This is a genomic window from Mesorhizobium sp. M0166, assembly GCF_040322255.1.
Taxonomy (GTDB): domain Bacteria; phylum Pseudomonadota; class Alphaproteobacteria; order Rhizobiales; family Rhizobiaceae; genus Mesorhizobium.
Window position 1 is genome coordinate 112283 of the sequence record NZ_JAMYTD010000010.1, and the last position, 54267, is coordinate 166549.

A 54267-nucleotide genomic window follows, 5' to 3' on the forward strand; every position below is an offset into this window, starting at 1 on the left:
AATCCGCAGGCCTGATGGTTCCCGCCGGCACGCATTCAGCCCGCACGATTGGGCGTGCCGAGGACATGGGATTTCGGCGGCAGCATGACGTCGTCGAATGTCTGCGTGAACATCGCCGCCGCAAAGAAAGCGACGGCGCGCAGGGTTTCGGTGCCGGTGTTGACGAGGTCGTGCCGGACCGGCGTCGGAAGTACCAGGACGCTGCCGGGCCCGACCGGGTGGGTGGTGCCGCCCTCCATATGTAGCTCGCCGGTGCCGGCGATGATGTATTGCGTCTCCTCTGTGGCGTCGCTGTGCCAGCCGAGCCGCTTGCCGGGCTCGATCTCGTAGACAATGACCGAGGACTGGGTGGTGCCGTGCCCGCCGTAAACCGCGAAAGCGCCGGCCCATTTGACCGACGGGTCGTCCTCAGCCCAAACCGTCGAACGTTCGAGCCTGTCGGATGCGACGACTGCTGTCATGGCTTCGTTCCTCTCAGCGAATTGCGAACACGAATCTAGATGATTTTTCTAGTCTGCGTCAGCAAAACTGGCTGCCAACCGTTTCCTCGCCCATTGCGCGTGACGATTTGTTGGGCCGCGATCCAACCTATTCTACTCTCGGGCCGGCTCACTGAGCCGATTCCCCAATGCAACCAAGCCTTTACCTTTTAGCCAGTTTGGAGTTGCCCCCTGCGTTGCGTTCGTGGTCCGGTACAACCAGGGCGCTCAATGCGACATTCGGCAACGGTCGCCTTACCGACCGTCAAAGCAACATACCGTCAAGCCAACACAGGAGATAGCAATGGGCATTTTCGACAGTATCAAAGGTGCGATTTTCGGAAACGCGGTTGCGGCCGAAGCGCCGCCGGCGCAACCGTCTCCCGCGCCTGCTTCGAGCACGGCCACCCAGCCGACGGCGCCTACCCGATCCGCTCCGGCTGCAACCCCGGCCCTGGCCGCGCCGGCCGCGCCGTCCTCTGCCCCGGACATCGCTGCCATTCTCGACAAGGCGGTGGCCGCAAAGGGACAAAAGCTCAACTGGAAGAATTCGATCGTCGATCTGATGAAGGCTCTGAATATCGACAGCAGCCTCGGCGCCCGCAAGGAGCTTGCCCACGAGCTGAACTACACCGGCGACATGAACGACACCGTAACGATGAATCTGTGGCTGCACGACGCACTGATGAAAAAGCTGGCCGAGAATGGCGGCAAGCTTCCGAGCGACCTGGCCGCCTAGAGTCATAAAATTGAGACCGATCCCGGCCGCCGGGATCGGTCTTTGGCGACGTGGCATGGCACAAAAGCGCTGCCGCCTCGCGCCTGGATTGCCTCGCGCAAAACCGACGATTTCGGTCGCTGGCCCCACGCTGGTAGGACCACCATTTCGCTGGTGAAACGCGACGTTCGGCGTATCATTCTCCCGGGAGAGGGTTCATGGTGGGAGGAAGCCAATGAACGTGGTGCAGCGGGTGACGGTCGCCGACTTGACGGCCCAAGAGCTTGTTTCATCTGCGCTTTCACGGTTCGGCGCCGGCGACACCATATCGACGAGGGCGATGCTGGACATCGTTCGCAGGACGGCCCCTGCCTGCCGCGACAGTGACGACGATCTGGTCGAGCTTATCGTCATGACGGCCGTTGGTAGGACCATGGGCGTCGTGTTCGACCATCGCTCCCATTAGCAATCCAGAACGAATACCAGGCTGCGCCCAGTGGCGGGCGGTTGGCAGCGCTGGGCGAGGGCGACACGCTCGAAGGAACTCGCTGAAATCTTGCCCGTTATGCTCTCGTTGAGATGAGGAGAGCTGCCATGGCCGACGACAAAACCAAGACCGACAGTCGCGACCGCTCACGAGTGGCGGGCGGCGAAGACTACGAGGTACGTCACTTCGCCGAGGAAGCGGGCATCACCCCGGAGCAGGCACGCACGCTGATCAAGCGCCACGGCACCGACCGCAAGGTGTTGAACGAAATCGCCGAGAGCATAAGAGCGTCGTAATGGCTGACAAGAAAACCGCAATGGCCGACCGCAAGACGCGCGATCCGGACGAAAAGGAGGCTCTGCGCCTGGCCGAAACCACCGACGTTTCGCCGAAGCAGGCGAAGGATCTGATGCGCAAGCACGGCAGGGACAGCCCGAAGGTCGAGAAGGAAGCCAAGAACTTCAAGGCCGAGGGCTGAGCCGCCGAACCGGTTGGACGGGCGGCACAGGGTTGTAACCGCAATCTGCAGCTTATCGGTTTTCTAACAAATTCGGCCTATCCCTTCCGCTATCGCGGCTCAGGGATGCCATATGCGCGGGATGTCTGGTGAGGCGAGGCCGTCGATAGACGACATACGGCATGTGAGGCTGGTGTTTTGCCTGCTGGCGGCGGTCGTGATGGCGGCGGCGCTCCTCGCCTTTGCCACCTCCCTCCTGCAGGATCCCGATAGCTGGTGGCACATCAAGGTCGGCATGGATATGCTGGCAAGCCGCACATTCCCCACCGTCGACATCTATTCCTACACTTTTGCCGGCCAGCCATGGATCGCTAAGGAATGGCTTAGCCAGGTTCTCCTTGCAATTGCCTTTGAAGCCGGCGGCTGGAATGGCGTGGTGCTGCTGGCGACTGCAGTAATCGCGCTGACGGCCTTCTTGACGTCGTGGTGTCTCAGCGCGTGGTTGAAGCCGACGCTGGCGATAGGCCTGACGCTGGTGCTCGCGCTGTTGATCGGGCCGATCTACGTCGCCCGGCCGCACATCTTTACCTTGCCCATCATCGTCGTCTGGACCGCCGGTCTTTTCCAGGCCGCACGCAACGAGAAAGCACCGCCTTTATGGCTGCTGGCGCTGCTTTGCCTGTGGGCCAATCTCCACGCCACCTTCACCTTCGGTTTCGTCATCGCCGCCTTCGCCGGCCTCGATCTGCTCATGCGCACGCGCTTGTCGAACCCCCGGCTGCTTGCCAAGTGGATCGCTTTCGGGCTGCTTTGCCCGCTGGTCAGCCTGCTCAATCCCTATGGCGTCAAGGCCATACTCGCAACATTCACCGTGGCCTATGGCAATGAGGCGGTGCCTTACATTGCGGAGTGGCAGCCGTTCGACGCCTCACGGCACACCCTCCAGGAGGTGGCCCTGCTCGTGGCGTTTTTCGGGCTGCTCGTGTCGAGATTGCGCATTGGCTGGGCCAAGGCGCTGTTCCTTGTCTTCACGTTGCACGTGTATCTCACCCACATACGGTTCATGTATCTGTTCTTTCTTCTCGTGCCGGTGGTCCTTGCCGTCGAGGTCGCGCAACAATATCCAGCGCTTTCAGCCGAGAAATGGGCGGCGGAAAAGCGCGACGGACTCGAACAATTTTTCGCACGGCAATTTTCCAGGATTTGCGCTGGAATTGCCGTTTTACTGGTTTTGGCGGCTGCCGCCTTCACGACCTATCCGGTCGCGCCGAGCCAGAAGACCTCGGCGAGGGATGCACTGGCCTTCGCCCAAACCCATAATCTGTCGGGCAATCTGCTGAACTCCTACGATTTCGGCGGCACGCTGATTTTCCACGGCATCAGGACGTTTATCGACGGCCGCGCGGATCAGCTCTTCCTGGATGGCTTTACGGAAACGGATGAACAGACTGGGCACAGCCGGGGCAAGCCGATCCTGAAAACCCAACTCGACAAATATACGATAGACTGGGCATTGTTGACCGCCGACGACAGCCGCATTCCGTTCTTCGACGAACTGGGCTGGAAGCGGGCCTATGCGGACGATTACGCGGTGATCTACACCCGCGCGGACTGATCCCGGCAGCTTGGCGCGCCGGTGCGCACCTCCCTCCTGAAGCTGTGGCCAGCGCCGAGACGCCGAAATCCTTATGGGATTTTAATTTCTTTGCTCGGCGTCCCGTCTCGAACCTTTATGGCACTTTGATCCATATTCGCCGGAGCGATGTATCCGGCCGTCAATATGATGCGGCGCGCGGGCTTGGACAGTTTTGTCCAAGTTTACGGAGCAAACAAAATATAAGGAAATGCACGGTGGATATAGTTGTTGTCGCGACTGGAATTGCGTTCTTTGCTCTATGCTTCGGCTACATCAAAGCCTGCGACAAGCTATAAGTTTATGGGATCGTAACATGCTCTTCGACTATATCCTCGGCGGCGCCGTAACCTTATTTCTTCTCGCTTACCTGACATACGCCCTCGTTCGCCCGGAACGCTTCTGATCTCCGCTGGCAAGGAGCCAACCCCATGACAATCAACGGATGGCTGCAGATCCTCGTCTATTGCGGGATCGTCGTTTTGCTGGCCAAGCCGCTCGGCGGCTACATGCATCGCGTTTTCGGCGGCGAGCACACATTCCTGTCGTCAATTCTGGCCCCGCTCGAGCGCGGGCTCTACCGCATATCAGGGACCAGCGAGCGCGAGGAGCAGCACTGGACCTCCTATGCGGCGGCCCTGCTGTTCTTTAACCTGGCCGGCTTCCTGGTGCTCTATTTGCTGCAACGGCTGCAAGGCGGCCTGCCCTACAATCCGGCCGGCATGACCGCCGTCGAACCTGGGCTGGCGTTCAACACCGCCGCCAGCTTCATGACCAACACCAACTGGCAGAACTACGGCGGCGAAAGCACGATGTCCTATCTCGTGCAGATGGCCGGCTTGACCGTGCAGAATTTTCTGTCGGCGGCGACCGGGATCGCCATTGCGGTCGCACTGATCCGCGGCTTTGCCAGGGCCTCAGGCAAATCCATCGGCAATTTCTGGGTCGATATGACCCGCTGCACGCTCTATCTGCTTTTGCCGTTCTGCATCGTCCTGACGCTGATCTGTGTCTATCTCGGCATGCCGCAGACGCTCGCTGCCTACGTCAACGCGACCACGCTCGAAGGGGCGCAGCAGACCATCGCGGTCGGGCCGGTCGCTTCCCAGGTTGCCATCAAAATGCTCGGCACCAATGGCGGCGGTTTCTTCAGCGCCAATGCCGCGCACCCGTTCGAAAATCCCGATGCGATCTCCAACCTGATCCAGATGGTGACGATCTTTGCCCTCGGCGCGGCGCTGACCAATGTCTTCGGCCGCATGGTCGGCAACCAGCGCCAGGGCTGGGCAATTCTGTCGGCTATGGGCGTGCTGTTCATCGCCGGCGTTGCCGTCTGCTACTGGGCCGAGGCCGCCGGCAATCCGCTGGTCCATGCCCTCGGCATCGACGGCGGCAACATGGAGGGCAAGGAGAGCCGTTTCGGCATCGCTTTGTCGGCACTGTTTGCCGTCATCACCACCGCCGCGTCCTGCGGCGCGGTCAACGCCATGCATGACAGCTTTACCGCACTTGGCGGCATGATCCCGATCATCAACATGCAGCTCGGCGAGGTCATTGTCGGCGGCGTCGGCGCCGGCTTCTACGGTATCCTTATGTTCATCGTCATTGCCGTTTTTGTCGCCGGGCTGATGGTCGGGCGCACGCCCGAATATCTCGGCAAGAAGATCGAGGCCAAGGAGGTCAAGATGGCAATGCTGGCCGTGCTCTGCCTGCCGCTGGCAATGCTGATCTTCACCGCTATCGCGGTGGTGCTGCCGACCGGCGTTGCTTCCAGCGCCAACGCCGGCCCGCACGGCTTCTCCGAGGTTCTCTATGCCTACACCTCGGCCGCGGCGAACAATGGCTCCGCCTTTGGCGGCCTCAGTGGCAACACGCCCTGGTACAACATAACGCTCGGCATCGGCATGCTGATGGGCCGCTTCCTGGTCATTATTCCGGCGTTGGCGATTGCTGGCTCGCTGGTTGCGAAGAAGACCGTCCCTGCCTCCGCCGGCACCTTCCCGACCGACGGTCCGCTGTTCGTCGGGCTGCTGGTCGGTGTCATCCTGATCGTCGGTGGCCTGACCTTCTTCCCGGCCCTGGCGGTCGGACCGATCGTCGAGCACCTGGCGATGATTCACGGTCAGACATTCTGAAACGGCGATGCCCTGGTTCAACCTCATACGTCGGCACGACCGTCACCAACCCGATGACGGAAGGCCGGATGACGGGAGGGACGAGACGCCTCGTCCTTTTCCGACGGTCTCCACCTTCCTCGGCATGGCAGCCGTGCTGTTCGTGCTGTGGCTGCTGGCCTCCGCCCTTCCGCGCCTGTTCCCGAAGAGCGAGCACCCGGCGCCGTCCAACATTACCGACACTGGAGCCACCAAATGAGCCCGTCGAAATCCGTGAGCATCATGGACACGCGCATTCTGTGGCCCGCTATCGGCGGTTCCTTCAGAAAACTGAACCCGCGCACTTTGATGCGAAACCCGGTGATGTTCGTCGTCGCCGTCGTCTCGGCACTTACCACCGTGCTGTTCGTCAAGGACCTCGTCACCGGCGGCGGCGATCTTGGCTTCACGCTGCAGATCATCATCTGGCTGTGGTTCACAGTGCTTTTCGCCAATTTCGCCGAAGCGGTGGCCGAAGGCCGCGGCAAGGCGCAGGCTGACTCGCTGCGCCGGGCGCGAACCGAGACGCAGGCCAAGCTGTTGAACGGCGGCGACCGCCGCAAGTTCAAACTGGTGCCCGGCACCAGCCTGAAGGTCGGCGACATCGTGCTTGTCGAAGCCGGCGACATCATCCCCTCGGACGGCGAGGTGGTCGAAGGCGTGGCGTCGGTCAACGAGGCGGCGATCACCGGCGAATCCGCACCGGTCATCCGCGAATCCGGAGGCGATCGTTCGGCGGTGACTGGCGGCACGCAGGTCTTGTCGGACTGGATCCGCGTGCGCATCACTGCGGCTGCCGGCCATACGTTCCTCGACCGCATGATCTCGTTGGTCGAGGGCGCCGAGCGCCAGAAGACACCCAACGAGATCGCGCTCAACATCCTGCTCGTCGGCATGACGCTGATCTTCGTGCTAGCGACGGCGACGATCCCGAGCTTCGCCTCGTATTCGGGCGGCTATATCTCGGTGACCGTGCTGGTCGCCCTGTTCGTTACCCTGATCCCGAGCACAATTGGCGCCCTGCTGTCGGCGATCGGCATTGCCGGCATGGACCGCCTGGTGCGCTTCAACGTGCTAGCAATGTCGGGCCGCGCCGTCGAGGCGGCCGGCGATGTCGACACGCTGCTGCTCGACAAGACCGGAACCATCACCCTGGGCAACCGTCAGGCGACGGCATTTCGTCCGGTCAAGGGCGTCACCGAACAGGAACTGGCCGACGCGGCCCAGCTTGCCTCGCTTGCCGACGAAACGCCGGAAGGCCGCTCGATCGTCGTGCTGGCGAAGGAAAAATACGCCATCCGCGCCCGCGATATGGCAAGCCTGCACGCGACTTTCGTGCCCTTCACCGCGCAAAGCCGCATGAGCGGCGTCGATCTGGAAGGCTCCTCGGTCCGCAAGGGCGCAGTCGATGCGGTGCTTGCCCACGTCAACCTCTCGACCGTTGCCACAGGCAGTACGCGCCCCGGCAGCGACACCGTCCGCGACCTCCAGGCGATCGCCGACGAGATCGCCAAATCGGGTGGCACCCCACTGGCGGTCGAGCGCGACGGGCGCCTGCTCGGCGTCGTCCATCTGAAGGACATCATCAAGGGCGGCATCGCAGAACGTTTTGCCGAGTTGCGTCGCATGGGCATCCGCACGGTGATGATCACTGGCGATAATCCGATGACCGCGGCTGCGATTGCGGCGGAAGCCGGTGTCGACGACTTCCTTGCTCAGGCGACGCCCGAGGACAAGTTGAAGCTGATCCGCGACGAGCAGGCCAAAGGCAAGCTGGTCGCGATGTGCGGCGATGGCACCAACGATGCGCCGGCCCTTGCGCAGGCCGATGTCGGCGTTGCCATGAACACCGGCACGGTCGCGGCGCGCGAGGCCGGCAATATGGTCGATCTCGACAGCGATCCGACCAAGCTGATCGAGATCGTCGAAATCGGCAAGGCGCTGCTGATGACGCGCGGGTCGCTGACCACCTTCTCCATCGCCAACGACGTGGCCAAGTATTTTGCCATTATCCCGGCAATATTCGCCGTCTTCTACATCGCCCCGGGCCAGACTGCCGGGCCGCTGCAAGCGCTCAACGTCATGCATCTGGCAACGCCGCAGAGCGCCATTCTCTCGGCCATCATCTTCAACGCACTGATCATCATCGCGCTGATCCCGCTGTCGCTAAGGGGCGTCAAATACCGCCCGGTCGGCGCCGGTGCGCTGCTCAGCCGCAATCTCATTGTCTATGGCCTCGGCGGCGTCGTCGTCCCCTTCGTCGGCATCAAGGTGATCGACATGGCCATCACTGCTCTCGGTCTCGCATAAGGAACCACGTCGATGCTCAATCAAATCCGGCCCGCGATCGTCATGATCGTCTTCTTCACCGTTCTGACGGGTTTGGTCTATCCGATCGGCATGACCGGCATTGCCCAGGCGCTGTTTTCGCGCCAGGCCAATGGCAGCCTGATCGAGAAGGACGGCAAGCTCGTCGGTTCCGAGCTGATCGGCCAGGCTTTCGCGAGCGACCGCTATTTCCATGGCCGCCCGTCGGCTGCCGGCGACGGCTACAATGCCGCCGCCTCGGGCGGCTCGAATCTCGGCCCGACCAACCCGAAGCTCATCGACCGCATCAAGAGCGACGCCGAAAAGCTGAGAGCAGAAAACCCGAACCAGCCGGTGCCGATGGATCTGGTCACCACGTCCGGCAGCGGGCTTGATCCGCATATCAGCCCCGATGCGGCCTATTTTCAGATTGCCAGGGTGGCCAAGGCCAGGGGCGTCGATGAATCCAGGATCAAATCGCTTGTCGACGGCCATGTCGAGGATCGCGAATTGGGATTCATCGGCGAGCCGGTGGTCAATGTGCTGGCCCTCAACCTTGCGCTGGACGATGCGATGAAACAGTGAAGGACCGGCGCCGGGATCGACACCGAAGCCGGCACCGTTCATGATTGACCCTTATGCCAGACGACAGCCGCACCGCCGAAACCAGGCCCTCTCCCGACGCGCTGCTCGAGCATGCCGAGCGGGAGGAGCGCGGTCGCCTGAGGATATTTCTCGGCGCCGCCCCCGGCGTCGGCAAGACCTTCGAGATGCTGATGTCGGGCCGCGCCAGGCTGGCCGACGGGGTCGACGTGGTGATCGGCATCGTCGAGACGCACGGCCGCAAAGAGACGCAGACGCTGGTCGAAGGCTACGAGGTCATTCCTCGCCTTGAGATCGACTACAAGGGGCGGCTCCTCGAGGAGATGAACCTCGACGCCATCCTCGCCCGGCGCCCGGCGCTCGTCCTCGTCGACGAGCTTGCCCATACGAACGCGCCAGGTAGCCGTCACCCCAAGCGCTACCTCGACGTCCAGGAAATCCTGACGCACGGCATCGATGTCTACACGACGCTGAACATCCAGCACGTCGAGAGCCTGAACGATGTCGTGGCGCAGATCACCCGCGTCAGGGTGCGGGAAACTGTCCCCGACTCCATAATCGACCAGGCCGACGACATCGAGATCATCGACCTCACCCCCGACGACCTGATCAAGCGGCTTGAGGACGGCAAGGTCTACATCCCCAGCACCGCCCAGCGCGCCATCGAGAACTACTTCTCGCCGGGCAACCTGACGGCGCTTAGGGAACTGGCGTTGCGCCGCACCGCCCAGCGTGTCGACGAGCAGTTGCTCAACCATATGCAGGCCCACGCCATTCCGGGGCCGTGGGCGGCCAGCGAGCGTGTCCTGGTCTGGGTCGATGAGGATCCGCGCAGCGCGTCGCTTGTGCGCTATGCCCGCCGCCAGGCAGAGCGGCTGCGCGCCTCGTGGCTGGCGCTCTATGTCGAGACGCCACGCTCAACCGGCCTGTCCGAGCAGGATCGCGACAGGCTGGCATCGACGCTTAGACTTGCTGAACAATTGGGCGGCGTTGCCGTCACTATTCCCGGCCACGATATCGCTTCCGACATCCTGCGTTACGCGGCGGCCAACAACGTCACCCACATCATCACCGGCAAGCCGCGCAAGCCGCGCTGGCGGCAGTTGTTTGACGGCTCCGTCACTTATGACCTGATACGCGATGCCGGCAAGATCAGCATTCACGTCGTCTCCGGCGACGCCCAGGCGCAAGTCGCGCCGTCGCGGGGGCTGACCCCCGCTCAACCACCGCGCCTCGACATCAGGCCCTATCTGATTGTCGTCTTCTATGTTGTGGCAGGGCTGTTGTTCGGCGAATTGCTGTCGCGCGTGCTGGATGTGCGCAACATCGCTCTCGTCTTTCTCATGGCTGTGCTGGCGTCGGCGGTCACGGCCGGGCTTTGGCCGGCGATATTCGCTTCCGTTCTCAGCGCCGTGGTTTTCAATTTCTTCTTCCTCGATCCGCTCTACACGCTGAATATCAGCGACCCTGAAAGTGCCGTCGCACTCGGCTTCTTCTTTTGCGTGGCGATCATCGCCAGCAATTTGACGGCTCGGGTGCAGCGCCAGGTCGTGGCGGCACAATCCCGCGCCCGCACTACCGAGGATCTTTATTTGTTCTCCAAGAAACTGGCAGGAACGGGCACGCTCGACGACGTTCTCTGGGCGACTGCCTTCCAGATCGCCTCGATGCTGAAGCTGCGTGTGGTGCTGCTTCTGCCGGAGAACGGCACGATTGCGGTCAAGGCCGGCTATCCACCCGACGACACGCTGGCCGAGGCAGACATTGCCGCGGCGCGCTGGGCGTGCGAGCATAACCGCGCCGCCGGACGCGGCGCCGACACGCTGCCGGGCGCAAAACGCCTCTATCTGCCCTTACGGACCGGACGCACGGCGGTCGGCGTCGTCGGCCTCGACAACGACAAGCAAGGTCCGCTGCTGACACCCGAGCAGCAGCGTCTGCTCGATGCGCTCGCCGACCAGGCGGCGGTCGCCATCGAGCGCATCCAGCTCGTCGCCGATGTCGACCGGGCCAAGCTTGCGGCCGAGGCAGACCGTCTGCGCTCGGCCCTGCTCACCTCCATTTCACACGATCTGAAAACGCCGCTTGCCGCCGTCATGGGAGCGGCCGGAACGCTCAGGGACTTCGAGGCCGCACTTCCCGAGCAGGACCGGGCGGACCTGCTGTCGACCGTGCTCGATGAAGCGGAGAGGCTGAACCGCTTCATCGCCAATCTGCTCGACATGACCAAAATCGAATCCGGCACGATGGAGCCGAATTATGCGTTCCACTATGTCGGCGACATTGTCGGCTCAGCCCTGCATCGGGCCCGCAAAATCGTCGGCGAGCACAAGACCGAGATCGATATTCCATCGGATCTGCCGATGTTGCGGGTCGACCCCGTTCTGTTCGAACAGGTGCTGTTCAACCTCCTCGACAATGCTGCAAAATACGCGCCGCCAGGTTCGACGATCCGCCTGCAGGGCTGGCTAGACAATGGCTTCGTCATCCTGCAGATCATGGATGAAGGACCAGGCATTCCGCCAGCCGATCTGGAGCGCGTTTTCGATACATTCTATCGGGTACGTAAGGGCGACCAGGTGCGTGCCGGCACAGGGCTCGGCTTATCGATCTGCCGCGGCTTCATCGAAGCGATGGGCGGCACCATCTCAGCGGCAAAAAGGACCGACCGTACCGGTGCGGTTTTCACCATCAGGATGCCGCTGCCGGCAGAACTGCCTGATCTCGGTGAAACCACTGCAGACGATCAACACACGGACCACCTGGCATGACGAGCCTGGACGTCAGGATATTGGTGGTCGACGACGAACCGCCGATCCGAAAACTGCTTCGCGTCGGGCTCGGCAGCCAAGGCTATGCCATCAGCGAGGCGCCGAACGCCAGGGTGGCGATCGAACTCATGGAGGCGGAAAAACCGGACCTTGTGCTGCTCGATCTCGGCCTGCCCGGCATGAGCGGGCATGAGCTGCTGCGCAAATGGCGGGATGATGGCCTGGACATTCCCGTGGTTATTCTTTCCAGCCGCACTGATGAGGCCGGCATCGTCTCGGCCCTCGAACTCGGCGCCGATGACTATGTCACCAAGCCATTCGGTATGAACGAGCTTGTCGCACGCATCCGCGTCGCGCTTCGGCACAAGTTCCAGCAGCAGGGTGAGAGGCCGGTGTTCCAAACCGGCGACCTCTCGGTCGATCTGGTGAAGCGCATCGTCAAGGTCGAGGACAGGGAGATAAAGCTCTCGCCGAAGGAGTACGACATTCTTCGCACCTTGGTGCAGCACGCCGGCAAGGTTCTCACCCACCAGTTCCTGCTGAAGCAGGTCTGGGGCGACTCCACCGACGTTCAATATCTCAGGGTCTACGTCCGGCAGATCAGGCAAAAGATCGAAAAAATGCCCGACCAGCCCCGCTATATCACCACCGAGACCGGCGTCGGATACCGGCTGCGCGAAGTCGATTGACGCGACGAGCATCCGAAGCCGAAATGCCTCTTCCAATCCGCTTCAAATCAGCGGCGGCCATGGTGTCGCCGGACAAAAGCCCTATATTAAGGGAAGATTGGTTTTGTGCGGGAATGATCGATTGCCACGGCTTCGCCTATTGCAGTCTTTTGGGTCGGCAATGCTGACTGCGGCGATGCTGTCGGGCGTAAATCCGGCTGCATCGGCACAGGTCGTCAGTCCGGCCGACCGCAACGTGTTGATCCAGCAAGACCAGTTGCAGATGTTGGAGAACAGGCTGCGGCGGCAGCAATACCAGCAGCAGCAACAGCAGTACCGTGCCCAGGATCGCCAAATCCCAATACCGCAACGGCCGGAGGTGCCGCAGATGAGGCCAACTTGCCAGTTGCTGCCGTCGGGGAGCGGCTTTGTCAGCACCTGCCGCTGACGACCGGGCCCTTTCATTTATTTAGCCGACTTATATACTGGGGAAGCCGCTCCGCTTGCGCCCCTTGAAAGCGGTAGACTTTGCAACGCTGCCCTTGCCGTCTGGGCACCGCCTCGACTGGATTATCGAATGGCAGCCAGCAAGAAGAAGGTCGTACGCAAGACAAGGAAGGGCGACGGGGTTCGTCAGGTCGCGGCGATTCCCTTTCGGCTGAACGAGCACGGCGATGTCGAGGTCATGCTGGTCACATCGCGAACGACGAGGCGCTTCATCGTACCGAAGGGCTGGCCGATGAAGGGCAAGAGCGGCCGCAAGGCAGCCACCATCGAAGCACAGGAAGAAGCCGGTGTTCTCGGCAAAACACTGAAACAGCCGGCCGGCACCTACCACTACTGGAAGCGGCTGACGAACCGCTTCGTTCGCGTCGACGTCGTCGTCTATTTGCTTGAGGTAACCGAGGAACTTGCCAATTGGCAGGAAGCCAAGAGACGGCAGCGGGCATGGCTGACGCCGACCGACGCGGCATTGCTGATCGACGAGCCGGATCTTTCAACGCTGGTGAGGAACATCGGGATTCCCGAGGTGGAGCATAATCCCGAAAAGCAGAATCCGGTTCTCGGAAAAGATCACGCCCAATAGAAGATGGAGCCCCGCCCCGGCTGTGTCGGGATGGAATTGGTTCCAGCGCCCGCCGCCGTCTCTTGGACCAATGCCTCACTGATTGCCATCGTCTTCCTCGGCCAGAGGCCGCGCCGGCGTGCCGGTATAGGCCCACAGCCATTCGCGCGGCAGCGGCCCCTTGTTGCGGTCGCTTTCCTGCGACTGTTCCCATGCATGGGCGAGGATGCCGACCGAGCGCGACAGCACGAAAAGGCCTCGCGTCAAAGGCGGCGGGAAGCCGAGCTCGCCGTAGATGACGGCCGTGGCACCATCGATATTGAGCGGGATTTTTTTGCGCTTGCGCCGCGCAACCTCGGCCTCGACCCTCTCGGCGATGTCGGCGAAGCGCCCGCTGACGACGCCGCGCGCGGCAAAGTCGCGGGTCAGCTCGATGAGGCGGGGCGCCCGCGGGTCGACCGGGTGGAAGCGATGGCCGAGCCCCGGCACATAACCGTCTTCCCCAGCAAGGAAATGATCAACCCGCAGTGACACGGCGTCCGTGAGGGGCACGCCGGCGTCCAGTTCGGCGGCGATGTCGCCGTAGAAGGAAAGCGCCTGTTCGCCGGCGCCGCCATGCACATCGCCAAGCACGTTGATGGCAGAGGCCATGGCGCTGTTGATGCCGACGCCGCAGGTTATCGCCATGCGGGCGATGGCGATCGACGGCGCCTGCGGCCCATGGTCGACGGCAGCACCCAGCGCGATGCCAAGCAGCGCCGCCTGCTCCTCGCTCGGCAGTTCGCCGCGCAGCATCAGCCAGATCATTGCCGGAAAGCTGACGCGGCCTATCAGATCCTGGATTTCATAGCCGCGCAGCCGGATGACGCCGGGGCGCATCTCTATGATGCCGGTCTGCCACCATTCCTCGCCGCGCGCACGGCCAGTCTTGTTCTCCGTGTCGCTCATGCCTTCTTTTCCGTGCCGCTCATGCCTTCGCTCTTTTCTTGGCGCGTGGCGGCAGGCCGGCAAAAACCTCGTCCATATGCTCGCCGAGCTTCGGCGGCGGCCTGCTCGGCAAGGGTGCCTCGCCATCAACCATGAAGCCGCCTCGCACCACGGTTAGCGGCCGGTCCATCCCGGACACAGCCTGGAAGCGCGCCGTCATGCCGCGCTCGATCACCTGTCGCTCCTGCAGTACCTGCGGGATCGTCAGCACCCGGCCTGCCGGCACGCCGGCGCGATTGAACGTCTCCTCCCAGGCGGCGGCAGAGCCGCTCGCCAGGGCGTCCTCGATCAGCGCCTTCAAGGCGATGCGGTTCTGCTTGCGCGTTTCGCGCTCGGCAAAGCGGACATCCGAGGCCAGCTCCGGCCGGCCGATCAATCGGCAGAGCGCGACGAACTGCTCCTGCTTGTTGGCGGCGATGTTGAGCAAGCCGTCGCCGGTGCGAAACGCGCCAGACGGTGCGGCCGTCATGTTTTCATTGCCCATCGGCTGCGGCTCGATATCCGCCGTCAGATAGTTCGACACCGGCCAGCCGAGCGCAGAAAGCGTGCATTCGAGCATCGAGACGTCGAGGAACGCGCCCTCGCCTGTCGTCTTCTGCCTGACCAGCGCGGCGGTAATGGCGAACGCCCCGACCAGCCCGCCAAGCGTATCGGCGACGGGATAGCCGACACGCAGCGGCGCCGTTTCCGGTGTACCGGTGATGCTCATAATGCCGGAAAGACCCTGGATGATCTGGTCGTAGGCTGGATTGTCGCGCATCGGCCCGGTCTGGCCGAAGCCCGATATCGCACAATAGACAAGGCTTGGCCGGACCTCTTTCAGCCTGGCATGGCCAAGCCCCAGCCGGTCCATTACGCCGGGCCGGAAATTCTCGACCAGCGCGTCGGCCGAAGCGACCAGATCGAGGAAGCGTTCGCGGTCGGCCTCCTGCTTGAGATCGAGCGCCACCGAGCGTTTGCCGGCATTCTGCGCCAGGAACGAAGCGCCCATGCCCGCCCGGTTGAGCTCCGGAGAGGCGCCGAGCTGGCGCGCCAGATCGCCGCCTTGCGGCGTCTCGACCTTGATGATGTCGGCCCCGAGCAACGCCAGCTGGTAGGCGCAATAGGGGCCGGCCAGCACATTGGTCAGGTCAAGGATGCGGATGCCGGAAAGCAGGTCTGTCATGACGTCACGAACAGCTCAGGCATCGCCCGGCACGTGCTCCGGTCCGCGCACGCGCCTGTGCTCGATGTAGGCCCAGATATGCGGTCCGACCAGCCCGATGAAGGCCAGCGTCAGCAGCGTCAGCGACAGCGGATGCTTGTAGAACACCGTCCAATCGCCGTTGGAGATGGTCATCGCGCGGCGGAACTGCGTTTCGGCAAGCGGCCCGAGAATCATGCCGATGATGACCGGCGCGGTCGGGAAATCGAAACGCCGCATCAGGAAACCGGCGGCACCGAGCAGATAGAGGATGACGAGGTCGATCGGCGATTGCGAGATGCCGTAGGTGCCGACCGTGGCAAACACCAGAATGCCGGCATAGAGCTGCGGCGCCGGGATCTTCAGCAATCGCACCCAAAGCCCGATCAGCGGCAGGTTCAGGACGACGAGGATGACATTGGCGATGAACAAGCTGGCGATCAGCCCCCACACCAGGTCGGCCTGCGTCGTCAAAAGCAGCGGCCCCGGATTGATGCCGTAGCTCTGAAATGCCGACAGCATGATCGCGGCCGTCGCCGAGGTCGGCAGCCCGAGCGTCAGCATCGGCACCAGCACGCCGGCGGCGGATGCATTATTGGCCGCTTCCGGCCCGGCAACGCCCTCGATGGCGCCGACCGTGCCGAACTCCTCCTTGTGTCTGGAGAGTTTCTTCTCGATCGCATAGGACAGGAAGGTCGGGATTTCGGCGCCGCCGGCCGGCATGGCGCCGATCGGGAAGCCGATCAGGGCGCCGCGCAGCCATGGCCTCCACGAACGCGACCATTCGGCCGCGGTCATGTAGAGCGACCCTTTCAACGGCACGATGTCGTCCTTGCCGGCATAGCGGCGCGAGGCCATGTAAAGCGTCTCGCCAACGGCGAACAGGCCAACCGCGACGACGATGACGTCGACGCCGTCCAACAATTCGCTCATGCCGAAGGTGAAGCGCGGCTGCCCCGTCTGCAGATCGACGCCTATCATGCCGACGACGAAGCCGACGAACAGGCTGGTCAGGCCGCGCACCGACGACGAGCCGAGCACCGCCGAAACCGTGATGAAGGCCAGCACCATCAGCGAGAAATATTCGGCCGGGCCGAAGGCCAGCGCGAATTTGACGACGATCGGCGCCAGAAAGGCAACGCCGATCGTGCCTAGCGTGCCGGCGACGAAGGAGCCGATCGCCGAGGTCGCCAGAGCCGCGCCGCCGCGGCCGGAGCGGGCCATCCTGTTGCCCTCGAGCGCGGTGACGATGGTGGCGCTTTCGCCAGGCGTGTTGAGCAGGATCGATGTCGTCGAGCCGCCATACATGGCGCCGTAGTAGATGCCGGCAAACAGGATGAAGGATGCCTCCGGCGCCACTTGATAGGTGATCGGCAACAGCAGCGCGATGGTCAGTGCCGGCCCGAGGCCGGGCAGCACGCCGATCGCAGTCCCCAGCGTGGTGCCGACCAGGCACCATATGAGATTGATCGGTGAGAAGGCGACCGAAAATCCGTGCGCGAGATGGCCGAGCGTTTCCATGGCGTCAGCCCCTCAGCATGGCGACGACCGAATCGACGATCGCGTTCAGCTGGTTTTCGATGAAGCCGGCGCCGATATTGACGCCGAGCGCTCTGGCGAAGCCGAAATAGGCGGCCAGCGCCAGGATCAGCCCGAGCAGCACATCACGCAGCGGACGCCGGCTGCCGAAACCGTGGCAGATGAGAACGAACATGATGACAGATGCCGCGGTAAAGCCGAGCGGCTGGATCAGCACGAGGTTGGCGATCAGTCCGAGGGCGACGATGCCCATCGCCTTCCAGTCGGTCGGCGTCTCCTTTTCGTCGTCCGGCTGCCAGCCGCCCCGCAAGGCGGCAATGATGAGCAGCAGCGACAGGATCGCCATCCCGGTCATGGTGATGTAGGGAAAGACGGTCGGACCGACCTTGGAATAGAGCGGCGACACCGGGATTGCCAGCGTCTGCCAGGCAACCGCACCCGCACAGGCGAGGAGCCCGACGCCGATCAGCAGTTCGGGCACTGCAAGGCGCGGCGGCGCCTGCTGGTCGCTGGTGCTCATCATCGTCCTCCCAATGTCGGTCCCTTGGGGCCGGTTCTCCTTGGACCGGTCTCACTCGGCCGATCTCGGCGTAGTTTCACCTCCGGCGGAGCTTATGTCCATGCGGCTGGCGAAAGTCGGCAAGGGTTGGCGCAGGCCGCCCCTTGCCGAGAGCATCACGCCAGGCCGAGGTCCTTGAGGATCGTCCCGATGCGGGCCGTGTCTTCGGCGACGAATTTCGCATAATCGTCACCGGTGAGCAGGATCTGCGTCCAGTTGCGGTTCTTGCATTCGGTGGCCCAGGCGTCGCTCTTGGCCATGGTCTCGATCAGCTTGATCATTGCTGCCTTGTCAGCGTCCGAGACGCCGGGCGGTGCGAAGACGCCGCGCCAATTGAACAGCTCGACATCGATGCCGGCTTCCTTCATCGTCGGCGCATCGATCCCCTCCTGGCGTTTGTCGGCGGAGATGGCCAGCAGCCGCAGCGCACCCGCCTTGATCTGTTCGGCGAACTCGCCATAGCCGGAGATGCCGGCCGCGACCTGGTTGCCGAGCAGCGCCGAAAGCGCCTCGCCGCCGCCGGCAAACGGCACATAGGAGAGATTGGTAGCCGGAACACCGACGGTCTTGGCGATGAGGCCGAACAAGATGTGGTCCGAGCCGCCGGCCGAACCGCCAGCGACCGGAACCTGCGTCGGGTCAGCCTTGAGGGCAGCGACAAAGTCCGCGGCCGTCTTGAACGGCGAGGCGGCCGGCACCACAAGCGCCTCGAACTCGCCGGTGAGGCGGGCGATCGGCGTGACTTCGGTAAGGTTGTTGGCCGCCTTGTTGGCGATGATGGCGCCAACCATGACCATGCCGGCCACCATCAGCGCATTGCCCTTGCCTTTCCACTGGTTGACGAACTGCGGCAGGCCGACAGTGCCGCCCGCACCGCCGACATTGGTGATCTGCGAGCCGGAGATCAGTTTTTCGCTGCGCAGCACCTGGTCCATGGCGCGCGCCGTCTGGTCCCAGCCGCCGCCCGGCGCCGCCGGCACGAAAATCTGCAGCTGCGGCGCGTCCTGCGCGAAGGCGGGGATAAAATGCGATGCCGCGAGTCCGGCAGCACCTGCTGCCGCGGTGCTCATCAAGAATCGGCGTTTGTTCAGCATGGGATTCCTCCAAATCGCGACACCTCCTCCGGTGCCTGCCAGAAACGTGGCCTGACTTCAGACCCGCTCGATAAAATTCATGCAGAGTTTGCGTCTTCCTGTCAAAGACAGAACACTCCGCATGCGGCACAATCGGCCTGTGCGATTTTCAGGCAGGCGAACTCGATGCCCGACGACGACGTGGCAGGCAGTGCCAAACAGCATCCGTCAGGGTTGGCGCTCCAGCAGGATGGTCGGCTTGCCTTGGTAGACGGTTCGCAGCACTTCGCCATAACCACATTTTGCCGCGACGTTCAGCGATCCGGTGTTTTCCGGATCGATGATGCAGACGGTCTTCGCGGCGCCGAACATCTCGTCGCCCCAGGCAAGCACCCGTGCGACGACTTCGCTGGCCAACCCGTGGCCATGCGCGCCCGAAACCAGAGCCCAGCCGGCCTCCGGAATGCCCTCGAGCGACGGCGTCATGTCGCGTTTCAGATCGTGAAAGCCGGCCTCGCCGATGAAGCGGCCGGTCGCCTTTTCCTCGATCGCCCAGAAGCCGTAGCCCAGAAGCGACCACAGGCCGGCGTGGCGTAGGAAGCGCATCCAGCTTTCCTCCCGCGTGCGCGGCTTGCCGCCGATAAAGCGGGTGACAACGGGATCGGCCCACATGGCGACATAGGCGTCGAAATCGTCAAACCGGTGCGGCCGCAGGACCGTGCGCGAGGTTTCAATCACTGGAGCGACAATTGTCTGCGGACTGGCCATGGTCATGTCTCGGTTGTGTTGCCGGTGCCTAATGCAGGTCTTCCAAAAGTGGGGACAGCGACACGCACGAGACGGGAAATCCAAATCCGTTGCGAAAAACAAGAGCCAAGGCTGTGCAGATCATCTTCCAGGCTGATGTGCATCCTGCCAGGCGGTGTTAGTTTTTCTCCAGTATTGGTTCAGGCGCGTTGGGTTTCGGCGCTGCCGTCCGACAGAGGGAAAACAGCATGGACACGACCGACCTTGTGCTTGCCATCTTCCATCATCTGCTGGTGTTTTCGCTGGCAGGCATCATCGGCGCCGAATTCGTCCTGATCCGCAGCGACTTGTCCGCCGCGACGCTGAAGCGGCTCGTCGGCATCGACCGCCACTACGGCATCATTGCCATGCTGATCATCGTCGTTGGCATCGGCCGCGTCGTCTATGGTCTGAAAGGGTGGGAATTCTACGTCTACAATTGGATGTTCTGGGCAAAGATGGCCGCTTTCGCCATTGTCGGCCTGTTGTCGATTATCCCGACCATCCGTTTCCTGTCCTGGAACAGGCAGGCAAGCGTCAGTCCAAGCTTCCAGGTGCCTGCGGCGGAGCTGGCGTCCGTTCGCACCTATGTCCGCACCGAGGCATTGATCTTCCTATTGATCCCGCTGTTCGCGGCGGCGATGGCGCGCGGCTACGGCTATTAGAATAGGTTGGAGGAAGGGCATCGGACGGCCCAACCTTCCCACTCATTTGGGCGGACAGACGTGCAGTTTGCCGTTTGAGCCCGATTGTCATTTGTCGGGTTGCGCTAGTTATTGCTCCATCTACAGTTGGTTTTAGAGGAATCCGCGCAGCGGTTGGCATTCATATCCTGGGAGGAAACACGATGCGAAAATTCATCGCCGGCTGGCTGTCGCTGCGGCCGCCATGATTTACCCGTCGGCCGCTGGCGCGCAGACCTACCCCGAACGCACCATCACCATTGTCGTGCCGTTTTCGGCCGGCGGCCCGACCGACACCGTCACGCGTCTTGTCGCGGAAGCTATGTCGAAAGATCTCGGCCAGCAGGTCATCGTCGAGAATGTCGGCGGCGCCGGCGGCACGCTCGGCGCGGGCCGCGTCGCGAATGCCGAGCCTGACGGCTACACGCTGCTCCTCCACCACATCGGCATGGCGACCAGTGCGACGCTATATAGGAATCTCGCCTACGACACGCTGAACGCGTTCGAATATGTCGGCCTCGTCACCGAGGTGCCGATGACCATTGTCGCCCGCAAGGACCTCGACCCGACCGATCTGAAGGGACTGGTCGACTACGCCAAGGCCAACAAGGACACCGTCACCGTCGCCAATGCCGGAATAGGCGCGGCCTCGCATCTGTGCGGCATGCTGTTCATGAGCGCCATCGGCACGCCGCTCGTCACCGTGCCCTACAAGGGCACCGGCCCGGCCATGACCGATCTTCTCGGCGGCCAGGTCGATATCATGTGCGACCAGACGACCAATACCACCAAGCAGATCCAGGGCGGCACGATCAAGGCTTATGCCGTAACCTCGCCGCAACGGCTAGACGTGCTGCCGGACGTGCCGACGACGATAGAAGCCGGCCTTCCCCAGGTGCAGGTCGGCATCTGGCACGGCATCTATGCACCCAAGGGCACGCCGGCCGAGATCACCGAACGCCTGTCGAAATCGCTGCAGGTGGCGCTGAAGGACCAGAACGTCGCCGCCCGATTTGCCGAACTCGGCACCAAGCCGTCGCCCGAGGCCGATGCCACGCCGGCCGCGCTCAAGGCCAAGCTGGAAAGTGAGATCGCACGCTGGAAGCCGATCATCGAAGCGGCCGGCCAGTACGCCGACTAAAGGTTTTAACGGGGCGCCGCCAGCGCCCCGTTTTTTACACCGGCATCGGCACGCCCGTGAGGCGGGCCGGGAGGATGCCATGAAACCTTTCGCAATCGACAGAACCAACGGCATATGCGCCGCGGTGTTGATCTTTATTGGCGCCTTTTTCGCGCTGCAGTCGCTGAGCCTGGAAATCGGCACCGCCTTTCGCATGGGGCCGGGCTATTTCCCGCTGGTGCTGGCGATCGTGCTGATCCTGCTTGGCGCCGCCATCCTCGTCCAAGCGGTGCGTTTTGAGAGCGAGCCGATCGGTTACATTGCGTGGCGCGGCATGCTGTTCATCCTGCCCGCTCCGATCTTCTTCGGCCTGACGGTGCGCGGCCTCGGCTTCATCCCGTCGATCTTCCTGACGTCGCTGATCGCATCTTTCGGTAGCGGCCGTATGAAGCCGCTGACTGCATTCGTGCTGTCAGCCGGCCTGACGCTGTTCGCATTCGTCGTCTTCAGCTACGCACTCGGCCTGCCGTTTCGGCGTTTCGGCCCGTGGTTGCTACTGTCGTTGTGAGGAGATGAAATGGAACTCCTCAACAACCTCGCACTCGGCTTTTCGACGGCCACATCTTTGGTAAATCTCGGTTTCTGCCTGATCGGCGTTCTTCTCGGCACGCTGATTGGCGTCCTGCCCGGCATCGGCGCCACCGCAACCATCGCCATGCTGTTGCCGATCACCTTCCAGATCGGCGACCCGGTTTCCTCTCTCATCATGCTCGCCGGTATCTATTACGGCGCGCAGTATGGCGGCTCGACCACCGCCATTCTCATCAACATGCCCGGCGAATCCTCGTCGGCCGTCACCGCAATCGACGGCTATCAGATGGCCCGGAACGGCCGCGCCGGAGCAGCCCTGGCGACCGCGGCGATAGGCTCCTTCTTTGCCGGCACGGTGTCGACCTTCCTCGTCGCCATCTTTGCCCCACCGCTGACGGCGATAGCGCTGAGATTCGGCGCGGCCGAGTATTTTTCGCTGATGATCGTCGGCCTGGTCTCGTCCGTCGCGCTCGCCCACGGCTCGATCGTCAAGGCGCTGGCCATGGTCGTGCTCGGCCTGCTGCTGGGACTTGTCGGCACCGATATCTACACCGGTACGCCCCGCTTCACGCTCGGTATCCGCGAATATGCCGACGGGCTGAATTTCGTCGCAGTGGCGGTCGGCGTCTTCGGCGTCGCCGAGATACTGCGCAACCTCGAAAACGAGCATGAGCGTTCCGTGTTGATCCGAAAGATCTCCGGCCTTATGCCGACCCGCGAAGATTTTCGGCGCATGGCGGCTCCCATCGTGCGCGGTACAATCATCGGTTCGGCGCTCGGCATCCTGCCGGGAGGCGGCGCGATCCTTGCCGCTTTTGCCTCCTACACCGTCGAAAAACGTGTCTCGAAAAATCCCGGGGAATTCGGCAAGGGCGCCATCGAAGGCGTCGCCGGGCCGGAATCGGCCAACAATGCCGGCGCCCAAACCTCCTTCATCCCGATGCTGACGCTCGGCATTCCAGCCAACCCGGTAATGGCACTGATGATCGGCGCGATGATCATCCAGGGCATCGTGCCCGGCCCCAATGTCGCCATCGAACAGCCTGCGCTGTTTTGGGGTATCATCACCTCGATGTGGATCGGCAATCTGATGCTGATCATCTTGAACCTGCCGCTGATCGGGCTTTGGGTGAAACTTCTTACCATCCCCTACTACGTGCTCTTCCCGATCATCATGGCGTTCTGCTCGATCGGCGTTTACAGCGTCAACACCAACGTCTACGACCTCTATGCCGTCGCCTTCTTCGGCTTGCCCGGCTACCTCCTGACCAAGCTGCGCTGCGAACCTGCGCCGCTGCTGCTCGGCTTCGTGCTCGGCCCGCTGCTCGAGGAAAACCTGCGCCGCGCCATGATCCTCTCGCGCGGCGATCCGAGTACCTTCGTAACGCGGCCGATCAGCGCCAGCCTGCTCCTCATCGCGCTTGCCGTGCTCGTCATCGTGTTTCTCCCCGCGGTCAGGAAGAAGCGCGAGGAGGTGTTCGTCGAGGAGAGTTCCTGAATATGGACGGAGCCACATAGGAGGAACTTCAGAGTCACTTGGCGGGCACTGATTCGGTAGCCGCTTCTACTGGCCCAAGCGGCGCGATCTCGACCAGCGGTGCAGGCACGCTGGTCGTCTTTTCCTTGGCCTTGCAAATATCGGCGATGACGCAGGCCGGGCAATCCGGCTTGCGCGCCTTGCAGATATAGCGGCCGTGCAGGATCAGCCAATGATGTGCATGCCGCATATATTCATCTGGAATGATCTTCAGGAAACCTTGCTCGACCTGTTCCGGCGTCTTGCCCGGCGCCAGCCCGAGCCTGTTGCCGATGCGGAAGATGTGCGTGTCGACCGCCATCGTGTGCTGCCCGAAGGCCACGTTCAGCACGACATTGGCGGTCTTGCGCCCGACACCTGGCAGCTCGACCAGCTGATCGCGATCCTCAGGCACCTCGCCGCCATGGTCGCGGATCAGCGCCTCAGACAGCGCGATGACATTCTTGGCCTTGTTGCGCCATAGCCCGATGGTGCGGATATAGTCGCCGAGCCTGGCCTCGCCCAGCGCAAGCATCTTTTGCGGCGTGTCGGCAATTTTGAACAGCGCCCGCGTCGCCTTGTTGACGCCGGCGTCCGTCGCCTGCGCCGAAAGCACCACCGCCACCAGCAGCGTGAAGGCGTTGATATGTTCAAGCTCGCCTTTCGGCTCTGGCCGCTGAACGGAAAAGCGCCGGAAAATCTCATGCACCTCGGCCGCGCTGTAAAGCGCCCGGGATCTTGCGGGCCGTTGACGCGGCTTGGCGTTCGAGCCGTCACGGCGGCCGGGCAACGGATCTTTTTTGAGCGCGGATGAGTTTTTGGGCTTGGGGCTTGTCATTGCCTTCCTATAATATTCTGCAATGAGCGACACAAACGCCTCATTTCAGGCCGACGAGCCATTCTTCCAGGCGCTGCTGACACCGCACCGGTCGCTGGGCAAGACCGGCTTTGCCATACTGATGGGCGCGCTGCTGTTCGGGTGGCTGGTGACCGGAGCTTTTTTTCTGGTGCGCGGCGCCTGGCCGGTGTTCGGCTTCTTCGGCCTCGACGTGATCGCCGTCTACATCGCCTTCCGCGCCAATTATCGTGCCGCCCGGGCTCGCGAGGAGGTATCGGTGTCGCGCACCAGCCTCGACATCCGCAAGACTGCCCCGTCAGGCAAATCGGAAGCACACCGCTTCAATCCGTTCTGGGCGCGCTTTTCGGTCGCCCGCCACACCGAGATCGGCATCACCAGAATGGCGGTCGAGGCGCAAGGAAAAACCGTCTCGATCGGCGGCTTCCTCAACCCCGACGACCGCGAAAGTTTTGCCACCGCATTTTCGCGCGCTCTGGCGACCGCCAAGGCGCGCTGAGCCAGCGTTTCAGAACCGATAGCGCAACAGCCTGCCGATCTTGCGCAATGCCGGAATGTATTTCCAAAGGCGAACAAACAGTTTCGCGAACCAGCGCATGCGAGCGGCATGTTCCGGCTTATAGGCAGGGATGTCCTCGACGAACCGCAGCTTTGGAACGGCTCGCTCCAATTCATGCGGGTTCTCGATGCTCCAATGGACCTCGGCGCCGGTGGCGCGGAAGGAGGAATTGAGGCGAATGATCTTCAGGCCCAGGCGACTATAGGCATCGAAAACCAGTTCGCCGCTTGAAAGATGTCCCACCAAACGAGAAAACAGTTGCTGCCCCTCCTTGACACCCAGGTAGGGAGTCAGGCCTTCCGCCACGACTATGGCCGGGCGATCCCGAGGCACTTCGTTCAGCCATCCCGGTTCGGTGACCGACGAAGCGATCAGGTGGTAGTGATCCCGCACGGGATAGAGCTTGCGCCTGAGCTCGATGACTTCGGGATAGTCGACGTCGAACCAGTCCACGCCGGCTGGCGGGTCGATACGGAATATGCGCGTATCGAGCCCACACCCCAGATGCAGTACGATGGCGTCAGGATTTCGGGCGACAAAGTCCTGAACGCAGACGTCCAGCGTCTTTGCCCTGATTGCTAGACCGATGCCGAGATTGTTGTCGACCTTGAGCCGTGAGAAATCATAGTCGATGTTGCGCACCGCCTCGTCGGCAAAGTAGTCCCTGAGCAGCGAATTGGGCAGCCGGCTCTCCAGCGCCTTGCCGTAAAGTGTCAAAAGCAAAGTCTCCTTTGCCCCGGTCAGGTTTACTTTTTCACCAGCCACGACCGTCCTCCCCATTCAAAGCCCAGCTCTATCTGGGTACATGCCGCGGGAAAGCAAGTTTCGGGTGGTGATCGGAGCCGCGAAGGACGATATTCGCACTCAAGGAGATACTGCCATGAACGCCCAAATGCCTCTCAAAACGACAGCAATCCTTCAGAAAGACATCACGCCTGAAGGTGGAGACTACGAAATCGTCCGCCGTGCCATCGAAAAGATCAGCCTCGATTATCGCGACCAGCCTTCGTTGGAAGTGCTGGCCGAGGAGGTCGGCGAGACGCCGACCGGCCTGCAGAAGCTGTTCACCCGCTGGGCCGGCCTGTCGCCCAAGGCTTTTCTGCAGGCTGTCACCCTCGATCATGCGCGCAAACTGCTCGATGCCGGCATGCCCCTGCTTGAAACCTCGTTCGAGCTCGGCATGTCCGGCCCAGGCCGGCTGCACGATCTGTTCGTCACCCACGAAGCGATGTCGCCGGGCGATTACAAGACCCGAGGCGCAGGGCTCACCATCCGCTACGGCTATCATATCTCGCCCTTCGGCATCGCGCTGATCATGGTGACGGACCGCGGCCTTGCCGGCCTCGCCTTCAACGATCCCGGCGGCGAGCGTGCGGCCTTTGCCGACATGTCCAGCCGCTGGCCGAATGCGACCTATGTCGAGGACATGGCGGCAACGGCGCCCTATGCCGCGCGCATCTTCGATCCGTCGCTGTGGCGCGCCGACCAGCCGCTGCGCGTTGTCATGATCGGCACAGACTTCCAGGTCCGTGTCTGGGAGGCCTTGCTGCGCATTCCAATGGGCCAGGCCTGCACCTATTCCTCGATCGCCGCGCGCATCGGCGCACCGAGCGCCAGCCGGGCTGTCGGTGCCGCGGTTGGTGCCAATCCGATGTCCTTCGTCGTGCCGTGCCACCGGGCTCTCGGCAAGTCCGGCGCGCTCACCGGCTACCATTGGGGCCTGACCCGCAAACGCGCGATCCTCGGCTGGGAGGCGGGACAGGTCTCTTGAAGCCAACAAATGGAACGACAGGAGCGATGCAAGGACCGCTAGGGTGACAAGCAGCCATCTTACGGAGTAGCTTCCCGCGCAATTAGAGTGATATGCGCTAGCGGGAGGCACTTCTTGATCGTCGTCATCGGCTCCATCAATCTCGACCTCATCGCCAGTGTCGACCGCTTGCCCGGTCCCGGCGAGACGGTGCGCGGCTCCGGTTTCGCCACTGCCCCCGGCGGCAAAGGCGCCAACCAGGCGCTGGCCGCCGCCCGCGCCGGCGCCAAGGTGCGCATGGTCGGCGCCGTCGGCAAGGACAGCTTCGCCAGCGACGCTCTGGCGCTGCTGCGCGACGGCAAGATCGACCTGTCCGGCGTTGGCGAGACCTTTGCCTCGACCGGTACCGCGTTGATCATGGTCGGCGCCGACGGCGAGAACGTGATCGCCGTTGTGCCGGGCGCCAATGATTCGGTCGTGCCGGGTGACCTTTCCAAAGCTTTCCTGAAAAACGGCGATGTCGTGCTGTTGCAGTTGGAAGTCCCGCTGCAAACGGTCGAGACGGCGCTTGACGCGGCAAGGACCGCCGGCGCGGTCACCGTGCTCAACACCGCCCCTTTCCATAGCGACGCGGCCGGCTTCCTCGGCAAGGCCGACTATCTCGTCGCCAACGAAACCGAGTTCGACCTCTATGGCGAGGCGCTGTCGTTGAGCGGCCGCGACCGCCCGGCACGGATGCGCGACTATGCCGCGAGAACCGGCCGTACCATCGTCGTCACGCTTGGCCCGGACGGCGTTCTGGCGGCAACGCCGGACGATCTGCTGATGGTTCCGGCGCTGCAGATCACCCCGCTCGACACGGTCGGCGCCGGCGACACGTTCTGCGGCTATTTTGCTGCCGGGCTGGCAGCCGGCCTGCCGCTCGACCAGGCGCTTGCCCGCGCTGCCGCAGCCGGTTCGCTGGCCTGCCTGAAAGCCGGTGCACAACCGGCGATCCCGCTGGCCAGGGACGTCGATGCTGCCTTGCAGAAATCTGCAGGCTAAAGCGGGATGACAGCCGTGCGCCCGACCACGAAGCATGCGGTGCCGCCCGCCGGCGACATCTGCCGCCTGTCTGCCGTGGAGCTTGCCGAGAAGATCAGGCGCCGGCAGCTTTCGGTGCGCGAAGTGGTCGCGGCATTTCTCGACAGGATCGAGGCAGTGAACCCGCTGGTCAACGCTATCGTTTCATTGCGTGAGCGTGCCGACATCCTGCGCGAGGCCAACAGCGCTGACGCCCATCTGGCGCGAGGAGGAGGCATCGGATCGCTGTTCGGCCTGCCGATCGCGATTAAGGATCTTGCGCTGACAAAAGGCTTGAGAACCACCTTCGGCTCGCCGATCTTCGCCGATTTCATGCCTGAGGAAGACGATTTCTTCGTCGAGCGCGTCCGCAAGGCCGGTGCCATCATCATCGGCAAGACCAACGTTCCCGAATTCGGGCTCGGCTCCAACACCTACAACACCGTGTTCGGACAGACGCTCAACGCATTCGACCCGGCGCTGACCGCCGGCGGCTCGAGCGGCGGCGCGGCGGTCGCGCTGGCGCTCGACATGGTTCCTGTTGCGGATGGCAGCGATTTCGGCGGTTCGCTGCGCAATCCCGCTGCCTACAACAATGTCTATGGCTTCCGCCCGTCGCAGGGATTGGTGCCGGCTGGCCCTGACCTTGATGTGTTTCATGCGCAGATGGGCGTCGAAGGGCCGATGGGCCGTAACGTGCGCGACATGGCGCTGCTGCTCGACGTGCAGGCCGGCTATCATCCTCGCGCGCCGCTGTCGCATGATAAGCCAGGCTCGTTCCTCGAAGGGCTGGAAGCACCGGCGGCCAGCGGGCGTATCGCCTGGCTCGGCGATCTCGAAGGCCATCTGCCGGTTGAAGCAGGCATTCTACAGCTTTGCGAGGCAGCACTCGGCCGGTTCGCGGATGTATCCTTCGAGGCCGAGCCACTGATGCCGGAATTCGACTTCGAAGTGCTGTGGCAGGCCTTTGTGACGCTTCGCCAGGCGAGCAGCGGTTGTGCCCTCAAGGCGCATTACGATGATCCCTTGAAACGCAGTCTGCTGAAGCCGGAGGCTGTTTGGGAGGTGGAACATGCACTGCGCCTCACCGCGCCGCAGATCCATGCCGCCACGGTGAGGCGCTCGTCCTGGCATCGAGTGCTGCTGTCGCTCTTCGAGCGTTTCGATCTGATTGCGCTGCCAGCCGCACAGGTCTTTCCCTTCGATGTCGTCACCCACTGGCCAAGGGAAGTGGCTGGGCGTGCCATGGACAGCTATCATCGCTGGATGCAGGTCTCAGCGTTCGCCACGCTGGGCGGCTGCACGGCGGTCAACGTACCGGCGGGCTTCGACGCCAGCGGCAGGCCAATGGGCATGCAATTGATCGGGCGGCCGCGCGGTGACCTCTGCGTGCTGAGGGCGGCTGCCGCCTATGAGGCAACGCTGCCATGGCAGGCCGGCGCCTGCTGACATCAGCTCCGCATTGTCGGCGCCTCGCCGACTTGCACGCAACTCATCGCCATGCATTGATCGCGACAGCGCGCCGCACGAGCGGCATTCTGCGGAGGGAAAAAATGTCGCTGGAACTCTACGCCACCTATGTCGTCGCCTGCATCGTCATCATCCTGGTGCCGGGGCCGACGGTGACGCTGATCATCGCCAACAGCATCCGCCACGGCTCGCGCGCCGGCCTCGCCAATGTCGCCGGCACCCAGGCCGGACTGGCCATCATGATCGCCATCGTCGGCATCGGATTGACTTCGCTGATCGCGGGCATGGGCCACTGGTTCGAATGGGTCCGGCTGATCGGCGCCGCCTATCTGATCTGGATGGGCGTGCAGATGTTCCGCTCGAAAGGCAAGCTTAACGCCGACGGATCGGCAAAAAAGCCGCGTGGCGGCTTCTTCTTGCAGGGGCTGCTGGTGGCGATCAGCAATCCAAAGACGCTGGTGTTCTTTGGCGCCTTCTTTCCGCAGTTCATCGCGCCTGAAGGCAATTACGCATTACAGATCGGCGTCATGGGTCTCACCGCCATGATCTTCGCCGCAGTGTCGGATTCGACCTATGCGCTGGCCGCCGGCCGCGCCGGACGCCTGCTGTCGGCCGGCCGCGTCAAGCTGCTTTCACGGATCAGCGGCAGCTTCCTGGTCGGCGGCGGCCTGTGGCTGGCGTTTTCCAAGGCAAAGTAACAGCCGCGAGCCCGGCGACGCCAACAGCAACATCCTGGAATAGGAAGGCCGATTGAAAGTCGGCCTTCAGGCCACTACATGGATCAACAGCTGGGGATTCATGTCTATGCCGTGGACTTACGCGGATTTGAAAAGGAACGCGTTTGGCGTGATCCTGATCGGTGCTTTGTTTGTGGCCGTGTTTGCCTTGGATCCGCACAAGTGGGCGAATGACGCCAGCCCGATCCGCTCCGTGGACCCAATCGACGCAACCGTCAAAAGTGCCCATTGGGGCAAAGACCAGAGTGTCTATATGCTGGTCGTGGAAGACGGTTCATCTGTTTTCATCGACGACGACCTCCCGCATCTGATCGGCTCGCGCGTCGGCATCGAGCGCGTAACGCGCGACAATGGCTTCGTCTTTTACCGGTTTGCAAATTGAACGACGATCGATCGATAAGCTGTTTTCAAGGTGAAGCGAGTGACGAGGCTTTTTCGGGGAATCGCTCTTGAACAAAGCCCCTACGCTACTCAACTCTAAAGTATGGGGCTGACAAATCTTTCTCTTAGAACCCGCATTCTTTTGCTTCGGGAAGAATTTCGCGACAGAGTTGTTGGCATCCCAATCTTGTGCGCGCTCGCTCTCGCGATCGCTGTGCCGATTGTAACAAGACAGAACAGTCCGATCACGGGCACACAACTCGTAGGAGGTACCGTCGAAGATGTTGCGACACTGCCTCTAAATCCGAAGGGTTCCGTCGGCCATGGACTTTATTATAGATATGAAGTCCGCCTCCATGACGGCAACGCTCGGATATTTGTCGATGGTGAGGTGGAAACACCCCACATGATCGGATCGGGAGTCTCTATCGAACAACAACATCGCCAGGACGGCACCAACACCTACCGCTTGCTCAACGACTGAGCGGCCCTAAAGCCGCCCCAGCCTCTCCAGCAACAGCTCGAAAAACGCATCATGGTCGATGTCACGCATCACCATGGCGTTCTTCGGCCGCTTGGTCACCCCCCACCAGTCGATCACCGTCATGCCCATGGTGAGCTCCGAGGCGGTTTCCACGCTGACATTGCAGTTGCGGCCCTTGAACAGCTTTGGCTTCAATAGGTAGGCGATGACGCAAGGATCGTGCAGCGGGCCGCCATCGGTGCCGTATTTCTCCTCGTCGAAACGTTCGAAGAATTCCAGCATGTCCGCGGTGGCCGTGCCGACCCTGGTGCCGAGCTTGCGGAAGGCCTTCGTGCGCTTGGCGGTGGTCAGCGCCTTGTGGGTGACATCGAGCGGCATCATCACGATTGGAATACCGGATTTGAACACGACATCGGCGGCATGCGGGTCGACATAGATGTTGAATTCGGCGGTCGGCGTGACATTGCCGCCCTCGAAGAAGCCGCCGCCCATCAGCACGATCTCCTTGATGCGCGGCGCGATTTTCGGCTCGCGGATCAGCGCCAGCGCAATGTTGGTGAGCGGCCCGAGCGCGCACAGCGTGATTGTGCCGCTCTCCTCTCTCATCAGCGTCTCGACGATGAAATCGACCGCATACTCGTCCTGCAGCTTCATCTTTGGTTCGGGCAGTTGCGGTCCGTTGAGGCCGGTCTTGCCATGCACTTCTTCGGCGGTGACCAATTCGCGCGCCAGCGGCCGGATGGCGCCTGCATAGACCTTGACGTCCGGCCGGCCGGCCAGCTCACAGATCTTGCGGGCGTTTTTTTCGGTAAGTTTCAGCGGCACGTTGCCGGCCACCGCGGTGATGCCGACGATCTCCAGCTCGGTGCTGCCGAGCGCCAGCAATATGGCGACGGCATCGTCCTGGCCGGGGTCAGTGTCGATGATGATCCTGCGGGATTGGGGCATTTCAATTCCTTGTTTTGGCAAGTCTTTTTGGGCGGGACGAGTGACGGCTTGAAGTCTGCCGGGCGACGGACCATATCAAGACCATCGGGAAAAATGCCATCCGGGTTTTTCCACTTTATGTCGCTCTTAAGAGGACACTGTAACATGAGCCGAATGACGCCTTTTTCCAGCCCGCTTCTCCTCGGTTTCGATTCCATGGAAAAGACGCTGGAGCGCCTGGCAAAGTCCGGTGACAGCTATCCTCCCTACAACATCGAGCGCCTCAGCGGTGCCGACGGCAAAACCGAAAGGCTGCGTATCACGCTCGCCGTCGCCGGTTTCGCGGAAAGCGATCTCGATGTCACAACGGAGGAGAACCAGTTGGTCGTGCGCGGCCGTCAGAACGACGACACCGAGCGCGAATTTCTCCACCGCGGCATCGCCGCGCGCCAGTTCCAGCGCTGTTTCGTGCTGGCCGACGGCATGCGGGTGATTGCGGCGGAATTGAAGAACGGCCTTCTGTCGATCGATCTCGATCGGCCGGAATCCGAACGGCTGGTACGAAAAATAAACATATCGGTGAAAGACTGATTTTTGCCGATAGCTCTCATGCGGGATGGCCTTGAGCGGCGTCTCGCGGCAAGGAGGCTTGAAATGACCAGAACTAACGAAAATATCATCATGACCAGCGGCGAATTCGCCCATCTCGGCGAAGGTTCAGTCGCCTATCTCAGGAAAGTGTCGAGCGACGATCTGCGCGGCCGGTTCCCGGGTCTCGGCGAAATCGCCCCCGGGCTGGAACTGTGGGCCCTGTTTGCCGCCAATGGCCAGCCGATCCTGCTTTCGGACGCTCGCGACCGGGCACTGGCTGGCGCGCTGGAAAACGACCTGACCCCGGTCGCCATCCACTAACGGCGCCATCCACTGACAAATACGGCGCAGCGATCTGGTTGGAAACGCACAGGGCCGCTCACGGCGGCCCTTCAACGGATTTAGTCTTAATCAAAACCTCAGGCGGCGTGCGAGGCCTGCGTGTCTGACAGCAGCGCATGGATGGCCACGGCGTCGCGCGTGCCCCTGATCTTGGCGACCGTGTCGTTGTCGCGCAGCACCCGCGCGATGCGCGACAGCGCCTTGAGATGGTCGGCGCCGGCACCTTCGGGGGCCAAAAGCAGAAACACCAGGTCGACCGGCTGATCATCGAGGGCTTCGAAGTCCACCGGTGTCTCCAGCCGGGCAAAAACGCCGGCGATCCGCTTCACCCCGGCCAGCTTGCCGTGTGGAATGGCGATGCCGTTGCCGACGCCGGTCGAGCCGAGCCGCTCGCGTTGCAGGATGGTGTCGAACACCTCTCGCTCCGGAATGCCAGAAATCGCCGCCGCCCTTTCGGACAGCAGTTGCAGCAATTGCTTTTTGGAGTTCGCCTTCAACGCCGGCATGATTGCCGGAACGCTGACGAGATCGCTCAGATCCATGCTTGAAATCCCTTGTTCGCCTGCCGTCGCCAGTCCCCACGCTCGCGTGCGGCTGGTCTTTACCCCTGCGCGACCTTGGCCGTGGACGGGTCGATCCAGCCAATATTCCCGTCCGGCCGGCGATAGACGATGTTGAGATGGTCGTTTCCGGCATTGCGGAAGACCAGGACCGGGCTGTCCTTGGTATCGAGTTCGATCACCGCTGACGCCACCGACATGGTCCGCAGCGTCATGGTCGATTCGGCGACGATGGCCGGCGCGAAATTCTCCGGTATGTCCTCCTCGTCGTCGGCAAGCGGCGCCATCACCGTATAGGCGACGTCGGTGAGCTCGCCGTTGCTATTGCCTGAATTGTGCGACTTCAGCCGGCGCTTGTAGCGCCTGAGGCGCGTTTCCAGACGGTCTGCCGCGGTATCGAAGGCAAGCGTTGGATCCTGGGCATCGCCGGTCGCCTGCAGCGAAGCACCGGAGTCCAGCCGGATCATGCAATCGGCCGTGTAGCGCGACCCCGATTTGACGACTACGATTTGCCCTGAAAAGCCCCGATCGAAATATTTCCCGATCACTTCCCCGACACGGTCGTTGATGCGCGTACGGAACGCATCGCCGATATCCATGTGTTTTCCCGATATGCGCAGTGTCATCTGAAAACTGACCTTCCTTGCTCAGGCTTCAAACTGTCCCGAGTTTATACTCGTGGTCCGCGCGCACAAGCTTTTGCGGCGTCACTTGCGCCGATTTTAGATCCGAACTTTCCGGTTGATCACAAGCCGCCTTCTTGGCCGTCCCGTGGCCTACGTCGTGACGGACCATCTCTCGTGCGGGCATCGGCGAACTCAAATCCACTCGCCAGCCCGTCTCATGCGGGCGGGCTTCTAGCCACTTCGTTGCCGCTTGTCAATGAAGGGCGAAAGCCGTGGAAATTCCGCCGGAGCTCAACGGCCGGCACTGGCCAAAGCGCGTTTTTCGCGCCGCCGCTGCACCGACGAGGGTATGTTCATGCCTTCCCGGTATTTGGCCACCGTGCGCCTGGCGATGTCGACGCCGCTTTCCCGCAGCATGTCCACGATGGCATCGTCGGAAAGCACATCGACGGCTTTCTCCTCGTCGATCAGCTGCTTGATGCGGTCGCGCACCGCTTCCGACGAATGCGCATCGCCGCCACCTGACGAAGCGATCGAGGCGGTGAAGAAATAGCGCAGTTCGAACACACCGCGCGGCGTCAGCATGTATTTGTTTGCCGTGACCCGGCTGACCGTTGATTCGTGCATGCCGATGGCGTCCGCCACCGTGCGCAGGTTGAGCGGCTTCAGGTGCCGCACGCCGTGGACGAGAAAAGCGTCCTGCTGGCGCACGATCTCGGAGGCCACCTTGAGAATGGTCTTCGCCCGCTGGTCGAGGCTGCGTGTGAGCCAGTTGGCGTTCTGCAGGCATTCGGCGAGGAAATCCTTTTCCGCCTGGTTTTTCGCATGTGGCGTGACCTGGGCGAAATAGATGTGATCGACCAGCACGCGCGGCAGCGTCTCGGCGTTGAGCTCGACCGTCCAGCTGCCGTCATTGGCTGCGCGCACCTCGACGTCGGCCACGATCGCATCGCTGGCACCGCGCGAAAACGCCATTCCCGGCCGCGGGTCGAGCGCCCGGATCTCGGCCAGCATGTCGAGCAGATCCTCCTCGTCGACGCCGCAAATCCGCTTCAGTGTCTGGAAATCGCGCCGTGCCAGGAGTTCGAGATTGGCGATCAGCGCCTTCATCGCCGGATCGAGCCGGTCGCGCACGGCAAGCTGCAGCAACAGGCATTCGGCGAGGTCGCGGGCGAAGATGCCGGCGGGCTCAAATGTCTGGCAGACCGCCAGGACCCTCGCCACCGCCGTGGCGTCCGTGCCGAGGCGGGCCGCGATCTCGGCCATGTCGGCACGCATGTAGCCGGCCTCGTCGAGGCCGTCGGCAAGCTCGCTAGCGATCAGGCGCGCCACCGGATCGGCAAAGGCGAGCGCCACCTGCTCGCCGACATGGTCGCGCAGCGTGATGGCAGCCGCCGCCATATCCGCGACATCGAAGCCATCGGAGGAAGAGGTGGAACCGTTGCCGGACGCCGATTTCCATTGCGCCGTCAGGTCGGGCCCGAGCCGCTCGCTCGTACCCGGATCGTCAGGAAACAGGTTTTCCAGCGACGTATCGAGCTTTTCCGAAATCGCCTCGGCGCTCCACGCCGTCTCCGCCTCGAACCAGTCGCCGTCGGCAGCCGGTTCCGATGCCGCGTCGCCCTTCTGCGCCTGGTCGCTGGCGGCGTCCTCCTGCGGTTCGGCGCGCTCCAGCAGGGGATTGCGTTCGATCTCGTCGTCGATGAAGCGTTCCAGCTCGAGATGGGTGAACTGGAGCAGGCGGATCGACTGCATCAGCTGCGGCGTCATCACCAGCGACTGCGACTGTCGTAGCTGTAGTTTTGCCGCCAACGCCATGGTTCGGTTTCAAACGCTCCGTCTACGCACCCGCACTGCTGGAAGGAATTTTCCAGGCCAGCATAGAAACTGGCCCGGCTTTTGCTTGTCAAGGCGAGGAGCCGTAAAACTCGCCTGCCGGCGCGTTTTCAGGCAGAAAATTGAAGAAAAAGCTGCTGGACTACGCCGGAAATCCCGCTCGAACCGGAATTTCGCATTTAGAGCGTAAATCCCTCGCCGAGATAAAGCCGCCGCACATCGGCATTTGCGACCACCTCGTCGGCTCGGCCATGGGTCAGCACCTGGCCGGCATGGATGATGTAGGCGCGGTCAATCAGGCCAAGTGTCTCGCGCACATTGTGGTCGGTGATCAGCACGCCGATGCCACGCGCCGTCAAGTGGCGCACGAGCTGCTGGATGTCGGCGACGGCGATCGGGTCGATGCCGGCGAACGGTTCGTCGAGCAGCATGTAGGCGGGGCGGGTTGCCAAGGCGCGGGCAATTTCGAGCCGTCGCCGCTCACCACCGGAGAGCGACAGCGACGGAGCCTTGCGCAGATGGCTGATATGGAATTCCTCGAGCAATTCGTCGAGCAGGCGCTCACGCTCCTTGCGGCTCTTTTCGACCACTTCGAGCACGGCCCGGATGTTTTGCTCGACATTCAGGCCGCGAAAAATCGAGGCTTCCTGCGGCAGATAGCCGATGCCGAGACGGGCGCGGCGATACATCGGCATCGACGTGACGTCGAAACCGTCGATTTCGATGGTGCCTTCATCGACCGGCACCAGGCCGGTTACCATGTAGAAACAGGTCGTCTTGCCGGCACCGTTGGGGCCGAGCAGCCCAACCGCCTCCCCGGCGCGCACGCCCAGCGTCACGCCGCTGACGACCTTGCGGCCCTTGTAGCTTTTGGTCAGCCCCTTGGCGATCAAAGTTCCCTTGAACTTTGCCGCTTCGACGGTGACCCTGGCCGGTGCCGCAAGTTTGCTGGCGGCGCGCCCTGGAAGACGCGCCAGCAGCGACGATATGCCGGTCATCAGGGTTTCGCTGCTCCAGACTTCGCCGGCGGCGTGATCGACATCATGACGCGGCCGCCGCAAGCGTCGACCTGGGCAAGGCCGCTCTTCATCTGCACGGTAAGCTTGCAGCCGACAAGCACGTTGTCGCCTTGCGAGAGCACGACCTTGCTGCCCGAAAGCACCAGCACTTCGGTCTTCATGTCGAAGGTGCCGCGGTCGCCAGTGGCAACCTGATTGTCCGATTTGATGTAGACCTTATCGTCGACCTCGAGATGGTCGATGTTGGCGGATCCGGTCATTGCCGCGGCACCCGCGGGCTGGGCGCCTTTGGCGGCGCCTGCATCCCTGACGTAATAGACCGTCATTTTGCCGGCCTTGAGCACGGTTGGACCCTGGACGACGTTGACGTTGCCGGTGAAGACGGCGACGCTTTCCGCCTGGCGCACCTCAAGCTTGTCGCTTTCGATCTGGATCGGCTTGTCGCCCGACAGCCTGAGACCGGACATTTGGCTGGTGGCACTGGATTGCGCCAGCGACGGCGCTGTCCCGAAGGTCAGCCCCAAGGGCAACCCGAGCGTCAACGCCGAAATCGCGGCGAGGCGCCGTGCCGAACTACTGAACCGCATTGGTCTCTCCGCTCTTTGCCTCTGCCGCCTTCAAACTGGCGGGATCGATGTCGACGCGCACCTTGTTCTCGAAAACCAGGACCTTGCCATTGTCCTGGACCGACATCGAATCCGCCCTGATCCGCGACCCGCCGCGGCTGACATCGACGGGCTCGCTTGTCTTCATAGTGCCTTCGCCCATGTCGAGATAGACTGATTTGAATTTTGCCACCACACCATCCGTGGTCGACACGGTCACATCGCTGGTCAGGCTGAGCGTGTTGCCGTCGCGATCGTAGGTGCCGTGCGTGGCATTGATGGCGGCCGTGTTGTCGGCCGCAATCGGCAGCTTGGCCTTGATGCCTTCCAGATCGATGATGCCCTGTTTGCTGACATCCTGTATGGCGCGCAGGGCTGTCATCGAATAGGGCAGGTTCTGTTTGGTGAAGCCGTTGAGCTTGGGGTTGGCCATCACCAGCTTGCCATCGGCAAAGGCGCCGCCGTCGGCCTGCACCTCGATTGCAGGGGGCGCCATGAGATAGGAATAGACCGGAAACGCGACCGCGATCACGGCAGCGACCAGCGGCACGGCCAGCTTGAGGATCCGGACCCGGCGCGAATGACGCTGCGCAATGTCAAAGGCGTCGCCCCGCGCCCGGCCTGCGGCCTTGGGAGCCAACTCCGTCTCGGTGTTGGTCGGTTCGATTGGTCCCGCTAACATGACTGCTTCTTCTAAACCCCTGCCCGCCAGGCCGCCCTATAGGTGGGGTGCCGGCGCCCTCAAGCAAGCACAAGCCGAGGAAAACCGCAAAAATGTGACAGCCGCCCCTGTACAATGAAAATGGCCCCAGCGCAGCCTGTACCTCATACCAGATATGGGCGCACAGTGTTAGAGCCTGTGGAACGTGACAGGTCGAGGCTCGCCGCGAATGCCTAACGGCCTTTGGCGCAAGGCCGTCAGGAAACGGTAGCCGGGCGCGAATGGTTGCTTTAAAAGCATCTGCTCCCACCGACTACGAGGCTGACCATGGCATTGAGAGCCGACGACCTGATCGACCGCCGCCGCTTGCGCCGCAAGCTGACGTTCTGGCGTGTTGCGGCGATTATCGTCGCCGCAGCCGGACTGATCGCCTTCTCGGCGTGGATCTATGGTGACGACTTCACCGGCGCGGCTGTCGACCACATCGCCAAGGTCAAGATCGAAGGTACCATCACCGAAGACGAAGAACTGATCAAGCGGCTGGAGGCCATCCGTCAGTCGCCGCGCGTTAAGGCTGTGATCCTGTCGATCGATTCACCCGGCGGCACCACCGTCGGTGGCGAGTCGATCTATGAGGCAGTGCGCAAGCTCGCCGCCGACAAGCCGGTGGTGGCCGAGGTCGGCACGCTCGCGGCTTCGGCGGGCTACATGATCGCCACTGCGGCCGACCATATTGTCGCACGCAAATCCTCGATCGTCGGCTCGATCGGCGTGCTGATCCAGTACCCGGACGTCAGCGGCCTCATGGACAAGCTCGGCGTCAAGCTGGAGGAGGTGAAATCCTCGCCCTTGAAGGCCTCGCCTTCTCCCTTCAAGCCGACCAATGACGATGAGCGCGCCATGGTCCGCAAGCTCATCCTCGACAGCTACGACTGGTTCGTCGGCATCGTCGCCGAGCGCCGCAACATGACCAAGCCGGAGGCGCTGGCGCTCGCAGACGGGTCGATCTTCACCGGCCGGCAGGCGGTCACCAACAAATTGATCGACGCGGTCGGCGGCGAAGCCGAAGCGATCGACTGGCTTGCAGGCAAGGGTGTCGATGCCAAGCTCAAGGTGGTGGAATGGAAGGACACGGAAAAACGCGGTGGTTTCCTGTTCTCCAAGGCGATGGCGCAGACCGTCGGTGCTGCGCTTGGCCTGCCCGGCTATGGCGGCGATGTCCTTCACGAAATTGGAGCGGACCGCTTGTTTCTTGACGGTCTCGTTTCCGTCTGGCACCCTTGAGAAACCGCTTGGGACGAGTGAAAAACCAAATAAAATCATTCTGATAATTTCGGCGGCACTGCTTTTACGGGGAGCCTTTTCATGATCAAATCCGAACTTGTGCAGATCATCGCCACGCGTAATCCGCATCTTTTCCTGCGCGACGTCGAAAACATTGTCAGCGCCATCTTCGATGAAATCACCGACGCGCTTGCCGAGGGCAACCGGGTCGAGTTGCGCGGCTTCGGCGCGTTTTCGGTGAAAAACCGCCCTGCCCGCACCGGCCGCAACCCGCGCACCGGCGAATCCGTAGAGGTCGAGGAGAAATGGGTACCGTTCTTCAAGACCGGCAAGGAATTGCGTGAAAGGCTGAACGGAGGCAAATAGGCGCGGCGCCCGCCACCGCTCCTGCCTTTTCTTCCGAACGGAAAAACATGTTCAATCGCTTCATTCTCATCGTGGTTTTCGTGCCGCTGGCCGTCATCCTGATTGCGCTGGCCGTCGCCAACCGCGAACCGGTGGCCTTCACGCTCGATCCGTTCAATCCCGGCAATCCGGCGCTGACGCTGACCGTGCCGCTCTTCATTTTCCTGTTCCTGGCGCTGGCCATCGGCATGATCGTCGGCAGCCTGGCGACCTGGATCAAGCAGGGCCGCTACCGCAAGCTGGCGCGCCAGCGCGGCGCCGAGGCCGAGAACCTGCGCCAGGCGGTCAGCCGCGCGCCCACCGCGTCGCAGAGCCCAGCCTTGCCGAAGCCGACGAACTGAGCCGCGGCTCGGGCCTGAAGCACAACCGGCCTAGTTCTCCACGGAGCCTTTCATGCTGACCATTTCCGCCGCCGAGGTCGACCGCGCGCTGACCTTTTCCGGGCTGGTCGAGACGTTGCGTGCCGCTTTTCGCGATGGCGCCGTGCAGCCGGTAAGGCACCATCACACGGTCGAGCGGCCCGACGGCGCCGCCTCGACGCTGCTCTTGATGCCGGCCTGGACCGACTTCAACGCAGCCGGCACCTCGGCCGATGGCCATATCGGCGTCAAGATCGTCACCGTGTCGCCCAACAACAATGCCGTCGGCAAGCCGGCGGTGATGGGGCTTTACCTCTTGCTCGACGGCGCCACCGGCGAACCGCAGGCATTGATCGATGGCCAGCGGCTGACGCAGTGGCGCACTGCCTGCGCCTCGGCGCTGGCCGCCTCCTATCTGGCCCGTGAGGACGCATCGCGGCTGCTGGTGGTCGGCGCCGGCGCGTTGTCGCCATTCCTTGCAAAGGCGCATTCGGCGGTGCGTCCGATCAGGAACATCCGCATCTGGAACCGCACGCCGGCCAATGCCGAAAAGGTTGCGGCAAAATTGCGTGCCGATGGTTTTTCGGCCGAAGCAGCAGGCGATCTCGACGCCGAACTCGGAAAGGCCGATATCGTATCGTCAGCGACCATCACCACCATGCCATTGATCAAGGGGGCACTGTTGAAGCCAGGAATCCATGTCGATCTGGTTGGCGGCTTCACGCCGGCGATGCGCGAAAGCGACGACGACGCGATCCTACGCGCCCGCGTCTATGTCGACACCCGCGCCGGCGCCACCAAGGAAGCAGGCGATATCGTCCAGCCGCTGGCATCCGGCGTGTTGAAGCCGGAAGCCATCGTCGCCGACCTCTATGAACTCACGCGCGGCCAGAAAAAAGGCCGGCAGAGCGACGACGAGATCACGCTGTTCAAGTCGGTTGGCGCGGCCCTCGAGGACCTCGCCGCCGGCATTGCCGTGTATCGGGCAAGTGTAGGGGAGTAGGGGAGTAGGGGTGTAGGGGTGTAGGGGAGTAGGGGAGTAGGGGAGTAGGGGAGTAGGGGAGTAGGAAACCGTACTGATCGTGCGGCGCCGCGCCAGCTATCTTTCCTGTCACGTACTGCCTTACTCCCCTACTTCCGTATTCCCCTACTCCTTTTGCCAATAAACCCGCAGCCGGTGGTTGTCCGGATCGAGCGCGACAAAGGTGCGGCCGAAATCCATGTCGGTCGGCGTCTGCAGAATTTTCAGCCCGCGTCCGGCCCAGTCGGCGTGAGTGGCATCGATGGCATCCGGCGTGTGCAGCGCAAAGACGATCTCGGCGCCGCCGCCTGCTGCCGCGGCGGCCGGCTCCACGGTGTGACGCGACCAGAGGCCGAGCTTAAAGCCGCTGTCGAGCACGAACAGCACGAAGGTCGGTGAGGTCTCGACCGGCTGCCGCCCAAGCAGCGCGCTGTAGAAGGCGCCGCTTTGCTCAGGCTTGTCGACATAGAGGATGACGAAATTGGGCGGTGTCATGAATTGCTCTCCAGATGGTTTCGATTGGCGGAGCATAGAGTACGCCACTGCCAGATTCTGGCAGCAGTCTTAACTGAGCAGCAGCCTCAGTTTGGCGTGTCGAGCGTCGCCCGCCATTCTTTGAGCAGTACCTGACGGCGGCGCGGATAGCGCATCTCGGTGGCGTTGAGGCCGGATATCCGATCGGCGCGAAAGTGCCTGAAATCCTGGCGCATCTCGCACCAGGCGGCGACGACACGCACCTTGTCGAAGAAGCCGAGTGCGAACGGCCAGACGGTGCGCTCGGAGGCAGCGCCGCCGGCGTCGCGATAGACAAAGCTCAGCTTGCGCTCCTCCCGGATGGCCTGCCGCACCACTCCGAGATCGATGCCTTCGGTGACCTCGGTGCGCGACCCGACCAGCAGCGTCGAGGCATCGAGCTCTTCACGCAAATCGTCCGGCAGCACCGCGGCGATCTTGGCCAGCGCGTCGGTGGCGGCGTTCGCGAGCCGCCAGTCCGGCTGCTTGGCCACCCAGCGCGAACCGAGCACGATCGCCTCGATCTCCTCATCGGTGAACATCAGCGGCGGCAGCATGAAACCTGGCCTGAGCACGTAACCCAGCCCCGCCTCGCCCTCGATCGGCGCGCCCTGCCCCTGCAGCGTGGCGATGTCGCGATAGAGCGTGCGGATCGACACACCCATTTCGCCCGCAAGGCTGCGGCCGCTGACCGGCCGGCGATGCCGGCGCAGGATCTGGATCAGGTCGAGCAGGCGTTCGGCGCGGGACATGGATCGCAACCCGGTTGATGGATGCCCAATTTGAATGGACGATAGCGCCTGCACTTTCGGCGGCAAGCAAGATGATCGCCGACCGGAACGTCTGCGCCCTCACGCCGTTGTCTGGCCATTATGGATATACGCGGTTTTCTGTTGTTCTGGTCGGTTTTGACCGCCATCGTCGCTGCGCTCAGCCTTGGGCCGTCCTTCGCCCATGTGCTGGAATCGGTGCCGCGGCTGACCAGGTGGTCGCCTTCGCTCTGGCGTGAAACCACTGTCTTCAACGCTCAGTTCCAATTCTTCGCGATTGTCGGCGCACCGCTGGACGTGGCCGCGATCGTCTGTCCGGGCCTTCTCGCCTGGATGCTGCGCAGCGACCACCCGGCATTCTGGTGGGTCTTGGCCGCCACCGTGCTTTATCTGATAGCCCTCGTGGCGTGGTTTACCCTGGTCAAACCGGCAAACGATGTCCTGGCCACCTGGGTGCCTGGACCGATCCCGGACAATTTCGAAACTATCCGGAGCCGCTGGGAAACCGGCCATATGGTCGTCACCGGCTTCAAGGCCGTTGGTTTCATAGCGCTCGCAATCGGCCTGCTGTCGATCAGGCGCGGCTGATCCGGTTGCGCACGTCCGCAGCCCTTTTGTTGCGCCGGTCAATGTGCTGTGGCAGAAGCGGCCGAGCCGCCTTCCGGAGATGCGCCTTCTTGAAACCTTCTCGCGACAAACGCCGCGACAGCCGCCCGCCCACGAAGGGCGGGGCGGAGCAGCCGCGGCGGCGCGATGCCGGCCTGACCGTCGGCTCGGAGCCTAAACCGCAAGACCGGTCCGAGCCGAAAGCCGCGCCGCGCCCTCTATCCCGCCGCGATGGTGCGCTGCCTGCCGAACATCTGCCGCTGATCCTCGAGGTCGGCCCCAATCAGGACTACGCGCTGCTCGACAGCGGCGCCGGAGAAAAACTCGAGCAATACGGCCCCTACCGCATCGTTCGGCCGGAGGGCCAGGCGATCTGGCAAAAGGCTTTGCCGGCCAGGGACTGGGAGCGCGCCGACGCCATTTTCACCGGCGATACCGACGAGGAAGGCATCGGCCGCTGGCGCTTCCCCAAGACGCCGCTCGGCGAGACCTGGCCGATGAAGCACGACGGCATCGACTATCTCGGCCGCTTCACGTCGTTTCGCCATGTCGGCGTCTTTCCCGAGCAGGCCTCGCACTGGGATCACATGGCCGGGCTGATCGCGGCGGCAAAACGGCCTGTGAAGGTGCTGAACCTGTTCGGTTACACCGGCCTTGCCTCGCTGGTGGCGGCGCGTGCCGGCGCCGAGGTCACGCATGTCGATGCTTCCAAGAAGGCGATCGGCTGGGCGCGCGAAAACCAGGAGATGGCGGGCCTGTCGCAAAAGCCGATCCGCTGGATCGTCGACGATGCCGTGAAATTCGCCGAACGCGAGGAGCGCCGCGGCAGCCGCTACGACATCATCCTGTTCGACCCGCCCGCCTATGGCCGCGGACCGAAGGGCGAGGTCTGGCAGCTGTTTGAGGACCTGCCGGCGCTGACCGACATCTGCCGCGCCATCCTGACGCCGAAGCCGCTCGCCGTGGTACTGACCGCCTATTCGATCCGCGCCTCTTTCTTCGCCATCCATGCCCTGATGCGCGACACCTTCGCCGGCATGGGCGGCACGGTCGAATCGGGCGAATTGATCATCCGCGAGAATTCCGCCGGCCGGGCGCTGTCGACCTCGCTGTTCTCACGCTGGGTGGCTTGAATGAGTGCGTACGAACGGCATGCAGGCGCGCCAGGGCAGGTGAAGGAAGTCACCAGCCTCGCCAACCCGCTGGTCAAGGACATCAAGGCGCTCGCGTTGAAGAAATTCCGTGACCAGCAGAATGCCTTCATTGCCGAAGGCCTGAAGCTGGTCATCGACGCGCTCGATCTTGGCTGGTCGATCAGGACATTGGTCTTCGCCAAGGCCGGACGTGGCAATGCGGCAGTCGAAAAGGTCGCGGCGCGCACGGTCGCCGCCGGCGGCACCGTACTTGAAGTCTCGGAAAAAGTGCTGGTCGCCATCACCCGCCGCGACAATCCGCAAATGGTCGTCGGCGTGTTCTCGCAAAAATTCCTGCCGCTGAAAGACATCCGCGCCCGTGACGGCGACGTCTGGGTGGCGCTCGATCGGGTGCGCGACCCCGGCAATCTCGGCACCGTCATCCGCACCGTCGACGCTGTCGGCGCCAGGGGCGTCATCCTGGTCGGCGAGACCACCGATCCCTTTTCGGTCGAGACGGTGCGCGCCACCATGGGCTCGATTTTCGCCGTGCCGGTCGCCAAGGCGTCGCCCGAAGCTTTTCTCGCCTGGCGAACGAGCTTTCCCGGGCTCGTCGCCGGCACCCATTTGAAGGGTGCGGTCGACTACCGCTCGGTCGATTTTTCAAAAGGTCCGGTGCTGTTGGTGATGGGCAACGAGCAGCAAGGCCTGCCTGACGAGCTTGCCGCAAGCTGCGACAAGCTGCTGCGGATACCGCAGGCGGGCCGCGCCGATTCGCTCAACCTGGCGGTGGCCACCGGCGTCATGCTGTTCGAGATCCGGCGCGGCGCGCTGAAGCTCGGCCCGGAGGACGCCAGATCGTGACATCCCAAGCCGTGAAACTGCAAACCATGAAGTCCTGGAGGCCGTATGCTCTTCTGGTCGTCGCCGCGATAGCGCTCGACCAGTTGCTGAAATATCTGGTCGAAACCGGCCTTGCCTTTCAGGAACGGCTCGACCTGCTGCCGTTCCTGGCGCTGTACCGCACCTACAACACCGGCATCGCGTTCTCGCTGTTTTCGTCCTTCGGCGACACCGGCCTGGTGGTCGTCGCGGTTCTGGTGGTCGCTTTCGTGCTCTGTCTTGCGGCCCGCACGCCGCCCGGTCACCTGCTTGCCCGCATCGGCTTCGCACTGATCGTCGGCGGCGCGCTCGGCAACCTGATCGACCGCGCTGCCTATGGCCACGTCATCGACTATGTCCTGTTTCATACGCCGGTCTGGTCCTTCGCCGTCTTCAACCTCGCCGACGCCTTCATTTCGGTCGGTGCCGTGCTGGTCGTCTTCGACGAACTCATTGGCTGGCGGCGCGGAACGTCGGGCGATTGACCTCACTCGCCTGGCGCCGCACATTCTGATCTGCAAGCCCGAGGAGAAAAAATGCCCGAAACCTTCAACGCCATCCTCGTTTCGCGCGACGCCGAGAAAAACCAGTCGGTCGCGGTGACCGAGCTTACCGAGGCAGACCTGATGGAGGGCGACGTCACCGTCGCGGTCGAGGCGACGACGGTGAACTACAAGGACGGCCTTGCAATCACCGGCAAGGCGCCGGTGATCCGCCGCTGGCCGCTGGTGCCGGGCGTCGATTTCGCCGGCACCGTCATCTCGTCTTCCAATCCCGACTGGCGCAAGGGTGACAAGGTCATATTGAACGGCTGGGGCGTCGGCGAGACGCATTTCGGCGCCTATGCCGGACGCGCCCGCGTCAAGGGCGACTGGCTGGTGCCGCTGCCGGACGGCATGAGCCCGCATGAAGCGATGGCGGTCGGCACCGCCGGCTACACCGCCATGCTTTGCGTCATCGCGCTGGAGCGCCACGACATCGTGCCCGATCGCGGCCCGGTGGTGGTGACGGGCGCTGCCGGCGGCGTCGGCTCGGTCGCGGTCTCGATCCTGTCCAGCCTCGGCTATCACGTCGTCGCCTCGACCGGTCGCAGTGCCGAAAGCCCCTATCTAACCGACCTCGGCGCCGCGGAAGTGATTTCACGCGACGAGCTTACCCAGCCGGCAAAACCACTCGCCAAGGAACGCTGGGCCGGCGGCGTCGATGCGGTCGGCAGTCACACGCTGGCCAACATTCTGTCGATGACCTCCTATGGCGGCGCCGTCGCCGCTTGCGGCCTCGCCGGCGGCATGGACCTGCCGGCAAGCGTCGCCCCCTTCATCCTGCGCGGCGTCTCGCTGCTCGGCATCGATTCGGTGATGGCGCCCAAGGCGGTCCGCCTCGAGGCCTGGCGCCGCATCGGCGCCGATCTCGATCACGCAAAGCTTGCCAGCCTGTCGACGAGCATCGGCTTCGACGGCATCATCGGCGCCGCGCATGACATCGTCGAGGGTAAGATCCGCGGCCGCGTGGTGGTGGACATATGAGCCTCCAAAGGGACAAAAAAGAGCGCGACCGCTAAAATTCGAACGATCAACCACAACCTTCGATAAGCTCTGTCTGGCAGGAGTTCCGTATGATTGCGGAACCCGGCATCAGAGATGCGGAACCAGCCGAACGGGCCGACGGGACGGCCCCCGAGGCACCAGGACGGCAACTTGTCGCCGCGCCACCGCTGGCGCCGGAACTACCGGCCGCCAACCGCGAAGGCCTGCCCTTCCTGACGCTCGTCGCCATCGTCGTGCTGGCAGGCCTGTCGCATCTGACCGGGGCGCCGATCTTCATCACCATCGGCCTTTTGGCGACAGCCATCGCCGGGCTCGCCATGCATCTGCGCAACAGGCGTACCGAGCGCCGCGCGGTGGCCCTGCTCGATGCCACGACCGCCCGCAGCCGCGCCGAAATCGAGACACTGGCCGACCGCATGTGGGAGATGCAGGAGAGCGAGGAGCGCTTTCGCGGGCTGATCGATGCACTCGGCGATCTCGTCGTCCACCGCGACCGCGACGGCCATATCGTCTACGCCAACAAGGTTTTCGCCGACCTTGTCGAAACCGACCAGCGCGACCTCGCCGGCAAGACCCTGGCCGAACTGGGCATCGATGTCGGCATCGTTCCCGACGCCGCCTTTTCCGACCATGAATGCCTGAGTTCCACCGATGTCGCCATTCGCACGCCGGACGGCCCACGCTGGTTCTCTTGGATCGAGCTGTCGGTGCGCGACAAGGACAGCGGCGCCGTCTCGCATCGCGCCATCGCCCGCGACATCACCGCCCGCAAGCGCGCCGAATCCTCGCTGATCACCGCCCGCGAGCGGGCCGAATATGCGAGCCAGGCCAAATCGCGCTTCCTCGCCACCGTCAGCCACGAGATCCGCACGCCGATGAACGGCATCATGGGCATGGCCCGGCTCCTCGCCGACACCAGCCTTTCGCCCGAGCAGCGGACCTATGTCGGCGCCATCTCGACCTCGGCCAGCGCGCTGCTGGCGCTGATCGAGGACCTGCTCGACTACTCCAAGATCGAGGCCGGCCGCTTCGATCCCGAACCGCAGCCGATGTCGGTGCGCGAGATCGCCGACAATGTCGTCGAGCTTTTGGCGGCGCGGGTTTTTGCCAAGGATATCGGCCTCGGTTGTCATGTCGAACCCGACGTGCCGCAGCTGATCACCGCCGACCCCGGCAGGGTCAGGCAGGTGCTGCTCAACCTCATCGGCAACGCCGTCAAGTTCACCGACAGCGGCGGCGTCCTGGCGAGCATCGGCCGCGTCCGCACCGAATCCACCGACCGCATCCGCTTCACCATCACCGACACCGGCCCCGGTCTGCGCGAGGAGGACATGGAGCGCATATTCGAGGACTTCGAACAGGCTGACGGCACCTCGACCCGTGCGCATGGCGGTGCCGGCCTCGGTCTTGCCATTTCCAAGCGCCTGGTGACCGCCATGGGCGGCACCATCTCCGTGTCGAGCCGGCTTGGCCAGGGGTCCGAATTCGTCTTCGAGATTCCCGCTATTTCCGCCGTCGAGGCGCCGCAGATCCGCCAGGACGCCCTTTCGGGCCGGCATGCGGTGATCGTATCGAAGAACCTGGTCGAGGCCGAAGCCCTCGCCCGCACCATTCGCGCCAATGGCGGCACGGTCGATCTGGCCGCCGCCGCCGCCCAGGCCACCGCTTTCGCCGAGAGCTGTGACGTGCTGCTGATCGATGCTGCCATGGAGCAAAGCGACGGCAGGCTGCTCAGGCGCCTGCGCCAGAGCGGATTTGCCGATTGCGAGGCGGTGACGCTGATCGCGCCGACCGACCGCGGCATGCTTGGCGAGTTCCGTGCCAACGGTTACGCCACCTTCCTGGCAAGGCCGGTGCGCGGCGAAACACTGCTGCGTGTCCTGTTGACCAGCCATGCGCCGGTCATCGCCGAGCCGCAGCTGCAAAAGCGCGGCGCGCTGGCTGGGCACGCCATTGGCGGCCGCCAGCAAGGCCTGTCGGTGCTGATCGCCGAGGACAACGACATCAACGCCATGCTGGCTCGCGCCACGCTGCTGAAGGCCGGGCATCGCGTCAAAGTGGTTGGCAACGGCAAGGCCGCCGTCGAGGCGGTCATCAGCACCGGCCACAAGCACCGCTACGACGTGGTGCTGATGGACTTGCATATGCCTGTCATGGACGGTCTGGACGCCATCGCCGCCATCCGCCGCCATGAGGAGGAGACCGCGGTGCCGCCGGTACCGATCATGGTGCTGTCGGCCGACAGCCAGGAAAAGACCCGCCACGCCGTGCTCGCTCACGGTGCCAGCGGCTTCGTCACCAAGCCGCTTGACCCCGATGCCCTGGTTCATGCGGTCGAAGGGCAAGCGGCCGCCTGAGGCACAACCTAGACGGTCGATAGATTACCCAGCCGACGAAGTATTGCCCGCAGAGCCGTATCACGGTACTGTCACAATCCTGTTGCACCTACACCGTATCCCCGTGCCAAGAGGGATGGCTCGAAGGAGAATCACTCGTGCATACAGTCATGCCGGAATGTGATGCTCGGCCGAACGCCAGCGGGCCTTTGCTCGTCGGCCGGAACGCCGATGCCGTCATAAAAGGCGCATCGCTCGGCCGCATCGGCAATCTCGAAGTGCGGCTCGCCCGCAACGAGGCCGAGATCGCTGCCGCGCAGGAAGTGCGCTACCGGGTGTTCTACGACGAGCTTGGTGCCAGGAAGGACCTGTTCCAGATGCAGGACCGCCGCGATGCCGATCGCTTCGATCCCCTCTGCGACCATCTGCTGGTCTTCGATACTTCGCTTTCCGGCCCCGAACATCGCCGCATCGTCGGCACCTACCGCCTGCTGCGGCAGGAGATTGCCGCGGCGGCCGGCGGCTTCTATTCCGAAGGCGAATTCGAGCTGACCAAGCTGATCGCGCGGCATCCCGGCCAGCGCTTCCTCGAGCTCGGCCGCTCCTGCGTTCTGCCGGAATACCGCTCGAAGCGCACCATCGAGGCGCTGTGGCAAGGCATCTGGGCCTATATCAACCATTACGGCATCGGCGTGATGACCGGTTGCGCGTCGTTCCACGGCACCGTGCCGGCGGCACATGCCGAGGCGCTGACCTATCTTGCCCACCACTGCCGGACGAATTCATCGTGGGACGTGCGTGCCGTCGCCGGGCGCTATTGTTCCATGGATCTGATGCCGATCGAGGCCGTCAATGCCAAGGCGGCGATCGCCGCGATGCCGCCGCTGGTCAAGGGTTATCTGCGCGTCGGCGCGCGCATCGGCGACGGCTGCGTCATCGACCGTGAATTCTCGACGGTCGACGTGTTCGTGGTGATGCCGGTCAAGGAGATCGGCGCCCGCTACGTCAATTATTATGGCGGAGAAGCGCAGCGGTTTGCGGCCTGAGTAGGGGAGTAGGCGGAGAGAAGGCAACGGCCGGAGTAGGCAATTGCTCTACCTTACCCGACGTAGCGTTATTCCCTACTCCCGTACTGCCCTATTCCCCTACTCCCCTAACTTACGCATCCTTCTCGGCCTGCTCATTGACCGGCCCCGGCTCGACCGGTGCTTCGCTTGCTACATGCTTGGGGCCGCCCTTGGCCACGCCGACCATGGCCGGCCGCAACACGCGCTCGCCGATCGAATAGCCGGGCTGCACGACTTGCACGACCGTGTTGGCCGGCACGTCGGGATTGGGCACCTCGAACATCGCCTGGTGGAAATTCGGATCGAATTTCTCGCCCTCGGGTTCGAGCTTCTTCACGCCGTGACGTTCCAGCGCCGACAGCATGGCGCGCTCGGTGATCTCAACGCCGTCGATCAGCGCTTTGAACCCGGCATCGCCCGAAGCTTTGGCCTCCTCCGGGATGGCATCCAGGGCACGGCGCAGATTGTCTGACACCGAAAGCATGTCGCGGGCAAAGTTGGCGACCGCATAGGCGCGCGCATCGTGGACGTCGCGGGCGGTACGGCGGCGCAAATTCTCCATGTCGGCCGCGACGCGCAGTGCGCGATCCTTCAGCTCTTCGTTTTCCTTCAGAAGCCGCACAAGCGCTTCATAGTCGCCGTCGACGCCGCCTTCCCTTGGCTCCGCGGCAGCCTCGGTCTTCTCGGCTTCGTCGGGCGCGCGTTCGTCTTTTGCCTGGTCGCTCATCGCCGTTTCCCGTCATTTTCGAATGGTGTGGATTTGCGCCCGATATCGAGGTTTAGCGGCCAAAAATCAAGGGGCAAGCGCTACTGCAGCCGCTGTCGCGGCCTGATGGCGGGCCGCGCAAACCTTTCGATTTTAATTCAAACTTTACCGTGACCGCCGGCTTTGCTTGCCAGGCTACTACAATGCGGGAACCATTCCTCCCTTGGAAGAGTTTCGAAGCCGACACAGGATTTTGAGATGATGCCCCGCAGGAACGGCGAAAAACGCGACGGGCTCGCCGCCGATATCCGGCGCCAGCTCGGCACCGAGGCGACCAAGCGCTTTCTGCGCACCTTGCCGGCTTTCCGCACGGAGTCCGATATTCCCGACCGTCTGAAGGAATTGCTCGACCGCCTGGACGGCGTGGAAGCCAAGGTGGTCGCAGGCGGGCGCCGTCGGTAGGCGCCGTTGCCGGCGCCGCGCCCGGCGGTTGTGGCCGGCATTCCTTGCCATCGCGCGACATTTACGCGCAGTAACTTTGCGTGATCTCCGCCTTGCGGCAGCGCCCTGCTCCGCCTATGTTTCATGATGAACATGATTTCCCCCGAAGCTGTGGCAAACAGCAAGCGCGCCTGGTTGAAAATCCTGTCGCGCTATAAAAAGCCCGACAGGCGTCGCAGCGCCGTCGAACTCGCCATCACCCTCATCCCCTTCGCCACGCTGTGGGCACTGTCCTCGGCCGCCTATGCCTATGGCCATTGGTGGGGTCTGGTCCTCATCCTTCCGGCAGCCGGCTTTCTGGTGCGGATCTTCATGATCCAGCACGATTGCGGCCACGGGTCCTTCTTTGCCAACCGCTATGCCGACGACTGGATCGGCCGCGTGCTTGGCGTGCTGACGCTGACGCCTTACGATTGCTGGCGTCGCGCCCACGCAACCCATCACGCCAGCGCCGGCAATCTCGACGAGCGCGGCACCGGCGACATCAAGACACTGACCGTCGCCGAATACCGGCAACTGTCGTGGCGGGGCCGGCTCGCCTATCGCCTCTATCGCCATCCGCTGGTGATGTTTGGCCTTGGCCCGATATGGATCTTCATTTTCGAGCAGAGACTGCCCTTGGGCATGATGCGGGGCGGCCTCACCCCCTGGGTGTCGTCGATGTCGACCAATCTCGCCATCGCGGTCATCGCCGCGCTGCTCATCTGGTTCGTTGGCCCTGGCGCGTTCCTGGTCGTGCATTTGCCGATCGTCATCCTCGCCGGATCGGCCGGCATCTGGCTGTTTTATGTCCAGCACCAGTTCGAGGAGACGGAGTGGACAAAGGACTCCGAGTGGGAATTCCAGCACGCTGCCCTGCACGGTTCGTCCTATTACGACCTGCCGCCGGTGCTGAACTGGATCACCGGCAATATCGGCGTCCACCATGTGCACCACCTCTCGGCCAAGGTGCCATGCTATCGGCTTCCGGAAGTGCTGAGGGACTATCCGGAGCTGCGTGAGATCGGCCGCGTCACGCTCCTCGACAGCCTGCGCTGCGTCAAGCTGGCGCTGTGGGACGAGAGCCGCAGCAAACTGGTATCATTCCGCGAAGCGCGGATGGCCGTGTAGACGCACCGCCGCACGAAGAGTGCGGCGGCTCCAAATTCCGAGCTTAAGCCGCCCGGCGTTGGTCGCGCATCAGGATTTCGCCCTGGCGGATCTCGGTGCCCAGCACTTTCAGGCATTCGCGCATGAAGGCGGCAAGGCCCGGCCAGCCCTTGGCCGACACAAGATTGCCGTCGACATGAGCGCCGGTCGGCGCAACATCGATATAGATGCCGCCGGCCAGCGTGACTTCCGGCTCGCAATATTGCAGCGCCGCAACCTCGCGGCCGCGCACCACGCCGTCGACTGCAATCAGGATTTGCACGCCGTGGCAGATGGTGAAGATCGGCTTGCCCGTTTCATGGAAATGCCGCACCAGCGCCTGCACGCGCTTGTCGATGCGGATATATTCCGGCCCGCGCCCGCCCGCCGCATAGACGGCGTCGTATTCGGCCGGGTTGACCTCTGAAAACGTCTTGTTGAGGATGTAGTCGTGGCCGAGCTTTTCCGTATAGGTCTGGTGGCCTTCGAAGTCGTGCAGCGAGGTCTTCAAGATATCGCCGGCCTTCTTGTCGGGACAGACGACATGGACGGTGTGGCCCACGGCGTGCATGGCCTGTTCAAAGACGAAAATCTCGTATTCCTCGCTGAACTCGCCAACGAGCATCAATATCTTCTTGCCAGCCATATCCGGTTCCTCCCTTGTGGCCACATTTATTCGGATCGCGAAATAATGGGCCTATCGTAAGGCGGAGAGGCGCAAAATAAAAGGCTGAATCGGGAATGTGGTCCGACCAGATAGGGCTTCTGACACCTGGAGCGGATCAGCCGGCGCGCACCCGCCGCCAGGAATATTTCGGGCCTTTGGCCTCCGGCTTCACCGACGGTTGGTAGGACAGCGGCAGTCCGCCGGTGCGGCCTTGCTCGAGCCGCTTCAGCAGCACCGGGTGCGAGATCTCGAATTCGTCGAAGCCGAGGCGCAGCATGTGCGGCAGCTGGTCGACCAGCACCTGCCCGGTGGCGCGCATGGCGCCGGCGAAGTGGTAACGGCTGCGCAGCAATTCGCCCTTGGAGAACGAGCGGCCGTCATTGAACGCCGGGAAGGCCAGCGCCACCAGCGACAGCTGATCGAGCAGGCCGGCGATCTTTTCGAGCTGGTCGCCGGGCTGCAGCAGCACGCCGATGCGTTCCTTTGCCGACCGCCGCACCTCCGGATCGAGGCCGAGAAACGCCTGCAGCGGCAGGATGACGCGGCCATTGCCGACCAGCGCCTCGGCGCTTTCGGCATGAACCCACTCGTCCTCGCGGAACCCATCCGGTGTCCACAGCCGCGTGGCGTTTTCGGCTATCAAGTCGCTCATCAAGAAATTCCCAAGTCCAAAATCTGAATGCCAAAAATCCTGGATCCCAAAAAAGACCCTAAAGCGAGGCGTCGGTCAGCGACCTTTCCAGCCCCGACAAATGGATGCCGCATTCGGTCTTGGCGTGCCCGGCCCAGCGGCCGCTGCGCGCGTCGTCGCCCGGCTGCACCGGCTGCGTGCATGGGAAGCAGCCGATCGACAGATAGCCATAGGCGACCAGCGGGTTTTCACGCAGCGCATGTGCGCGCATGTAGCCGGCCTGGTCCGATGTCGTCCAGTGCGCCAGCGGATTGATACGGATACGCGAGCCGACCGCCTCGAACACCGGAAGCGCTGCCCGGGTCGCCGCCTGGAAGCGCTTGCGGCCGGTGAACCAGGCGCGGAACGGCTCGACGCCGCGCGCCAGCGGCTCGACCTTGCGCACGTCGCAGCAGGCGTCGGTATCGGTCTCGTTCAGATTGCCGGTCGGGTCGATCCTTGCCAGCGCCGCATCGTCGGGCTTGATCACCCGGATATCGGTCAGCCCGAAATCGGCGACCAGCGCGTCACGATAGCCGAGCGTCTCCTCGAAATGCTTGCCGGTGTCGAGAAAGATCACCGGCAGCGTGCGGTCGATCTCGGCGATCATGTGCAGCAGCACCGCCGAATCCGCGCCGAAGGACGAGACGGCGGCGATTTCGCCGTGAAAGAATTCCCGGGCCGACCGCTCGATGATCTCCAGCGGCTTCAGATGGCCATAGAGCGCGTCGAGACCTGCCGCTTGGGCGGCGATGCCGGCCTCGACGTCGACGATCCGGTCAAGCGGCCTTGGTTTCGCCAGCATAGAGTGCCTCCTTGAACGGCGC

62 protein-coding genes (1 of these 62 running past the window's edge) are annotated in these 54267 nt (G+C 63.0%); 39 read left to right on the forward strand and 23 right to left on the reverse strand.

The annotated features are described in order from the left end of the window. Positions 1–35 precede the first annotated feature (35 nt). Positions 36–461 carry a cupin domain-containing protein gene (locus NKJ46_RS14185; protein ID WP_352665605.1) on the reverse strand — a complete coding sequence of 142 codons (426 nt, stop codon included), beginning with the start codon at positions 459–461 and terminating at the stop codon, positions 36–38. Positions 462–783: 322 nt separating this feature from the next. Between NKJ46_RS14185 and NKJ46_RS14190 the strand changes: the two genes are divergently transcribed. The 14 genes from NKJ46_RS14190 (at position 784) to NKJ46_RS14255 (ending at position 13363) form a co-directional block, all read left to right on the forward strand. Further along, a complete protein-coding gene (locus NKJ46_RS14190) occupies positions 784–1218 on the forward strand; it encodes a DUF3597 domain-containing protein (protein ID WP_352665607.1) in 435 nt (144 codons plus the stop codon). 214 nt (positions 1219–1432) lie between these two features. After that, positions 1433–1663, forward strand: coding sequence for a hypothetical protein (locus NKJ46_RS14195; RefSeq protein WP_352665608.1), 231 nt, complete (start codon positions 1433–1435; stop codon positions 1661–1663). Positions 1664–1791: 128 nt separating this feature from the next. Then, positions 1792–1980 (forward strand): DUF3606 domain-containing protein, encoded by a 189-nt coding sequence (locus NKJ46_RS14200; RefSeq protein ID WP_352502669.1) that lies wholly within the window; start codon positions 1792–1794, stop codon positions 1978–1980. After that, positions 1980–2162, forward strand: a complete 183-nt coding sequence (locus NKJ46_RS14205; protein ID WP_352665609.1) for a hypothetical protein — start codon at positions 1980–1982, stop codon at positions 2160–2162. The genes NKJ46_RS14200 and NKJ46_RS14205 overlap by 1 nt, the downstream gene beginning before the upstream one ends. A 112-nt stretch (positions 2163–2274) precedes the next feature. After that, entirely contained in the window at positions 2275–3756 is a 1482-nt protein-coding gene (locus tag NKJ46_RS14210) for a hypothetical protein (RefSeq protein ID WP_352665610.1), read from the forward strand. A 334-nt stretch (positions 3757–4090) separates the two neighbouring features. Then, positions 4091–4180, forward strand: a complete 90-nt coding sequence (locus NKJ46_RS14215; RefSeq protein WP_023675300.1) for a K(+)-transporting ATPase subunit F — start codon at positions 4091–4093, stop codon at positions 4178–4180. A gap of 25 nt (positions 4181–4205) precedes the next feature. After that, a complete protein-coding gene (gene kdpA / locus NKJ46_RS14220) occupies positions 4206–5909 on the forward strand; it encodes a potassium-transporting ATPase subunit KdpA (RefSeq protein ID WP_352665611.1) in 1704 nt (567 codons plus the stop codon). Positions 5910–5916: 7 nt separating this feature from the next. Further along, on the forward strand, positions 5917–6147 hold the full coding sequence (locus tag NKJ46_RS14225) for a hypothetical protein (protein ID WP_352665612.1): 231 nt from the start codon (positions 5917–5919) through the stop codon (positions 6145–6147). After that, a complete protein-coding gene (gene kdpB / locus NKJ46_RS14230) occupies positions 6144–8237 on the forward strand; it encodes a potassium-transporting ATPase subunit KdpB (RefSeq protein WP_352665614.1) in 2094 nt (697 codons plus the stop codon). The genes NKJ46_RS14225 and kdpB overlap by 4 nt, the downstream gene beginning before the upstream one ends. Before the next feature lie 12 nt (positions 8238–8249). Next, the gene (gene kdpC, locus NKJ46_RS14235; protein ID WP_352665616.1) at positions 8250–8819 is read left to right on the forward strand and encodes a potassium-transporting ATPase subunit KdpC; all 570 of its coding nucleotides are present in this window, start codon (positions 8250–8252) and stop codon (positions 8817–8819) included. A 53-nt stretch (positions 8820–8872) separates the two neighbouring features. After that, positions 8873–11608, forward strand: coding sequence for a DUF4118 domain-containing protein (locus tag NKJ46_RS14240; RefSeq protein WP_352665617.1), 2736 nt, complete (start codon positions 8873–8875; stop codon positions 11606–11608). Further along, on the forward strand, positions 11605–12297 hold the full coding sequence (locus NKJ46_RS14245) for a response regulator transcription factor (protein ID WP_352665618.1): 693 nt from the start codon (positions 11605–11607) through the stop codon (positions 12295–12297). The genes NKJ46_RS14240 and NKJ46_RS14245 overlap by 4 nt, the downstream gene beginning before the upstream one ends. Positions 12298–12457: 160 nt before the next feature. Continuing rightward, positions 12458–12724, forward strand: coding sequence for a hypothetical protein (locus NKJ46_RS14250; protein ID WP_352665619.1), 267 nt, complete (start codon positions 12458–12460; stop codon positions 12722–12724). 129 nt (positions 12725–12853) lie between these two features. Next, positions 12854–13363, forward strand: a complete 510-nt coding sequence (locus NKJ46_RS14255; RefSeq protein WP_352665620.1) for an NUDIX hydrolase — start codon at positions 12854–12856, stop codon at positions 13361–13363. Positions 13364–13438: 75 nt separating this feature from the next. On the opposite strand, the gene NKJ46_RS14260 is transcribed toward NKJ46_RS14255, so the two are convergent. The 6 genes from NKJ46_RS14260 to NKJ46_RS14285 form a co-directional block, all read right to left on the reverse strand. Beyond that, on the reverse strand, positions 13439–14290 hold the full coding sequence (locus NKJ46_RS14260) for a citryl-CoA lyase (RefSeq protein ID WP_352665621.1): 852 nt from the start codon (positions 14288–14290) through the stop codon (positions 13439–13441). A 19-nt stretch (positions 14291–14309) separates the two neighbouring features. Then, positions 14310–15494, reverse strand: coding sequence for a CaiB/BaiF CoA transferase family protein (locus NKJ46_RS14265; RefSeq protein WP_352665622.1), 1185 nt, complete (start codon positions 15492–15494; stop codon positions 14310–14312). A gap of 15 nt (positions 15495–15509) precedes the next feature. After that, positions 15510–17033 (reverse strand): tripartite tricarboxylate transporter permease, encoded by a 1524-nt coding sequence (locus tag NKJ46_RS14270; RefSeq protein WP_352665623.1) that lies wholly within the window; start codon positions 17031–17033, stop codon positions 15510–15512. A gap of 4 nt (positions 17034–17037) precedes the next feature. Further along, a complete protein-coding gene (locus NKJ46_RS14275) occupies positions 17038–17571 on the reverse strand; it encodes a tripartite tricarboxylate transporter TctB family protein (protein ID WP_352665624.1) in 534 nt (177 codons plus the stop codon). A gap of 155 nt (positions 17572–17726) precedes the next feature. Next, positions 17727–18704, reverse strand: a complete 978-nt coding sequence (locus NKJ46_RS14280) for a Bug family tripartite tricarboxylate transporter substrate binding protein (RefSeq protein ID WP_352665625.1) — start codon at positions 18702–18704, stop codon at positions 17727–17729. Between the two features lie 207 nt (positions 18705–18911). Beyond that, positions 18912–19451, reverse strand: coding sequence for a GNAT family N-acetyltransferase (locus NKJ46_RS14285; protein ID WP_352665626.1), 540 nt, complete (start codon positions 19449–19451; stop codon positions 18912–18914). Positions 19452–19678: 227 nt separating this feature from the next. Between NKJ46_RS14285 and NKJ46_RS14290 the strand changes: the two genes are divergently transcribed. The 4 genes from NKJ46_RS14290 to NKJ46_RS14305 all read left to right on the forward strand — a co-directional run bounded on the left by NKJ46_RS14290 (position 19679) and on the right by NKJ46_RS14305 (position 23361). Further along, positions 19679–20134, forward strand: a complete 456-nt coding sequence (locus NKJ46_RS14290) for a DUF2214 family protein (RefSeq protein ID WP_352665627.1) — start codon at positions 19679–19681, stop codon at positions 20132–20134. Positions 20135–20357: 223 nt separating this feature from the next. After that, a complete protein-coding gene (locus NKJ46_RS14295; protein WP_352665628.1) occupies positions 20358–21293 on the forward strand; it encodes a tripartite tricarboxylate transporter substrate-binding protein in 936 nt (311 codons plus the stop codon). 79 nt (positions 21294–21372) lie between these two features. Continuing rightward, positions 21373–21840: a tripartite tricarboxylate transporter TctB family protein gene (locus NKJ46_RS14300; protein ID WP_352665629.1), complete on the forward strand. Its 468-nt coding sequence runs from the start codon at positions 21373–21375 to the stop codon at positions 21838–21840. A gap of 9 nt (positions 21841–21849) precedes the next feature. Further along, complete coding sequence (locus NKJ46_RS14305) at positions 21850–23361, forward strand: tripartite tricarboxylate transporter permease (protein WP_352665630.1); 1512 nt, start codon at positions 21850–21852, stop codon at positions 23359–23361. Between the two features lie 34 nt (positions 23362–23395). Here NKJ46_RS14305 and nth read toward each other — a convergent pair whose 3' ends face one another. Then, positions 23396–24217 carry an endonuclease III gene (gene nth, locus NKJ46_RS14310; RefSeq protein ID WP_352665631.1) on the reverse strand — a complete coding sequence of 274 codons (822 nt, stop codon included), beginning with the start codon at positions 24215–24217 and terminating at the stop codon, positions 23396–23398. 22 nt (positions 24218–24239) lie between these two features. Between nth and NKJ46_RS14315 the strand changes: the two genes are divergently transcribed. Continuing rightward, complete coding sequence (locus NKJ46_RS14315; protein WP_352665632.1) at positions 24240–24734, forward strand: DUF2244 domain-containing protein; 495 nt, start codon at positions 24240–24242, stop codon at positions 24732–24734. Between the two features lie 9 nt (positions 24735–24743). Here NKJ46_RS14315 and NKJ46_RS14320 read toward each other — a convergent pair whose 3' ends face one another. Then, the gene (locus NKJ46_RS14320) at positions 24744–25559 is read right to left on the reverse strand and encodes a class I SAM-dependent methyltransferase (protein WP_352665633.1); all 816 of its coding nucleotides are present in this window, start codon (positions 25557–25559) and stop codon (positions 24744–24746) included. Positions 25560–25674: 115 nt separating this feature from the next. Between NKJ46_RS14320 and NKJ46_RS14325 the strand changes: the two genes are divergently transcribed. From NKJ46_RS14325 to NKJ46_RS14345, 5 genes are all read left to right on the forward strand, one after another. Then, positions 25675–26565: a methylated-DNA--[protein]-cysteine S-methyltransferase gene (locus tag NKJ46_RS14325; RefSeq protein WP_031211349.1), complete on the forward strand. Its 891-nt coding sequence runs from the start codon at positions 25675–25677 to the stop codon at positions 26563–26565. A 114-nt stretch (positions 26566–26679) separates the two neighbouring features. Then, on the forward strand, positions 26680–27588 hold the full coding sequence (locus NKJ46_RS14330; RefSeq protein WP_352665634.1) for a ribokinase: 909 nt from the start codon (positions 26680–26682) through the stop codon (positions 27586–27588). A 6-nt stretch (positions 27589–27594) separates the two neighbouring features. Next, the gene (locus NKJ46_RS14335) at positions 27595–29055 is read left to right on the forward strand and encodes an amidase (RefSeq protein WP_352665635.1); all 1461 of its coding nucleotides are present in this window, start codon (positions 27595–27597) and stop codon (positions 29053–29055) included. Positions 29056–29159: 104 nt separating this feature from the next. Continuing rightward, on the forward strand, positions 29160–29774 hold the full coding sequence (locus NKJ46_RS14340; protein ID WP_023675274.1) for a LysE family translocator: 615 nt from the start codon (positions 29160–29162) through the stop codon (positions 29772–29774). A 52-nt stretch (positions 29775–29826) separates the two neighbouring features. Continuing rightward, positions 29827–30195: a hypothetical protein gene (locus tag NKJ46_RS14345; RefSeq protein WP_352665636.1), complete on the forward strand. Its 369-nt coding sequence runs from the start codon at positions 29827–29829 to the stop codon at positions 30193–30195. 489 nt (positions 30196–30684) lie between these two features. Here the strand turns inward: NKJ46_RS14345 and NKJ46_RS14350 are convergent, their stop codons facing one another. Beyond that, the gene (locus tag NKJ46_RS14350) at positions 30685–31626 is read right to left on the reverse strand and encodes a nucleoside hydrolase (RefSeq protein WP_352665637.1); all 942 of its coding nucleotides are present in this window, start codon (positions 31624–31626) and stop codon (positions 30685–30687) included. Between the two features lie 144 nt (positions 31627–31770). Between NKJ46_RS14350 and NKJ46_RS14355 the strand changes: the two genes are divergently transcribed. After that, entirely contained in the window at positions 31771–32196 is a 426-nt protein-coding gene (locus NKJ46_RS14355; protein WP_023675270.1) for an Hsp20 family protein, read from the forward strand. 63 nt (positions 32197–32259) lie between these two features. Next, positions 32260–32517, forward strand: coding sequence for a BQ00720 family protein (locus NKJ46_RS14360; protein WP_023675269.1), 258 nt, complete (start codon positions 32260–32262; stop codon positions 32515–32517). A gap of 98 nt (positions 32518–32615) precedes the next feature. Here NKJ46_RS14360 and ptsN read toward each other — a convergent pair whose 3' ends face one another. The 6 genes from ptsN to lptC form a co-directional block, all read right to left on the reverse strand. Continuing rightward, entirely contained in the window at positions 32616–33080 is a 465-nt protein-coding gene (ptsN, locus tag NKJ46_RS14365; RefSeq protein WP_352665638.1) for a PTS IIA-like nitrogen regulatory protein PtsN, read from the reverse strand. A 59-nt stretch (positions 33081–33139) separates the two neighbouring features. Beyond that, positions 33140–33724, reverse strand: a complete 585-nt coding sequence (hpf, locus tag NKJ46_RS14370; RefSeq protein ID WP_023675267.1) for a ribosome hibernation-promoting factor, HPF/YfiA family — start codon at positions 33722–33724, stop codon at positions 33140–33142. 291 nt (positions 33725–34015) lie between these two features. Then, complete coding sequence (rpoN, locus tag NKJ46_RS14375; protein ID WP_352665639.1) at positions 34016–35542, reverse strand: RNA polymerase factor sigma-54; 1527 nt, start codon at positions 35540–35542, stop codon at positions 34016–34018. Between the two features lie 197 nt (positions 35543–35739). Beyond that, positions 35740–36558 (reverse strand): LPS export ABC transporter ATP-binding protein, encoded by an 819-nt coding sequence (lptB, locus tag NKJ46_RS14380; RefSeq protein ID WP_292664962.1) that lies wholly within the window; start codon positions 36556–36558, stop codon positions 35740–35742. Then, positions 36558–37166: an LptA/OstA family protein gene (locus NKJ46_RS14385; RefSeq protein WP_292664963.1), complete on the reverse strand. Its 609-nt coding sequence runs from the start codon at positions 37164–37166 to the stop codon at positions 36558–36560. Before NKJ46_RS14385 ends, lptB begins: the two co-directional genes overlap by 1 nt. Beyond that, complete coding sequence (gene lptC, locus NKJ46_RS14390) at positions 37153–37866, reverse strand: LPS export ABC transporter periplasmic protein LptC (protein ID WP_352665640.1); 714 nt, start codon at positions 37864–37866, stop codon at positions 37153–37155. The genes NKJ46_RS14385 and lptC overlap by 14 nt, the downstream gene beginning before the upstream one ends. 306 nt (positions 37867–38172) lie before the next feature. Between lptC and sppA the strand changes: the two genes are divergently transcribed. From sppA to lhpI, 4 genes are all read left to right on the forward strand, one after another. Further along, positions 38173–39129 (forward strand): signal peptide peptidase SppA, encoded by a 957-nt coding sequence (gene sppA, locus NKJ46_RS14395; protein ID WP_352665641.1) that lies wholly within the window; start codon positions 38173–38175, stop codon positions 39127–39129. Positions 39130–39210: 81 nt separating this feature from the next. Beyond that, a complete protein-coding gene (locus NKJ46_RS14400) occupies positions 39211–39495 on the forward strand; it encodes an integration host factor subunit beta (RefSeq protein WP_023675261.1) in 285 nt (94 codons plus the stop codon). A 47-nt stretch (positions 39496–39542) separates the two neighbouring features. Continuing rightward, on the forward strand, positions 39543–39875 hold the full coding sequence (locus tag NKJ46_RS14405) for a LapA family protein (RefSeq protein ID WP_352616482.1): 333 nt from the start codon (positions 39543–39545) through the stop codon (positions 39873–39875). 52 nt (positions 39876–39927) lie between these two features. Next, positions 39928–40896 (forward strand): bifunctional Delta(1)-pyrroline-2-carboxylate/Delta(1)-piperideine-2-carboxylate reductase, encoded by a 969-nt coding sequence (gene lhpI, locus NKJ46_RS14410; protein WP_352665642.1) that lies wholly within the window; start codon positions 39928–39930, stop codon positions 40894–40896. 144 nt (positions 40897–41040) lie between these two features. On the opposite strand, the gene NKJ46_RS14415 is transcribed toward lhpI, so the two are convergent. Both NKJ46_RS14415 and NKJ46_RS14420 read right to left on the reverse strand, forming a co-directional pair. Then, positions 41041–41409, reverse strand: a complete 369-nt coding sequence (locus tag NKJ46_RS14415; protein WP_352665643.1) for a VOC family protein — start codon at positions 41407–41409, stop codon at positions 41041–41043. Positions 41410–41495: 86 nt separating this feature from the next. Then, positions 41496–42179, reverse strand: coding sequence for a helix-turn-helix transcriptional regulator (locus tag NKJ46_RS14420; RefSeq protein WP_352488628.1), 684 nt, complete (start codon positions 42177–42179; stop codon positions 41496–41498). Positions 42180–42299: 120 nt separating this feature from the next. Here NKJ46_RS14420 and NKJ46_RS14425 point away from each other — a divergent pair, with 120 nt between their 5' ends. The 7 genes from NKJ46_RS14425 to olsB all read left to right on the forward strand — a co-directional run bounded on the left by NKJ46_RS14425 (position 42300) and on the right by olsB (position 49747). Next, positions 42300–42785, forward strand: a complete 486-nt coding sequence (locus NKJ46_RS14425; RefSeq protein ID WP_352665644.1) for an anthrone oxygenase family protein — start codon at positions 42300–42302, stop codon at positions 42783–42785. An 89-nt stretch (positions 42786–42874) separates the two neighbouring features. Further along, positions 42875–43936: an RsmD family RNA methyltransferase gene (locus NKJ46_RS14430; RefSeq protein WP_352665645.1), complete on the forward strand. Its 1062-nt coding sequence runs from the start codon at positions 42875–42877 to the stop codon at positions 43934–43936. Beyond that, positions 43937–44800, forward strand: a complete 864-nt coding sequence (locus NKJ46_RS14435) for a TrmH family RNA methyltransferase (protein ID WP_352665646.1) — start codon at positions 43937–43939, stop codon at positions 44798–44800. A gap of 26 nt (positions 44801–44826) precedes the next feature. Then, positions 44827–45303 (forward strand): signal peptidase II, encoded by a 477-nt coding sequence (gene lspA / locus NKJ46_RS14440; protein ID WP_352665658.1) that lies wholly within the window; start codon positions 44827–44829, stop codon positions 45301–45303. Positions 45304–45354: 51 nt separating this feature from the next. Further along, positions 45355–46344: an acrylyl-CoA reductase (NADPH) gene (gene acuI / locus NKJ46_RS14445; protein WP_352665647.1), complete on the forward strand. Its 990-nt coding sequence runs from the start codon at positions 45355–45357 to the stop codon at positions 46342–46344. An 89-nt stretch (positions 46345–46433) separates the two neighbouring features. Then, positions 46434–48722, forward strand: coding sequence for a PAS domain-containing hybrid sensor histidine kinase/response regulator (locus NKJ46_RS14450; protein WP_352665648.1), 2289 nt, complete (start codon positions 46434–46436; stop codon positions 48720–48722). A gap of 149 nt (positions 48723–48871) precedes the next feature. After that, the gene (olsB, locus tag NKJ46_RS14455) at positions 48872–49747 is read left to right on the forward strand and encodes a l-ornithine N(alpha)-acyltransferase (RefSeq protein ID WP_292664606.1); all 876 of its coding nucleotides are present in this window, start codon (positions 48872–48874) and stop codon (positions 49745–49747) included. A 112-nt stretch (positions 49748–49859) separates the two neighbouring features. Here olsB and grpE read toward each other — a convergent pair whose 3' ends face one another. Beyond that, a complete protein-coding gene (gene grpE / locus NKJ46_RS14460) occupies positions 49860–50495 on the reverse strand; it encodes a nucleotide exchange factor GrpE (protein WP_023675250.1) in 636 nt (211 codons plus the stop codon). Positions 50496–50732: 237 nt separating this feature from the next. Here grpE and NKJ46_RS14465 point away from each other — a divergent pair, with 237 nt between their 5' ends. Together NKJ46_RS14465 and NKJ46_RS14470 are read left to right on the forward strand one after the other, a co-directional pair. Then, positions 50733–50936 (forward strand): hypothetical protein, encoded by a 204-nt coding sequence (locus tag NKJ46_RS14465; protein WP_023675249.1) that lies wholly within the window; start codon positions 50733–50735, stop codon positions 50934–50936. 126 nt (positions 50937–51062) lie between these two features. Continuing rightward, on the forward strand, positions 51063–52085 hold the full coding sequence (locus NKJ46_RS14470) for a fatty acid desaturase (protein WP_023675248.1): 1023 nt from the start codon (positions 51063–51065) through the stop codon (positions 52083–52085). A gap of 43 nt (positions 52086–52128) precedes the next feature. Here the strand turns inward: NKJ46_RS14470 and NKJ46_RS14475 are convergent, their stop codons facing one another. From NKJ46_RS14475 to NKJ46_RS14490, 4 genes are all read right to left on the reverse strand, one after another. Further along, positions 52129–52749 (reverse strand): DJ-1/PfpI family protein, encoded by a 621-nt coding sequence (locus NKJ46_RS14475; protein ID WP_352665649.1) that lies wholly within the window; start codon positions 52747–52749, stop codon positions 52129–52131. Positions 52750–52885: 136 nt separating this feature from the next. After that, the gene (locus tag NKJ46_RS14480; RefSeq protein ID WP_352665650.1) at positions 52886–53422 is read right to left on the reverse strand and encodes a DUF934 domain-containing protein; all 537 of its coding nucleotides are present in this window, start codon (positions 53420–53422) and stop codon (positions 52886–52888) included. Positions 53423–53480: 58 nt separating this feature from the next. Beyond that, complete coding sequence (locus NKJ46_RS14485; RefSeq protein ID WP_352665651.1) at positions 53481–54245, reverse strand: phosphoadenylyl-sulfate reductase; 765 nt, start codon at positions 54243–54245, stop codon at positions 53481–53483. Further along, positions 54220–54267, reverse strand: the 3' portion of a protein-coding gene (locus NKJ46_RS14490; protein ID WP_352665652.1) for a nitrite/sulfite reductase. The gene runs 1623 nt beyond the window's last position; 48 of the gene's 1671 nt are visible here — the last part of the coding sequence; its start codon lies off the right edge, out of view; the stop codon is at positions 54220–54222. The genes NKJ46_RS14485 and NKJ46_RS14490 overlap by 26 nt, the downstream gene beginning before the upstream one ends.

What these genes read in the sequence shown, in the direction of transcription:
- NKJ46_RS14185 (WP_352665605.1), bottom strand. Translation starts at nt 461, where the DNA reads ATGACAGCAGTCGTCGCATCCGACAGGCTCGAACGTTCGACGGTTTGG.
- NKJ46_RS14190 (WP_352665607.1), top strand. Translation starts at nt 784, where the DNA reads ATGGGCATTTTCGACAGTATCAAAGGTGCGATTTTCGGAAACGCGGTT.
- NKJ46_RS14195 (WP_352665608.1), top strand. Translation starts at nt 1,433, where the DNA reads ATGAACGTGGTGCAGCGGGTGACGGTCGCCGACTTGACGGCCCAAGAG.
- NKJ46_RS14200 (WP_352502669.1), top strand. Translation starts at nt 1,792, where the DNA reads ATGGCCGACGACAAAACCAAGACCGACAGTCGCGACCGCTCACGAGTG.
- NKJ46_RS14205 (WP_352665609.1), top strand. Translation starts at nt 1,980, where the DNA reads ATGGCTGACAAGAAAACCGCAATGGCCGACCGCAAGACGCGCGATCCG.
- NKJ46_RS14210 (WP_352665610.1), top strand. Translation starts at nt 2,275, where the DNA reads ATGCGCGGGATGTCTGGTGAGGCGAGGCCGTCGATAGACGACATACGG.
- NKJ46_RS14215 (WP_023675300.1), top strand. Translation starts at nt 4,091, where the DNA reads ATGCTCTTCGACTATATCCTCGGCGGCGCCGTAACCTTATTTCTTCTC.
- kdpA (WP_352665611.1), top strand. Translation starts at nt 4,206, where the DNA reads ATGACAATCAACGGATGGCTGCAGATCCTCGTCTATTGCGGGATCGTC.
- NKJ46_RS14225 (WP_352665612.1), top strand. Translation starts at nt 5,917, where the DNA reads ATGCCCTGGTTCAACCTCATACGTCGGCACGACCGTCACCAACCCGAT.
- kdpB (WP_352665614.1), top strand. Translation starts at nt 6,144, where the DNA reads ATGAGCCCGTCGAAATCCGTGAGCATCATGGACACGCGCATTCTGTGG.
- kdpC (WP_352665616.1), top strand. Translation starts at nt 8,250, where the DNA reads ATGCTCAATCAAATCCGGCCCGCGATCGTCATGATCGTCTTCTTCACC.
- NKJ46_RS14240 (WP_352665617.1), top strand. Translation starts at nt 8,873, where the DNA reads ATGCCAGACGACAGCCGCACCGCCGAAACCAGGCCCTCTCCCGACGCG.
- NKJ46_RS14245 (WP_352665618.1), top strand. Translation starts at nt 11,605, where the DNA reads ATGACGAGCCTGGACGTCAGGATATTGGTGGTCGACGACGAACCGCCG.
- NKJ46_RS14250 (WP_352665619.1), top strand. Translation starts at nt 12,458, where the DNA reads ATGCTGACTGCGGCGATGCTGTCGGGCGTAAATCCGGCTGCATCGGCA.
- NKJ46_RS14255 (WP_352665620.1), top strand. Translation starts at nt 12,854, where the DNA reads ATGGCAGCCAGCAAGAAGAAGGTCGTACGCAAGACAAGGAAGGGCGAC.
- NKJ46_RS14260 (WP_352665621.1), bottom strand. Translation starts at nt 14,290, where the DNA reads ATGAGCGACACGGAGAACAAGACTGGCCGTGCGCGCGGCGAGGAATGG.
- NKJ46_RS14265 (WP_352665622.1), bottom strand. Translation starts at nt 15,494, where the DNA reads ATGACAGACCTGCTTTCCGGCATCCGCATCCTTGACCTGACCAATGTG.
- NKJ46_RS14270 (WP_352665623.1), bottom strand. Translation starts at nt 17,033, where the DNA reads ATGGAAACGCTCGGCCATCTCGCGCACGGATTTTCGGTCGCCTTCTCA.
- NKJ46_RS14275 (WP_352665624.1), bottom strand. Translation starts at nt 17,571, where the DNA reads ATGAGCACCAGCGACCAGCAGGCGCCGCCGCGCCTTGCAGTGCCCGAA.
- NKJ46_RS14280 (WP_352665625.1), bottom strand. Translation starts at nt 18,704, where the DNA reads ATGCTGAACAAACGCCGATTCTTGATGAGCACCGCGGCAGCAGGTGCT.
- NKJ46_RS14285 (WP_352665626.1), bottom strand. Translation starts at nt 19,451, where the DNA reads ATGGCCAGTCCGCAGACAATTGTCGCTCCAGTGATTGAAACCTCGCGC.
- NKJ46_RS14290 (WP_352665627.1), top strand. Translation starts at nt 19,679, where the DNA reads ATGGACACGACCGACCTTGTGCTTGCCATCTTCCATCATCTGCTGGTG.
- NKJ46_RS14295 (WP_352665628.1), top strand. Translation starts at nt 20,358, where the DNA reads ATGATTTACCCGTCGGCCGCTGGCGCGCAGACCTACCCCGAACGCACC.
- NKJ46_RS14300 (WP_352665629.1), top strand. Translation starts at nt 21,373, where the DNA reads ATGAAACCTTTCGCAATCGACAGAACCAACGGCATATGCGCCGCGGTG.
- NKJ46_RS14305 (WP_352665630.1), top strand. Translation starts at nt 21,850, where the DNA reads ATGGAACTCCTCAACAACCTCGCACTCGGCTTTTCGACGGCCACATCT.
- nth (WP_352665631.1), bottom strand. Translation starts at nt 24,217, where the DNA reads ATGACAAGCCCCAAGCCCAAAAACTCATCCGCGCTCAAAAAAGATCCG.
- NKJ46_RS14315 (WP_352665632.1), top strand. Translation starts at nt 24,240, where the DNA reads ATGAGCGACACAAACGCCTCATTTCAGGCCGACGAGCCATTCTTCCAG.
- NKJ46_RS14325 (WP_031211349.1), top strand. Translation starts at nt 25,675, where the DNA reads ATGAACGCCCAAATGCCTCTCAAAACGACAGCAATCCTTCAGAAAGAC.
- NKJ46_RS14335 (WP_352665635.1), top strand. Translation starts at nt 27,595, where the DNA reads ATGACAGCCGTGCGCCCGACCACGAAGCATGCGGTGCCGCCCGCCGGC.
- NKJ46_RS14340 (WP_023675274.1), top strand. Translation starts at nt 29,160, where the DNA reads ATGTCGCTGGAACTCTACGCCACCTATGTCGTCGCCTGCATCGTCATC.
- NKJ46_RS14350 (WP_352665637.1), bottom strand. Translation starts at nt 31,626, where the DNA reads ATGCCCCAATCCCGCAGGATCATCATCGACACTGACCCCGGCCAGGAC.
- NKJ46_RS14355 (WP_023675270.1), top strand. Translation starts at nt 31,771, where the DNA reads ATGAGCCGAATGACGCCTTTTTCCAGCCCGCTTCTCCTCGGTTTCGAT.
- NKJ46_RS14360 (WP_023675269.1), top strand. Translation starts at nt 32,260, where the DNA reads ATGACCAGAACTAACGAAAATATCATCATGACCAGCGGCGAATTCGCC.
- ptsN (WP_352665638.1), bottom strand. Translation starts at nt 33,080, where the DNA reads ATGGATCTGAGCGATCTCGTCAGCGTTCCGGCAATCATGCCGGCGTTG.
- hpf (WP_023675267.1), bottom strand. Translation starts at nt 33,724, where the DNA reads ATGACACTGCGCATATCGGGAAAACACATGGATATCGGCGATGCGTTC.
- rpoN (WP_352665639.1), bottom strand. Translation starts at nt 35,542, where the DNA reads ATGGCGTTGGCGGCAAAACTACAGCTACGACAGTCGCAGTCGCTGGTG.
- lptB (WP_292664962.1), bottom strand. Translation starts at nt 36,558, where the DNA reads ATGACCGGCATATCGTCGCTGCTGGCGCGTCTTCCAGGGCGCGCCGCC.
- NKJ46_RS14385 (WP_292664963.1), bottom strand. Translation starts at nt 37,166, where the DNA reads ATGCGGTTCAGTAGTTCGGCACGGCGCCTCGCCGCGATTTCGGCGTTG.
- lptC (WP_352665640.1), bottom strand. Translation starts at nt 37,866, where the DNA reads ATGTTAGCGGGACCAATCGAACCGACCAACACCGAGACGGAGTTGGCT.
- sppA (WP_352665641.1), top strand. Translation starts at nt 38,173, where the DNA reads ATGGCATTGAGAGCCGACGACCTGATCGACCGCCGCCGCTTGCGCCGC.
- NKJ46_RS14400 (WP_023675261.1), top strand. Translation starts at nt 39,211, where the DNA reads ATGATCAAATCCGAACTTGTGCAGATCATCGCCACGCGTAATCCGCAT.
- NKJ46_RS14405 (WP_352616482.1), top strand. Translation starts at nt 39,543, where the DNA reads ATGTTCAATCGCTTCATTCTCATCGTGGTTTTCGTGCCGCTGGCCGTC.
- lhpI (WP_352665642.1), top strand. Translation starts at nt 39,928, where the DNA reads ATGCTGACCATTTCCGCCGCCGAGGTCGACCGCGCGCTGACCTTTTCC.
- NKJ46_RS14415 (WP_352665643.1), bottom strand. Translation starts at nt 41,409, where the DNA reads ATGACACCGCCCAATTTCGTCATCCTCTATGTCGACAAGCCTGAGCAA.
- NKJ46_RS14420 (WP_352488628.1), bottom strand. Translation starts at nt 42,179, where the DNA reads ATGTCCCGCGCCGAACGCCTGCTCGACCTGATCCAGATCCTGCGCCGG.
- NKJ46_RS14425 (WP_352665644.1), top strand. Translation starts at nt 42,300, where the DNA reads ATGGATATACGCGGTTTTCTGTTGTTCTGGTCGGTTTTGACCGCCATC.
- NKJ46_RS14435 (WP_352665646.1), top strand. Translation starts at nt 43,937, where the DNA reads ATGAGTGCGTACGAACGGCATGCAGGCGCGCCAGGGCAGGTGAAGGAA.
- lspA (WP_352665658.1), top strand. Translation starts at nt 44,827, where the DNA reads ATGAAGTCCTGGAGGCCGTATGCTCTTCTGGTCGTCGCCGCGATAGCG.
- acuI (WP_352665647.1), top strand. Translation starts at nt 45,355, where the DNA reads ATGCCCGAAACCTTCAACGCCATCCTCGTTTCGCGCGACGCCGAGAAA.
- NKJ46_RS14450 (WP_352665648.1), top strand. Translation starts at nt 46,434, where the DNA reads ATGATTGCGGAACCCGGCATCAGAGATGCGGAACCAGCCGAACGGGCC.
- olsB (WP_292664606.1), top strand. Translation starts at nt 48,872, where the DNA reads ATGCCGGAATGTGATGCTCGGCCGAACGCCAGCGGGCCTTTGCTCGTC.
- grpE (WP_023675250.1), bottom strand. Translation starts at nt 50,495, where the DNA reads ATGAGCGACCAGGCAAAAGACGAACGCGCGCCCGACGAAGCCGAGAAG.
- NKJ46_RS14465 (WP_023675249.1), top strand. Translation starts at nt 50,733, where the DNA reads ATGATGCCCCGCAGGAACGGCGAAAAACGCGACGGGCTCGCCGCCGAT.
- NKJ46_RS14470 (WP_023675248.1), top strand. Translation starts at nt 51,063, where the DNA reads ATGAACATGATTTCCCCCGAAGCTGTGGCAAACAGCAAGCGCGCCTGG.
- NKJ46_RS14475 (WP_352665649.1), bottom strand. Translation starts at nt 52,749, where the DNA reads ATGGCTGGCAAGAAGATATTGATGCTCGTTGGCGAGTTCAGCGAGGAA.
- NKJ46_RS14480 (WP_352665650.1), bottom strand. Translation starts at nt 53,422, where the DNA reads ATGAGCGACTTGATAGCCGAAAACGCCACGCGGCTGTGGACACCGGAT.
- NKJ46_RS14485 (WP_352665651.1), bottom strand. Translation starts at nt 54,245, where the DNA reads ATGCTGGCGAAACCAAGGCCGCTTGACCGGATCGTCGACGTCGAGGCC.